The 56,255-nt window shown below is 70.5% G+C and carries 56 protein-coding genes, 1 tRNA gene and 4 pseudogenes (2 of these 61 running past the window's edge); 41 read left to right on the forward strand and 20 right to left on the reverse strand.

All coding sequences use genetic code 11. From position 1 onward, the window contains the following. Window positions 1-82 carry the 5' end (the start) of a GlxA family transcriptional regulator gene (locus ACIQVI_RS17660; protein WP_403596435.1) on the reverse strand. Its footprint begins 989 nt before the window's first position, so the window shows 82 of its 1,071 coding nt (coding positions 1-82); the start codon lies at window positions 80-82; its stop codon lies beyond the left edge, outside the window. A gap of 175 nt (window positions 83-257) precedes the next feature. On the opposite strand from ACIQVI_RS17660, the gene ACIQVI_RS17665 reads away from it, so the two are divergent. Continuing rightward, window positions 258-1,151 (forward strand): NAD(P)-dependent oxidoreductase, encoded by an 894-nt coding sequence (locus tag ACIQVI_RS17665; protein ID WP_403596438.1) that lies wholly within the window; start codon window positions 258-260, stop codon window positions 1,149-1,151. 27 nt (window positions 1,152-1,178) lie between these two features. On the opposite strand, the gene ACIQVI_RS17670 is transcribed toward ACIQVI_RS17665, so the two are convergent. After that, a complete protein-coding gene (locus ACIQVI_RS17670; RefSeq protein ID WP_403596441.1) occupies window positions 1,179-1,943 on the reverse strand; it encodes a thioesterase II family protein in 765 nt (254 codons plus the stop codon). Window positions 1,944-2,131: 188 nt separating this feature from the next. Between ACIQVI_RS17670 and ACIQVI_RS17675 the strand changes: the two genes are divergently transcribed. Continuing rightward, on the forward strand, window positions 2,132-2,356 hold the full coding sequence (locus tag ACIQVI_RS17675) for a hypothetical protein (RefSeq protein WP_403596444.1): 225 nt from the start codon (window positions 2,132-2,134) through the stop codon (window positions 2,354-2,356). A 121-nt stretch (window positions 2,357-2,477) separates the two neighbouring features. Here ACIQVI_RS17675 and ACIQVI_RS17680 read toward each other — a convergent pair. Next, window positions 2,478-2,804, reverse strand: a pseudogene (locus tag ACIQVI_RS17680) (DNA-binding protein); the annotation flags it as partial. A gap of 54 nt (window positions 2,805-2,858) precedes the next feature. Continuing rightward, window positions 2,859-3,056, reverse strand: a pseudogene (locus ACIQVI_RS17685) (CopG family transcriptional regulator); the annotation flags it as partial. Window positions 3,057-3,204: 148 nt separating this feature from the next. Between ACIQVI_RS17685 and ACIQVI_RS17690 the strand changes: the two are divergent. Further along, entirely contained in the window at window positions 3,205-3,789 is a 585-nt protein-coding gene (locus tag ACIQVI_RS17690) for a hypothetical protein (protein WP_403596447.1), read from the forward strand. Here the strand turns inward: ACIQVI_RS17690 and ACIQVI_RS17695 are convergent. From ACIQVI_RS17695 to ACIQVI_RS17705, 3 genes are all read right to left on the reverse strand, one after another. Continuing rightward, a complete protein-coding gene (locus ACIQVI_RS17695; RefSeq protein WP_403596450.1) occupies window positions 3,776-4,468 on the reverse strand; it encodes an HAD family hydrolase in 693 nt (230 codons plus the stop codon). The two genes, ACIQVI_RS17690 and ACIQVI_RS17695, sit on opposite strands and share 14 nt — an antisense overlap. 616 nt (window positions 4,469-5,084) lie before the next feature. Further along, entirely contained in the window at window positions 5,085-6,290 is a 1,206-nt protein-coding gene (locus ACIQVI_RS17700) for a restriction endonuclease (protein WP_403596453.1), read from the reverse strand. 1,322 nt (window positions 6,291-7,612) lie between these two features. Continuing rightward, the gene (locus ACIQVI_RS17705) at window positions 7,613-7,831 is read right to left on the reverse strand and encodes an HAD hydrolase-like protein (protein WP_403596456.1); all 219 of its coding nucleotides are present in this window, start codon (window positions 7,829-7,831) and stop codon (window positions 7,613-7,615) included. Here ACIQVI_RS17705 and ACIQVI_RS17710 point away from each other — a divergent pair. From ACIQVI_RS17710 to ACIQVI_RS17740, 7 genes and pseudogenes are all read left to right on the forward strand, one after another. Further along, a pseudogene (locus ACIQVI_RS17710) lies at window positions 7,830-8,657 on the forward strand (FtsK/SpoIIIE domain-containing protein); the annotation flags it as partial. The gene ACIQVI_RS17705 and the pseudogene ACIQVI_RS17710 sit on opposite strands and share 2 nt — an antisense overlap. A 163-nt stretch (window positions 8,658-8,820) precedes the next feature. Beyond that, window positions 8,821-9,007, forward strand: a pseudogene (locus ACIQVI_RS17715) (mobile element transfer protein). 19 nt (window positions 9,008-9,026) lie between these two features. Next, complete coding sequence (locus ACIQVI_RS17720; protein WP_403596459.1) at window positions 9,027-9,182, forward strand: hypothetical protein; 156 nt, start codon at window positions 9,027-9,029, stop codon at window positions 9,180-9,182. Between the two features lie 12 nt (window positions 9,183-9,194). Next, the gene (locus ACIQVI_RS17725; protein WP_403596462.1) at window positions 9,195-9,899 is read left to right on the forward strand and encodes a diguanylate cyclase domain-containing protein; all 705 of its coding nucleotides are present in this window, start codon (window positions 9,195-9,197) and stop codon (window positions 9,897-9,899) included. 102 nt (window positions 9,900-10,001) lie between these two features. Then, a complete protein-coding gene (locus tag ACIQVI_RS17730) occupies window positions 10,002-10,487 on the forward strand; it encodes a hypothetical protein (protein ID WP_403596465.1) in 486 nt (161 codons plus the stop codon). Between the two features lie 28 nt (window positions 10,488-10,515). Next, window positions 10,516-10,965, forward strand: a complete 450-nt coding sequence (locus ACIQVI_RS17735) for a hypothetical protein (protein ID WP_403596468.1) — start codon at window positions 10,516-10,518, stop codon at window positions 10,963-10,965. A 50-nt stretch (window positions 10,966-11,015) separates the two neighbouring features. Next, complete coding sequence (locus ACIQVI_RS17740) at window positions 11,016-11,369, forward strand: hypothetical protein (protein ID WP_403596471.1); 354 nt, start codon at window positions 11,016-11,018, stop codon at window positions 11,367-11,369. A gap of 75 nt (window positions 11,370-11,444) precedes the next feature. Here the strand turns inward: ACIQVI_RS17740 and ACIQVI_RS17745 are convergent, their stop codons facing one another. Beyond that, window positions 11,445-12,782: a hypothetical protein gene (locus tag ACIQVI_RS17745; RefSeq protein WP_403596474.1), complete on the reverse strand. Its 1,338-nt coding sequence runs from the start codon at window positions 12,780-12,782 to the stop codon at window positions 11,445-11,447. 261 nt (window positions 12,783-13,043) lie between these two features. After that, window positions 13,044-13,115, reverse strand: a tRNA-Arg gene (locus tag ACIQVI_RS17750). A gap of 160 nt (window positions 13,116-13,275) precedes the next feature. Between ACIQVI_RS17750 and ACIQVI_RS17755 the strand changes: the two genes are divergently transcribed. The 25 genes from ACIQVI_RS17755 to ACIQVI_RS17875 all read left to right on the forward strand — a co-directional run bounded on the left by ACIQVI_RS17755 (window position 13,276) and on the right by ACIQVI_RS17875 (window position 39,107). Beyond that, a complete protein-coding gene (locus ACIQVI_RS17755; RefSeq protein ID WP_403596477.1) occupies window positions 13,276-13,770 on the forward strand; it encodes a response regulator in 495 nt (164 codons plus the stop codon). A gap of 96 nt (window positions 13,771-13,866) precedes the next feature. Then, the gene (gene nrtL / locus ACIQVI_RS17760) at window positions 13,867-14,826 is read left to right on the forward strand and encodes an ArgS-related anticodon-binding protein NrtL (RefSeq protein WP_403596480.1); all 960 of its coding nucleotides are present in this window, start codon (window positions 13,867-13,869) and stop codon (window positions 14,824-14,826) included. A gap of 16 nt (window positions 14,827-14,842) precedes the next feature. After that, window positions 14,843-16,234, forward strand: coding sequence for a diaminopimelate decarboxylase (gene lysA, locus ACIQVI_RS17765; RefSeq protein WP_403596483.1), 1,392 nt, complete (start codon window positions 14,843-14,845; stop codon window positions 16,232-16,234). Window positions 16,235-16,381: 147 nt separating this feature from the next. Continuing rightward, complete coding sequence (locus ACIQVI_RS17770; protein ID WP_351970176.1) at window positions 16,382-17,671, forward strand: homoserine dehydrogenase; 1,290 nt, start codon at window positions 16,382-16,384, stop codon at window positions 17,669-17,671. A 6-nt stretch (window positions 17,672-17,677) separates the two neighbouring features. After that, window positions 17,678-18,748: a threonine synthase gene (thrC, locus tag ACIQVI_RS17775; protein WP_351970162.1), complete on the forward strand. Its 1,071-nt coding sequence runs from the start codon at window positions 17,678-17,680 to the stop codon at window positions 18,746-18,748. 315 nt (window positions 18,749-19,063) lie between these two features. Further along, window positions 19,064-19,981, forward strand: a complete 918-nt coding sequence (gene thrB / locus ACIQVI_RS17780) for a homoserine kinase (protein ID WP_351970163.1) — start codon at window positions 19,064-19,066, stop codon at window positions 19,979-19,981. Window positions 19,982-20,398: 417 nt separating this feature from the next. Then, entirely contained in the window at window positions 20,399-22,474 is a 2,076-nt protein-coding gene (gene rho / locus ACIQVI_RS17785) for a transcription termination factor Rho (RefSeq protein ID WP_403596488.1), read from the forward strand. 194 nt (window positions 22,475-22,668) lie between these two features. Continuing rightward, window positions 22,669-23,733, forward strand: coding sequence for an LCP family protein (locus tag ACIQVI_RS17790; protein ID WP_403596491.1), 1,065 nt, complete (start codon window positions 22,669-22,671; stop codon window positions 23,731-23,733). 135 nt (window positions 23,734-23,868) lie between these two features. After that, window positions 23,869-24,093: a 50S ribosomal protein L31 gene (gene rpmE / locus ACIQVI_RS17795; protein ID WP_030218896.1), complete on the forward strand. Its 225-nt coding sequence runs from the start codon at window positions 23,869-23,871 to the stop codon at window positions 24,091-24,093. Window positions 24,094-24,189: 96 nt separating this feature from the next. After that, on the forward strand, window positions 24,190-25,266 hold the full coding sequence (prfA, locus tag ACIQVI_RS17800; RefSeq protein ID WP_351970166.1) for a peptide chain release factor 1: 1,077 nt from the start codon (window positions 24,190-24,192) through the stop codon (window positions 25,264-25,266). A gap of 78 nt (window positions 25,267-25,344) precedes the next feature. Continuing rightward, entirely contained in the window at window positions 25,345-26,226 is an 882-nt protein-coding gene (gene prmC, locus ACIQVI_RS17805; protein WP_351970167.1) for a peptide chain release factor N(5)-glutamine methyltransferase, read from the forward strand. A gap of 58 nt (window positions 26,227-26,284) precedes the next feature. Beyond that, window positions 26,285-26,932, forward strand: a complete 648-nt coding sequence (locus tag ACIQVI_RS17810; protein WP_351970168.1) for an L-threonylcarbamoyladenylate synthase — start codon at window positions 26,285-26,287, stop codon at window positions 26,930-26,932. Beyond that, window positions 26,929-27,576: a protein-tyrosine-phosphatase gene (locus tag ACIQVI_RS17815; protein WP_351970169.1), complete on the forward strand. Its 648-nt coding sequence runs from the start codon at window positions 26,929-26,931 to the stop codon at window positions 27,574-27,576. Before ACIQVI_RS17810 ends, ACIQVI_RS17815 begins: the two co-directional genes overlap by 4 nt. 226 nt (window positions 27,577-27,802) lie before the next feature. Continuing rightward, window positions 27,803-29,050 carry a serine hydroxymethyltransferase gene (gene glyA / locus ACIQVI_RS17820; RefSeq protein ID WP_351970170.1) on the forward strand — a complete coding sequence of 416 codons (1,248 nt, stop codon included), beginning with the start codon at window positions 27,803-27,805 and terminating at the stop codon, window positions 29,048-29,050. A gap of 107 nt (window positions 29,051-29,157) precedes the next feature. Further along, window positions 29,158-30,474: an MraY family glycosyltransferase gene (locus ACIQVI_RS17825; protein ID WP_403596497.1), complete on the forward strand. Its 1,317-nt coding sequence runs from the start codon at window positions 29,158-29,160 to the stop codon at window positions 30,472-30,474. A gap of 262 nt (window positions 30,475-30,736) precedes the next feature. Continuing rightward, the gene (locus tag ACIQVI_RS17830) at window positions 30,737-31,150 is read left to right on the forward strand and encodes a hypothetical protein (RefSeq protein WP_351970172.1); all 414 of its coding nucleotides are present in this window, start codon (window positions 30,737-30,739) and stop codon (window positions 31,148-31,150) included. A gap of 222 nt (window positions 31,151-31,372) precedes the next feature. After that, window positions 31,373-32,182, forward strand: coding sequence for a F0F1 ATP synthase subunit A (atpB, locus tag ACIQVI_RS17835; protein WP_121830190.1), 810 nt, complete (start codon window positions 31,373-31,375; stop codon window positions 32,180-32,182). Between the two features lie 91 nt (window positions 32,183-32,273). After that, on the forward strand, window positions 32,274-32,504 hold the full coding sequence (gene atpE / locus ACIQVI_RS17840; RefSeq protein ID WP_006346597.1) for an ATP synthase F0 subunit C: 231 nt from the start codon (window positions 32,274-32,276) through the stop codon (window positions 32,502-32,504). 41 nt (window positions 32,505-32,545) lie between these two features. Further along, entirely contained in the window at window positions 32,546-33,091 is a 546-nt protein-coding gene (locus ACIQVI_RS17845; RefSeq protein WP_121830191.1) for a F0F1 ATP synthase subunit B, read from the forward strand. After that, window positions 33,088-33,903: a F0F1 ATP synthase subunit delta gene (locus ACIQVI_RS17850; protein WP_351970173.1), complete on the forward strand. Its 816-nt coding sequence runs from the start codon at window positions 33,088-33,090 to the stop codon at window positions 33,901-33,903. Before ACIQVI_RS17845 ends, ACIQVI_RS17850 begins: the two co-directional genes overlap by 4 nt. A 151-nt stretch (window positions 33,904-34,054) precedes the next feature. After that, entirely contained in the window at window positions 34,055-35,653 is a 1,599-nt protein-coding gene (atpA, locus tag ACIQVI_RS17855) for a F0F1 ATP synthase subunit alpha (RefSeq protein ID WP_351970174.1), read from the forward strand. A gap of 20 nt (window positions 35,654-35,673) precedes the next feature. Next, window positions 35,674-36,591: a F0F1 ATP synthase subunit gamma gene (locus ACIQVI_RS17860; RefSeq protein ID WP_121830194.1), complete on the forward strand. Its 918-nt coding sequence runs from the start codon at window positions 35,674-35,676 to the stop codon at window positions 36,589-36,591. Continuing rightward, entirely contained in the window at window positions 36,591-38,033 is a 1,443-nt protein-coding gene (atpD, locus tag ACIQVI_RS17865; RefSeq protein ID WP_121830195.1) for a F0F1 ATP synthase subunit beta, read from the forward strand. Before ACIQVI_RS17860 ends, atpD begins: the two co-directional genes overlap by 1 nt. 110 nt (window positions 38,034-38,143) lie before the next feature. Beyond that, the gene (locus ACIQVI_RS17870) at window positions 38,144-38,518 is read left to right on the forward strand and encodes a F0F1 ATP synthase subunit epsilon (RefSeq protein ID WP_121830196.1); all 375 of its coding nucleotides are present in this window, start codon (window positions 38,144-38,146) and stop codon (window positions 38,516-38,518) included. Window positions 38,519-38,660: 142 nt separating this feature from the next. After that, the gene (locus ACIQVI_RS17875; protein ID WP_062756864.1) at window positions 38,661-39,107 is read left to right on the forward strand and encodes a DUF2550 domain-containing protein; all 447 of its coding nucleotides are present in this window, start codon (window positions 38,661-38,663) and stop codon (window positions 39,105-39,107) included. Between the two features lie 71 nt (window positions 39,108-39,178). Here the strand turns inward: ACIQVI_RS17875 and ACIQVI_RS17880 are convergent, their stop codons facing one another. The 3 genes from ACIQVI_RS17880 to ACIQVI_RS17890 form a co-directional block, all read right to left on the reverse strand. Then, entirely contained in the window at window positions 39,179-41,026 is a 1,848-nt protein-coding gene (locus ACIQVI_RS17880; protein WP_403596504.1) for a glycosyl hydrolase family 18 protein, read from the reverse strand. Window positions 41,027-41,144: 118 nt separating this feature from the next. Then, window positions 41,145-41,798, reverse strand: a complete 654-nt coding sequence (locus tag ACIQVI_RS17885; RefSeq protein WP_403596506.1) for a response regulator — start codon at window positions 41,796-41,798, stop codon at window positions 41,145-41,147. Further along, window positions 41,795-43,009 carry a sensor histidine kinase gene (locus ACIQVI_RS17890; protein ID WP_403596510.1) on the reverse strand — a complete coding sequence of 405 codons (1,215 nt, stop codon included), beginning with the start codon at window positions 43,007-43,009 and terminating at the stop codon, window positions 41,795-41,797. The genes ACIQVI_RS17885 and ACIQVI_RS17890 overlap by 4 nt, the downstream gene beginning before the upstream one ends. Window positions 43,010-43,161: 152 nt before the next feature. Between ACIQVI_RS17890 and ACIQVI_RS17895 the strand changes: the two genes are divergently transcribed. After that, window positions 43,162-43,845: a hypothetical protein gene (locus ACIQVI_RS17895; protein ID WP_403596513.1), complete on the forward strand. Its 684-nt coding sequence runs from the start codon at window positions 43,162-43,164 to the stop codon at window positions 43,843-43,845. Here ACIQVI_RS17895 and ACIQVI_RS17900 read toward each other — a convergent pair. Next, window positions 43,762-44,334 carry a cob(I)yrinic acid a,c-diamide adenosyltransferase gene (locus ACIQVI_RS17900; RefSeq protein WP_121830201.1) on the reverse strand — a complete coding sequence of 191 codons (573 nt, stop codon included), beginning with the start codon at window positions 44,332-44,334 and terminating at the stop codon, window positions 43,762-43,764. The genes ACIQVI_RS17895 and ACIQVI_RS17900 overlap by 84 nt on opposite strands. 214 nt (window positions 44,335-44,548) lie before the next feature. Between ACIQVI_RS17900 and ACIQVI_RS17905 the strand changes: the two genes are divergently transcribed. From ACIQVI_RS17905 to ACIQVI_RS17915, 3 genes are all read left to right on the forward strand, one after another. Further along, window positions 44,549-45,397, forward strand: a complete 849-nt coding sequence (locus ACIQVI_RS17905) for a 3-hydroxyacyl-CoA dehydrogenase family protein (protein ID WP_351971943.1) — start codon at window positions 44,549-44,551, stop codon at window positions 45,395-45,397. A 189-nt stretch (window positions 45,398-45,586) separates the two neighbouring features. Continuing rightward, complete coding sequence (locus ACIQVI_RS17910; protein WP_030210572.1) at window positions 45,587-45,910, forward strand: STAS domain-containing protein; 324 nt, start codon at window positions 45,587-45,589, stop codon at window positions 45,908-45,910. Between the two features lie 201 nt (window positions 45,911-46,111). Further along, a complete protein-coding gene (locus tag ACIQVI_RS17915; protein WP_403596516.1) occupies window positions 46,112-48,736 on the forward strand; it encodes an ATP-binding protein in 2,625 nt (874 codons plus the stop codon). A 90-nt stretch (window positions 48,737-48,826) separates the two neighbouring features. Here ACIQVI_RS17915 and nucS read toward each other — a convergent pair whose 3' ends face one another. Then, the gene (nucS, locus tag ACIQVI_RS17920; RefSeq protein ID WP_351971945.1) at window positions 48,827-49,498 is read right to left on the reverse strand and encodes an endonuclease NucS; all 672 of its coding nucleotides are present in this window, start codon (window positions 49,496-49,498) and stop codon (window positions 48,827-48,829) included. 249 nt (window positions 49,499-49,747) lie between these two features. On the opposite strand from nucS, the gene ACIQVI_RS17925 reads away from it, so the two are divergent. Continuing rightward, the gene (locus tag ACIQVI_RS17925) at window positions 49,748-50,140 is read left to right on the forward strand and encodes an SCO5389 family protein (RefSeq protein ID WP_030218823.1); all 393 of its coding nucleotides are present in this window, start codon (window positions 49,748-49,750) and stop codon (window positions 50,138-50,140) included. Between the two features lie 205 nt (window positions 50,141-50,345). On the opposite strand, the gene ACIQVI_RS17930 is transcribed toward ACIQVI_RS17925, so the two are convergent. Beyond that, window positions 50,346-51,380, reverse strand: a complete 1,035-nt coding sequence (locus ACIQVI_RS17930; RefSeq protein WP_403596521.1) for an LLM class flavin-dependent oxidoreductase — start codon at window positions 51,378-51,380, stop codon at window positions 50,346-50,348. A 198-nt stretch (window positions 51,381-51,578) separates the two neighbouring features. Between ACIQVI_RS17930 and ACIQVI_RS17935 the strand changes: the two genes are divergently transcribed. Next, the gene (locus ACIQVI_RS17935; RefSeq protein ID WP_351971947.1) at window positions 51,579-51,905 is read left to right on the forward strand and encodes an ATP/GTP-binding protein; all 327 of its coding nucleotides are present in this window, start codon (window positions 51,579-51,581) and stop codon (window positions 51,903-51,905) included. Between the two features lies 1 nt (window position 51,906). Here ACIQVI_RS17935 and ACIQVI_RS17940 read toward each other — a convergent pair whose 3' ends face one another. The 5 genes from ACIQVI_RS17940 to ACIQVI_RS17960 all read right to left on the reverse strand — a co-directional run. Further along, window positions 51,907-52,743, reverse strand: coding sequence for an ABC transporter permease subunit (locus ACIQVI_RS17940; protein WP_351971948.1), 837 nt, complete (start codon window positions 52,741-52,743; stop codon window positions 51,907-51,909). Then, window positions 52,740-53,894, reverse strand: a complete 1,155-nt coding sequence (locus ACIQVI_RS17945) for an ABC transporter ATP-binding protein (RefSeq protein WP_351971949.1) — start codon at window positions 53,892-53,894, stop codon at window positions 52,740-52,742. Before ACIQVI_RS17945 ends, ACIQVI_RS17940 begins: the two co-directional genes overlap by 4 nt. A 187-nt stretch (window positions 53,895-54,081) precedes the next feature. Then, window positions 54,082-54,861, reverse strand: a complete 780-nt coding sequence (locus ACIQVI_RS17950; RefSeq protein ID WP_121833162.1) for an ABC transporter permease — start codon at window positions 54,859-54,861, stop codon at window positions 54,082-54,084. Between the two features lie 3 nt (window positions 54,862-54,864). Further along, window positions 54,865-55,845: an ABC transporter ATP-binding protein gene (locus tag ACIQVI_RS17955; protein WP_351971950.1), complete on the reverse strand. Its 981-nt coding sequence runs from the start codon at window positions 55,843-55,845 to the stop codon at window positions 54,865-54,867. 89 nt (window positions 55,846-55,934) lie between these two features. Continuing rightward, window positions 55,935-56,255, reverse strand: the 3' portion of a protein-coding gene (locus ACIQVI_RS17960; RefSeq protein ID WP_351971951.1) for a cellulose-binding protein. The gene runs 615 nt beyond the window's last position; the window shows 321 of its 936 coding nt (coding positions 616-936); its start codon lies beyond the right edge, outside the window; its stop codon occupies window positions 55,935-55,937.

Genomic DNA, 56,255 nt, shown 5'->3' on the forward strand with positions numbered 1-56,255 from the left:
AGGCGATGGCCGTCTCGTAGACCTCGCAGACCCCCATGTCGGTGTCGTTGACCAGGGCGATGGCGACGGAGCCGGGATGCATGACGCCGAGGCTACGGCAGTAATTTTGCGAAGGTCGGCACTTCCGCCACTGTCGGCCCGCTTTCCGCCGGTGCGAGGGTGCGGGTGAGGGTCGGACGGCCGCGACGCGACCGCGCGAGCGGCACCGGCCACGCGAGCGACGCGCACCGCGGGGTGGGCGGGAACAGGAGTGCTCCATGCCGAGAACCGACAGGTCCCAGGCTCCGGTGACGGTCATCGGGCTGGGCTCGATGGGCCGGTCCCTGGCCGCCGCCTTCCTCGCGGCCGGCCACCCCACCACCGTGTGGAACCGCACGGCCGCCAAGGCCGACCGGCTCGTCGCCGGGGGCGCCACCCTCGCCGGTTCGGTCGGGGACGCGATCGCGGCGAGCCCGCTGGTCGTCGTCTGCGTCACCGACTACGCCGCCGTGCGCGAACTGCTCGACCCGCAGGCCGGCCCGCTCGGCGGCAAGGTCCTGGCGAACCTGACGACGGGCACCTCGGAGCAGGCCCGCGAGACGGCCGCGTGGGCGGCGGACCTGGGAGTCCGCTACCTCGACGGCGCCGTCATGGCGATCCCGGCGGACATCGCCACCGACGCGGCCGTACTCCTCTACAGCGGCCCGGAGGAGGCCTTCGAGGAGCACGGGGAGACGCTGCGCGCGCTGGGCGCGGCGGGCACCACGTATCTGGACACCGACCCCGGCCTGTCGGCGCTCCACGACATGTCGCTGCTCGGCATCATGTGGGGCGTCCTGAACGGCTTCCTCCAGGGCGCCGCCCTGCTCGGCACCGCGGGCGTCGCGGCCACCGCCTTCGCCCCGCTGGCCAACACCATGATCAAGGTGGTGACCGAGTACGTGACCGCGTACGCCCCCCAGATCGACGCGGGCGCCTACCCGGCCGACGACGCCACCGTGACGGTGCACCGGGACGCCCTGGAACACCTCGCCGAGGAGAGCGAGAAGCTCGGCGTCAACGCCGAACTGCCCCGTCTCTTCAAGGCGTTCACCGACCGCGCGGCGGCCGACGGCCACGCCGGCAGCAGCTACGCGGCCCTGATCGAACAGTTCAGGAAGCCCTCGTCCTGACCCGCCGGCCCACCGGCACCCCCTCGCTCAGCCGGTACGGGTGGGCAGCAGGCCGCGCACCAGCTCGGCGACCTCCCCGACGTGGTCGGCGAGGAAGAAGTGGCCGCCCTCGAAGACGCGCGTCCGGAAGGCGCCGGAGGTGTGCCCGCCCCAGGCCTCGACCTCCTCGACGGTCGCCTCGGAGTCCCGGTCACCGGTCAGGGCGACGACGGGGCAGGTCAGCGGCCGACCGGTGGTGTCCTCGTACGAGGCGAGCGCGCGGTAGTCCCCGCGCAGCGCGGGCAGGATCAGCTCCAGCAGGTCGGGCTCGTCGAACACGGCGGAGTCGGTCCCGCCCAACCCCTTTACCCGCGCCACGAGTTCGTCGTCCTCCAGCGGTACGTGCCGCGCCCGCCACCCGGCGGCGGCGGGCGCGCGGCGCCCCGACACGACCAGGAGGTCCGGCTCGCCGCCGGGCAGCCGGGCGAGCCGCACGGCGACCTCGTACGCCAGCGAGGCCCCCATGCTGTGCCCGAGCAACGCCCGGGGCCGCCCGTCCGGGGGCCCCATCGCCTCCGCGACGAGATCGGCCAGCCGGTGGAGGTCCTCCACCGGAGCCTCGTGCAGCCGGTCGAGGCGTCCCGGGTACTGCACGGCCGACACGTCGACGGCGGGGGAGAGCGCCAGGGCGAGCGGCCGCCAGTAGGAGGCGGAGCCCCCCGCGTGCGGGAAACACACCAGCTCACACCCGGCGGCGCCCCCACCCGCCCCCGCAGGAAAACGCCGCAACCACGCCTCACGCGCCCGACCCATCACAACCCACCTCACCGTCACCACACTCCGAGGCCCCCCACCACCCGGGCCACTGCCAGGCATCGTAGAAGCACCACCCGATCCGGCACCGGGCAAGGGCCAAGACTGCCGGTCACGGGCAATGTCCGCCCCGGACAGCCGTGCGAGAGTGGGGCCGACGAGGCACTGCCCGAACCACAGGGGGAAACATGGCCAAGCCCGTACACGCGCAGATAGGCGAGAAGAAGATCCACTGCCTCATCTGCGGAGGCGACGTCTTCCGCGAGCGCGAGGTGAAACTGAACAGCACCGGCATGGAGTTCTTCAACCTGGCCTGGGCGAACGAGTCGGCCAACGGCCTGATCTGCTGCTCATGCGGCTACGTACAGCTCTTCGCCAACGGCCACTTGAGCCTCTACCGGGCCTCGGAGTAACCCGCACCGACACCCGACCGCCCGGAAGAAACGAACGACAGACTGCTTACGGCCGCACCTGGCGCGAGGGGAAGCGCCCCTGGTGCGGACGGAGCGGGAACCGGGGCCGCGATCGGAGTCGTACCTCGACGATCGTGGCGCGTCTGCCGCACAGGACCATGAGGTCCTCCGGATCCGAAGTCAGGACGGCGACCGGCCCAGGGGCCGCGAGGGCGCCGACGGCGTACTTGTGGCCGTGCAGGCCGACGTCGACGAGGAGCGCGGCGGTGTGGCGGGCGATGGGCTCGATGACGAGTCGGAAGAGCGTCCACTCCAGAGCCGGGCGGTTGATACGGGGGCGGACCACTTAAACGAGGGCGGCCGCCGAGGCGATCACCCGCAGGTCGTCGGCGCGCGCCAGGGCGAGCCAGGCGGTGACCGCGCGGTCGCGCGGGACGGCCTTGGCCAGCCCTTCGCTGTCGAGGACGAGGGTGCTGCCGGGGACCGCGGGGGAGGGCGTTACGCGTCGCTCGCTCCGTGCCCGGCTGAGCCGCTCCCGGAGGGACTGAACGTCCTCGTCCGTGACGGGCCCGTGTTCGGCCTCGGCGACAGCGATGAGTTCGTCGCGCTCGATCTGGCGGGCGACGACAGCGGCCACATAGGCGGACAGACCGGAGGGACCACTGCGGGCCTTGGCGGCTCCGGCGAATGACCTCGGCAAGGTGAATGAGGAAGGCGGTTCGCCCTCTGCCCGCCGGTAAACCTTCGCGCTCGAACACCCGAAGGCGCACTGGGACAGATCGCGGCGAAGACAGGCAAGAGATCCAACGACGAACTGCGGCGCCGAGTCCTACAGGTTCCTTAATGCGGTGGAGAAATCTGTCACAACAGGCCGGGCCCTCACGGTCTGCTCAAAATCCGTTGCCGCGATCCGGGCCGACCCGGTAGTCAGTCTCTCGATGACGATTTTTCACTGTGCTGCGTGTGGCACTCGGCTGACAACAGAGCTGCAACAGATGGCCGAGGTGCCCGAACGCCCCTTCTACGACGGCTTGCCGGTCGATGGAGTGCGGCGCGCCCCGGCGACCATGCCGCGCGGCTTCTATGCGGTCGACCCCGACCCGACCGGTGCGCCGTTCGTGGCCGCCGATGACCAGGACAGCTTCGTCCCGGCGTATCCGGGTGGACCGTCGATGAGCGACGAGGAGGGCGTCGAAATGGTCTCGGGAGGGCCTCGCAACACCCTGCTGCTCCACCCTGAGGACATGCCGCACTTGATTCCGTTGAGCTCAGGAGAGGTGGGCTGCTGCGGCAGCCCTGGTGACAAGGGCCCGAATCGGGGGTGCGGATGCGGTGCCACGATCGGCACTGAGATGTCCGAGTGCTACACCCCGTACGAGCTCCACCTCGTTCCGGGCGCGGTGGTCGAGGGACAGGCCGCTACGCGGCGGTGAATGCGTCGGCGATGTCCTGCATGTGCTCGATGACGACATCGGCTTGCACCTCGCTGAAAAGGTCCACCTTGTGGGGCTTGTCGGCGTAGCCGATGACTGTTGCTCCGGCTGCGTGGGCCGCCTGGACATCGGTGAGAGAGTCCCCGATCAGGGTGCAGCTCGTGACGTCGATGTGCATCCGCTCGGCCGCCGTGATGAGCGGGAACGGGTTCGGCTTCATCAGGTGGAGCTGTTCGGAAGGGCGGCCCACGATCTCCGTGACGTGCTCCCGCAAGCCGTGGAGCTCCAGGAAGGCCCGTACACACTCGGCGGAGTTGTTACTCACCACCGCGACCCCCCGGCCGGCCGCGCGTGCCGCCCGGAGGGCTTCCGCCGCTCCCGGGGTCGGCTGTCCAACCACCGCGACGGCTCGCACCTCGGCGGCCGTCAGGGCCTGCTCGACCCTCTGGCCCAGCTCGGTGTCGGCCTCGTGCGCGATGCGCAGGACCTCGATCGGGTCGTCCGTCCGGGCGGCCTTCGCCCCCGCGGCTTCATCCCCGGCGGAGAGAAGCGCGGTCAGCTCTCGTGCGACCTCGGGCGCCGACAGTCCCGCGAACACGTCGCACACGGGCCCGTCGAAGCCGAAGAGGACGACACGGGCATTCGCCAGGGTCTCGATGAGCTGGTCGGCGTCCGTCAAGGTCGAAGTCCCTTCCGATGGTCTCCCGGACACTCTCGAACCACATCCGGGCTCGCCGGGCCCCGTCAGAGGACTCGGCGTCGTAGATCCCCATCGTCTTGCCCTGAGCGGCGACCCTATTCAGACGGATCGAGCAGATCTCGAAGGACTACGTGCCGCTGCGGGCACAGATGCTGATCCTGCTCTCGCCGCTCTCCACCGGATTCGTGCCCATCAGCGGTCCACCGCCCCGGCCTCCCCGGCTGTCGCCGTCCACTGGGCCTACATCAACCAATCCTGGCTCGCCGCCGGCATCCGTCGTGACTTCCAGGACAACCACGCGCACCCACGAGATCTACGTCGAACCCGACGCTCAGGAACGGGAAGCCGGCCCCGGCCCCTCCATACAGCCGCCCAGTGCCGTACACGCCCGCACATACAACAAGACCCCGCACCCAGCTTTCCGCTGATCGCGGGGTTTTGGGGCACTTCCTGCGAAGTGCCCCCGGCAGGATTCGAACCTGCGCACACGGCTCCGGAGGCCCTGTGCGTCCTGTGAATTACCGCTGGTCAGAGACACGTGAGCGTATCGGCATACCTCCGTCGTCCACGAATAGGGCGCGCATCGCGCTGTCGGCTACTCCAGCAAGATCTCTTCGGGGCGCCGGTTCGTGACCGCGGTCTCTCGCACGGTCAGTATGTGCTCGATGCAGGCTTCGAGGTCTCCGCCGTGGTTGTCCCCGGCCATGCTCCTGAGCTCCCGAGCCAGATCCATCCCGTTGATGAGGACGATCGGGTACTGGTCTTCCACCATCTCGGTTTGCGCGGGCACGGAGTAGGCCCCGGTCGTGTCGAAGACGTCGATCCAGCCACGTCGGAGTCTGGCCACGACGCGGGCGATCTGCTCGGCGGTTACTAGGTTGTCGAGTTTGACGCATTTCGCCTGTCCGAGAACAACGAGACTGGTGCCGGCCAAGCCGCTGCCGATGTCGAGTCGCCCTACGAAGTCTGCTCCTCCGTCACCGGATCGCGGGGTGAGCCATTCCTCGACGTAGCTGTTGCCGGCGCCGCGTAGAACATGCGATGCGACCGCGGAGGCGACGGCCTCGAATTCGTGCTTGCGTCCGTCGAAGTACTTGTAGATCGGCTCCAGATCCTTGGCCTCGGTGCTGTCCGGAGCAGGCCGCTGCTCTGGAACCTTGGTCACCTTGGCGCGAGCGACACGCCGCCGGAGCCTGAGTAGGGCCGAGTTTCCGTGCTTGACCAACTCGCGCCAAGCCTGAGGTGCGAGTTCGAGCGATGCCATGTTGCTCACGGATTTGTTCCTACGAGCGTCGATCCACTCCCAGGAGTCTTTGTCGTCCTCTTGGGTGAGGTCGATGAGAGCGATGTCGTACACGTAGTTCGTGAACGTCGTGTGCTCGCTGCCGCTCCACTGAACCAGCTGCTCTGCCCGCTCGATGGCACCTAGCCCGCAGAACTCGACGTGTCCCTTGACCTTTCCGCTTCGCGAGGCCGCGCGGAACAGCAGCAACGGGACTGCACCTGCTCGTTCCTCCGAAGTGTGTCCCTGGTGCCCGGTGAAGGCGTCAAGCAGGGCCGTGTTGCCGTTGGCCCTTCCAGGTTCAACTGTGCTGGTGGCCTTGTGGTCGCCGAAGTAGCGGACGTGTCCGTTATCCATGTCGAACACGTCGTGCCAAGGCGTCTGTTCGGTGCCGGCCTTCCAGAGGCTAGATCTGATGAGGATCACTGGCCGCCCGTCCCCGCCCGGCGCGCGGACTTTCGCCATGCCGTTGATCCCGGTCTCCAGCAGGGCTCGCGGGAGTTCGGGCGAGTGGGTCACATGGTGGAAGTTGGGGGTACCCGTCCAACACCGCTGGATCGGGATCCTTGCCAGTGGCGTAGTGGTACACCTGCCCTACACGCAACCGACCACCCATAAATTCTCCTGAAGCTGCGCCAACCTGACGTCGCTGTTGACGGTAGCCGCTGGTACTGACTCTGGGAGCAGGCATCTATGGCATTCAACGCAGCTAGATGCGGCGCAAGTTGCTTGGAGGCCAGTTGATCAACCTGGCTGACTTGGCATCAGAGTGACTCATCTCACGGAGGTTTGACGAGCTACGCGCCGGTAGCCTCGCGAAAGGGCTCGGTGTGGACGGATCAAGGAAGGTATGGTGTGGCGCAGCTCAACCGTTCCCGGCCTTGCACGTCTCGGCTGGGTACCGAGGCGCCGGCCATGTCAGTGGACAGGCCGGCAATCACCCGGGTAGGGGGTTGAGTCGCGATGGGCAGTGATCGCAACGGAGGCCAGAAGAAGTGGCGGGACCCTGAGTGGTGGGTCCGCATCATTCTGGCAATCGTGCCGGCGGTTACGGCAGTCGCAGGATGCGTAAGTCAGGTAGCCGCCCGCTAGGGGATGGCGCTCGGCCGTAGTGCTCGCCAAGTGAGTGCGACCGATTCGTGGACGGCCGAACCCACCTGACGTAAGACGCTCCGAACGTGGCCCGATGCGGATGGCCGTCCGCATCGGGCCTTCGTTTTTGAAGCGCGAGCACTAGTTCTCGCAGCATCCGGTGGTGCTGCAAGGTATCTGAGTTGGAATCCTAGGATTTGGAAACCCTCAGTGCAAGCCTTAAGAGACAACCGGCCTCTTCGCTCCAACTGAAAAATAGCAGGTCAGAAGGGGGGCGGCAGATTTGCCGTAAAAATTCTTTTGACGTTTGATGGGTTGTCAAATATGGGCGAGATGGCTCTCTCTGACAGATCTAGGCGGGCTGAGGCAGTCATTCTGAGAGGCGGTGCCTGCGGCGCGAGGCCTTAGTCCGTACGTCAGATCCGTCGAGCCTTACCCACCAACCACCCCAGTTCTCATCCCGTCTGCCGTCGAACCATACGCCCGTTGCCGTGTTGCTCGGCTCTACCTGGGGCGACGACAGACGGGATGAGAGGGCCCCCACCGACACACCCCACCGGCCGGCACTCGCGTACCGCCTCGGACCCATCATGATTCGTTACCCATCAACCCGAGCCGCAGGCGTGCGGCCGGCGGCCGAGCTGGAGTGGGGCGCAGGCCCGGGCGACGGGCCACACGCGCCGCGCCGTGCGCGGCGGGCGCCTTGATGAGGTAGAGAAATCTGTAACAGCTCCCTCGCTGCCTCTTGGCTACGTCGTGTTGAGTGCTTCTGTGATCGCGTCGGCGAACTGGTCCGCCTTGTGGGGCTTGTTGGCGTACCCGACTACCGCTGCCCCGGCGGTGTGGGCCGCTTGGATGTCGGTGAGCGAGTCGCCGATCAGAGTGCAGTTCGTGACATCGATGCTCATCTGCTCGGCCGCTGTGATGAGCGGGAACGGGTTTGGCTTCATCAGGTGCGGCTGCTTCATGACGGACCTGGCGACGTTATGGGAAGTCGGCCTCCCGCTCGCCGGAACCGCCGGGGCCTCGGCTACGAGAAGGTCCGTGCGCCTCGGGTGTTCTGGTCGCTGGTAGGTCTGCCGGTGGCGACGACGCGGTTCGCGATCACCTACCGCTCCACGATGGGTGTGTGGGCTGACGGTGCAGCCGTCCCGGTTGCGGGCACTCATGGTCCGCAACCTCGCCCGCCGCCCCGACGCCCAGCCCGTACCCCCGAAGGTCCGCCGGTTCCGGGGTATCGCGACCGGCCTGCGGGTCACGCTGCGGCTCCCGGCCGGTCTGGAGCCCGCCGACGTGATGGCGGCCTCCGAGCGGCTGCGGCACGCCTGGGGCGTCCACTCGGTGAACGTGGTGGAGACGAAGCCGGGGTTCGTGGAGCTACGGATGACCGGGGACGACGTCCTGCGCCGGGTGCGGATGCCCCACCACCGGGTGGCTTCCGGTCCGATGACGGTCCCGGTCGCGCTGCGGGAGGACGGGACCGCGTTCGTCCGGGACTACCTGAAGGTCCCGCACACGCTGACCCTCGGCGCGAACCAGTCCGGCAAGTCGATGTACCAGCGCAACCTGATCGCCGGGCTGGCCCGACTGCCGGTGGCCCTGGTCGGTATCGACTGCAAGCTGGGCGTCGAGCACCGTGGCCATGCGCCCCGGCTGTCGGCTCTGGCGATTACCCCGGAGGAGACGGACGGCCTGCTGGACGGGCTGGTCGGGGAGATGGAGGACCGCTTCGACCTGCTCAGCGAGCACGGCGTCGGCGGCATCTGGGCCCTGCCCGACCATCTGCGCCCGGTGCTACCCGCGCTCCTGGCGCACGCCCAGAAGATCGCGGACGCCCACCGGGCCCAGACCGGTGAGTCGATCGACGCGGAGACCCTCCACACCCGGCACGGCATGCCCGCTTCCTTTGCGGACTCCACCGCGCTCCAACTCGCCTAATCAGGAAGGAGAAAGACCCGTGCGTCCGAACTGCTTCCACGACGTGATCCGCATCGGCCCGGTGCAGATCGGCACCCACCGCGACGGTCGGGCCGCACCAAGCACACCGCCGTGTGCACCGCCCTCGGCTGCGACTTCTCCGCCGACTACACACCCGTGCCGCCGCCGAACTCGCCGCTCGTACCCACCGCTGCCAGTCCCGCTGAACTCGAAGGAGCCTGTCGCGTGGACGTTCCGCTCTGGCTCGCCCTGATCATCGTCGGCGGCCTCGGCATTAAGCTCATCCGCCCGCCCCGGTGGCTCGTCTCCGTGATCCTCCTTGGCGGCCACCTCCTCGCCGACAGCTTCTTCGCCCCGCTCATCGACCTGATTACCAAGTAGGGAGACTCCGCCATGCTCCGACCGCACGCCCCGGTCAACCTGCTTCCGACCGGCCTCGTCACCCTGCTCGTTCAGCCGACTCCCGTTCCGACCGCCGATGTTGAGCCGGTCACGTCCGTTCCGGCCTCGACGCCGGTTGCCCCGGCTTGGACCACGGTCCAGCTCACCCCGGGCAGCGCGCTCGCCCTCGCCGCCGGCGGTGGCGCGGTGGTCCTGGTCGTCGGCACTGTCCTGGTCTCCATGCTCCTCACCGGCGTCTCCGTCGCCCTGATCGCCGTCGTCCTGCGCCTGCTCGTCCGCGACAGAAGAGCCGGTGACCCCCGTGGACACGTACACCATGGCCGCCGCTGGATTACCGGCCCTCGGCTGGGCTCAGCACGGCGGTCTGCTCTCGAGCCGTCTGGCCACCGCCCGCCGCGACCCCCTGACCGGCCTGCACACCCGCGCCGGATGAACCACCGCGCCGAACACCTGCTGGCCAAGAACCCCGGCGCCCTGGTGCTCCTGGTCGACCTGGACGACTTCAAGGCCGTCAACGACACTCACGACCACGCCGCCGGCGACACGGTCTTCGTCGCCACCGCCGACCGGCTGACCGACTGGTGCGACGGCACGAGATCGCCGCCCGCCTCGGCAGGGACGAGTTCGCCGCCATCGTCACCAACCTCGGCGCCGTCAACCTCTTCGACCTCTGGTCTGCCTTGGACAGCCCGGTAACCCACCGCGGACACGTCCTGCCGGTCTCCGCCTCCGTCGGCTGCTCCCTCCGCGACCAGATGCCGGTCTCGACACGTGGCTCCGTGGACTGGAGGCAGCCGCGTGAAGTCCCTCGACGTGAAGGTCTGGAGCGTCCGTAAGCGGGATACCAAGACGCCTTCGTACGGTGTCCGCTGGTCCGTGGCGGGCAATGTCTTCTCGGATTCTTTCCGTACCAAGGCGCTTGCGGATCACTACCGCACCAAGCTGATGCGAGCGATGCGGGACGGCGAGGAGTTCGACACGGAGTCCGTCCTCCCTGCCTCGATGGAAGAGAAGAAGTCGGCCGTGTCGTGGTACGACTTTTCCCTCAGGTATCTCGCGATGAAGCGGCCTCACGCCGCCCCCAATATGCGAGATGGCATCAATGAATCGCTCGCCAGCGTGACGGTAGAAAACCTTGATGACCGCCCCGGCCGCCGCCGGGTCGATTCGCAGGGCGCTGCGCAATTGGGATTTCTTGCTTCCGGGGCCTGCGGAGCGAGAAGTTCCGAACGGCGTGAAGAACGTCCTTCACTGGGTGTCCAAAGCGTTTTGACCCCTCGCTGATCTTGCTGAGCCTGCTACGGCTCGCGCGGTGCTCGATTTTCTGAAACTCAAGCTTGACGGGACCCCGACCGCTGCGGAAACTGTGCGGCGCAAGCGGCGGACCCTCGTGAATGCGGCGAACTACGCGGTGGATCTGAGGGAGTTGCGGGAAATCCCGATCACGGTTGTCCGCTGGCAGAAGCCGAAAGTGTCCAACCAGGTCACCCCCGCGTCGTCGCCAACCCGGAGCAAGTTCGGAATCTCCTGGCGGCTGTCTCCTACGTGGGTGGGTACCGGCGTGCTCGTGGTCGTCGGATCGTCGGCCTCTTTGCCGCGATGTACTTCGGTGGCTTTCGTCCGGCAGAAGCTGTCGGCCTGGCCGAAACGGACCTCGTCCTTCCTGAGCAAGGGTGGGGATCGGCACTTTTCCACCGGACTCGCCCGTCGGTCGGCAGGCAGTGGGCCGATTCGGGGGAGGCCCACGACGACCGCGGGCTGAAGAATCGACCGATCTAGGACGTACGGCGGGTACCCGTCCCGCCTCATCTCGTGACCGTTCTCCGGGAACACCTGGCCACCTCCGGCACAGCGGACTACGGGCGGTTGTTCTTCAGCGAGAAGGGTTCGGTGGTCCCGTCCTCGACCTACTACCGCGTCTGGCAGGAGGCCCGGCTCCTCGCGCTTCCGCCGGCCGTCGCTGCCTCGCGGCTCGCGAGTCGGTCGTACGACCTTCGGCACTCGGCCCTGTCAAGCTGGCCCAACGCGGGCGTCGACCCGACCAAGGTGGCGGAGCGCGCCGGCAACAGCGTCGAGGTCCTGCTGACCTGCTACGGGAAGTGCCTCGACGGGCGTCAGGACGTCGCCAACCGGCGCATCGAGGACCTGCTCCGCGAGTACGAGTAACCCTGTAGTTGTGCGGTGGAGGCTCCCGGGGAGATCGCTGCCCCAGGAGCCTCTTTGCATGTGTGCGTGGTGTCGCTAAGAACGTCGGTCCGTTCCGCGCTCACGCCGGCGCTGCATCCGCTCCCGTTTAGAAGGCGAACCGCCAGTCACCGCGGCAAAGATCACCTCGCGACTTCCGCTCAAGCTGAGTTCGAGCTGGCGTTGGACTCCTTTCGATCCCAACCCCGTAGTACCTATCCAGCCGCCAGCTACGAGATCGGTGAACTCGGTATTATCAAGATAACGGTCAACTGTCTTACGGCTAAAGGATCGAGGGTTACCTGCGGTTTGGAACCGCCTGTGCAGTTGATCGAAATGCTCGCGGGCCAGGTATATTCCGGGCGTCAGGCTCTTCGCGTCTGGCAGGAGAGAGTCGCCTTGGCAGAGCTTGATCCAGGAAGGTCTTGCGGAGAGTCGATAATCATCGATTGTCCGTTTCGACTTGTCACACTCGTCGTCGATCGCTCGCATGCGTTCAAGCTGTTCCGTAAGGTTGCTGTCGTTGTTCGGGTAGTAGCGCCACTCCGATGCTCCACTCCCCTTCGACATCCTTTTATATTGAACCATGACGAAGCAATCGCGAGACTCGTGGTAGTAGATCAGATCCACGCCGAGTGTCTTTTCGGCAGCCTTGCGGTTGGCGTTGTAAATGAAGAGTCGTTGCTCTCCCTGGCTGAAGCCTGCCCAACCGGCCCGGTTCAGCCAGTCCTGAGGGCCTAGCCAATCACGAAAACGCTGCACGTCGTGTGCGATTAGGTCGTCCTCGTGGGATGGTCCGTTACGAGTTTGAAGGCGGGTAATGAATGGAACGTCATCGTCCTCGTGTGGTTGATCCCAACTAACAAGCTCGTCAACGTCGAAGTCCGCCATGCGTACAGAGGTGAGAGTCGCGTCGCGTTCGTCCATGAGTAGCCTGGCGGCCGGCGTCAGGGCCGGAGAGTGCCTGTCCCCTGCTCCAAGGGTCTGGAGATGAGGAATGACATCGCTGGCCCGTTTACTCAAAGCTTTCAGCAGGTGCTTACCCGCACCACTTGGCAGGGCCCCGTCGCGAAGTAGGTACTGGCGCGAGAGTTGAGGAACCAAGGCTTCCAGCTCGGCCCATGGCACGGGGGACAGGAGCCGGTACGGCTTGACTACTTCGATTCGCCTCTTCAAGTCGTCGCCCGGCCCCCGTAGCTTGCCGGCCTGTGCAACGTAGGTCACCTGTGGGGCGCCGCGTTCGGCTCCAGTGATGATCAGAGTGACGTGGGAGCCCTTCCAGTGTTCCTGGTACTGGGTGGTGACCCAGTGCGGCATGCTCCCGTCATCTCTCTGGCGCCACAAAGTTCTGAGGTGCTCCTCCTCTTTGAGGGCAGCACGGATGATTGCAACCATGGCTGTCATTCTTCAGTGGATGGCGCGTCTGAGACCGGGGATCTGCTACTTCCGGATCGTTCTAGTAGCTGGACGGCAGAAGACGTGTGATGCCGGCGGGTCCTCCCGCTTCACATGCGGCGATGCCCCATGATCCCGTCCACGCCTCGTCCACAGACCTCGACATACGGCCGCTCAGCCCTGCTCGCACCTGTACATACAACAAGACCCCGTGTTCAGCTTTTCCGCTGATCACGGGGTCTGTGTGGCACTTCTGCGAAGTGCCCCCGGCAGGATTCGAACCTGCGCACACGGCTCCGGAGGCCGTTGCTCTATCCCCTGAGCTACGGGGGCGTGCGCCGCGTTCGGCGGCGACGGGTAGAACCCTACCAGCTCCCGGGGCGTGCCTGTGAACAGGTATTTCCGGGGTGTCACGGGGGGCCGTGTCCCCCGCACGGGTCGGAAGTGGGTAAAAGCCGGACGTGGTCGGCGGGGGCGGCCTACTCTCGTTCGTGTGTCAGGCGCGTCCGGCCGGGTGCTCGTTGTCGACGACAACAAGGTGATCCGGCAGCTGATCAGGGTCAATCTCGAACTCGAGGGGTTCGAGGTCGTGACCGCGGCCGATGGTGCCGAGTGTCTGGATGTCGTGCATCGGGTTCGGCCCGATGTCGTCACCCTCGACGTCGTCATGCCCCGCCTCGACGGGATCAGGACGGCCGAGCGGCTGCGGGCCGATCCGCGGACCCGGCACCTGCCGGTCGCCATCATCAGCGCCTGCAACGAGGTCGTCGACGGTGCCGCGCCCGAGGTCGACGCCTTCCTCTCCAAGCCCTTCGAGCCCGCCGAGCTCGTCCGTGTCGTGCGCCAGCTCATGCGCCGCGAGCGGCGGGACCGTCCCGGCGCGGCCGGTCAGGACGGTGGAGAGGAACCGGCCGTGGTCGACGTCCCTCGGGAGGAAGGTCTTCTCGACGGCGCCGTCGACGGCCGCGGCGACTCCCTTCCCGACTGAATTTCCCCCGCGGGCCGAGGGGCCCATCCGTACCCCGTTGCCCGCATGGCGAAACCGGTTCGCGTCAGGCCCCCCCTCCTCCCCTACGCTGGTCCCGTGACCCCCGCGGACCTCTCCCTCACCGTGCTGCACGCCGTGCGCCGCGCGGTCGACGACGGTGCTCTGCGGGTCGACGTCCCTCCGCGGGTGAAGGTCGAGCGGACCCGGCCCGGGGGAGTGGGGGAGTACGCCAGCAGCGTCGCGCTCACCCTCGCCCGGCCCGCCGGCCGCACCCCCCTCGACGTCGCCGGGATCCTGCGGGAGCGGCTCCGGGACGTCTCCGGGCTCCGGCGCGTCGAGATCACCGGGCCCGGGTTCCTGAACTTCACCCTGCGGGAAGACGCCGACGCCGATCTCGTACGGGAGATCCTGGCCGCCGGGACGTCGTACGGACACGGCACCGACCTCGCCGGGACCGTCGTCCTCCTCGCCGGGACGACCGCGCCCCGCGACGCCCTCGTGACCGAGACCCTCGCCCGGCTGCTGCGCTCCCAGGGGGCCGACGTCGAGATCGGGCGGTACGGCGAGTGGCTCCACGTACATCCGGGGGAGTACGACCCCTCCTACGGGGAGGACGTCCTGCGCTGGGCCTTCCTGCGGGCCGCGCCCCACGACCGGCCCCTCGACCCCGCCCCCCTCCTCGTCCCGCACGAGCGCAACCCCCTCTTCCGCGTCCGGTACGCGTACTCCCGCACCCGCCGGCTGCTCGTCAACGCCCGGCAGCTCGGGTTCTCCCCCGAACCGGGGGACTGCGACGGCGCCGCACTCCTCGGCCTCCTCCGCGACCACCCCTCCGCGCTCCTCGCCGCCGCCCGCCACCGCGCCCCCGACCGGGTAGCCCGGCACCTCGAAGCCGTCGCCGACGCCTTGCTCGCGTTCCAGCACACCGTGCTGCCGCTCGGCGACGAGAAACCCTCGGCCGCCCACCGCTCCCGGCTCGCGCTCGCCGAAGCCGCCGGGACGGTGCTCGCCGGTGGCCTCTCCGCGCTCGGCATCAGCGCACCCGATCGGATCTGAAAGAGCAGACGCAGACATGAGCCGTTCCGCCCACCCCGCAGGGCCCCGCCACGCCGACGTCCTCCCCGAGGGCCACTACTCCGCCCCGCCCACCGACCTCAACGTCCTCGACCCCAAGGTGTGGTCACGCACCGTCGGGAGGGACGAGCACGGGGTCGCCACCGTCGCGGGAATCAGGGTGACCGACCTCGCCGAGGAGTTCGGCACCCCCGCCTACTTCCTCGACGAGGCCGACTTCCGCGCCCGCTGCCGCGCCTGGGCCGACGCCTTCGGCCCGGACGCCGACGTCTTCTACGCCGGGAAGGCCTTCCTCTCCCGTGCCGTCGTTCGGTGGCTCACAGAAGAGGGACTGAACCTCGACGTGTGCTCCGGCGGCGAGCTCACCACCGCCCTCTCCGCCGGAATGCCCGCCGAGCGCATCGCCTTCCACGGCAACAACAAGAGCGAGGAGGAGATCGAGAAGGCGGTGGGCGCCGGCGTCGGGCGGATCGTGCTCGACTCCTTCCAGGAGATCGTCCGCGTCGCCCACGTCGCCCAGTCCCTCGGCAAGCGGCAGCGCGTGCAGATCCGGGTGACCGTCGGCGTCGAGGCCCACACCCACGAGTTCATCGCCACCGCCCACGAGGACCAGAAGTTCGGCATCGCGCTCGCCGGCGGGCAGGCCGCAGAGGCCGTGCGCCGGGCGCTGAAGCTCGACGGGCTCGAACTCGTCGGCATCCACTCGCACATCGGCTCGCAGATCTTCGACATGGCCGGCTTCGAGGTCTCCGCCCGCCGCGTCGTCCAGCTCCTCACCGAGGTGCGCGACGAGCACGGCGTCGAGCTGCCCGAGATCGACCTCGGCGGCGGCCTCGGCATCGCGTACACCTCCGAGGACGACCCGCGCGAGCCGCACGAGATCGCCAAGGCGCTCAACGAGATCGTGACGCGGGAGTGCGAGGCCGCCGGGCTGCGGACCCCCCGCATCTCCGTCGAGCCCGGGCGGGCCGTCGTCGGCCCCACCGCCTTCACCCTCTACCGGGTCGGCACGATCAAGCCCCTCGACGGGCTGCGCACGTACGTGAGCGTCGACGGCGGCATGTCGGACAACATCCGGACCGCCCTGTACGACGCCGAGTACAGCGTCAGCCTCGTCTCGCGGACCAGCGACGCCGAGCCGATGCTCTCCCGGGTCGTCGGCAAGCACTGCGAGAGCGGCGACATCGTCGTACGGGACGCCTTCCTGCCCTCTGACCTGGCCCCCGGCGACCTCCTCGCCGTACCGGCCACCGGCGCGTACTGCCGCTCCATGGCCAGCAACTACAACCACGCGCTCCGCCCGCCCGTCGTGGCCGTCCGCGACGGCGAGGCGCGCGTCATCGTCCGCCGCGAGACGGAGGAAGATCTCCTGCGTCTCGACGTCGGATGATGAAATAGTCGGGTGATGGAATCCATGTCTCACGATCCGGACAAAGGGCGGAAACCCCCGTCCGGTGAGTGAGACTGGTCCTCACCGTAGGGACCGTAGAGATACGAACGTAGCGATACGAAGTAGTACGAGAAACGAGGTCGGATGATGCGTACGCGTCCGCTGAAGGTGGCGCTGCTGGGCTGTGGAGTGGTCGGCTCAGAGGTGGCGCGCATCATGACGACGCACGCCGACGACCTCGCCGCGCGCATCGGCGCCCCGGTCGAGCTCGCCGGCGTGGCGGTCCGCCGGCCCGACAAGGTCCGCGAGGGCATCGCCCCGGAGCTGGTCACCACCGACGCCACCGCCCTGGTCAAACGGGGGGACATCGACGTGGTCGTCGAGGTCATCGGCGGCGTCGAGCCCGCCCGCACCCTCATCACCGCCGCCTTCGAGCACGGCGCCTCCGTCGTCTCCGCCAACAAGGCCCTGCTCGCCCAGGACGGCGCGACCCTCTACGAGGCCGCCGAGCGGTACGGCCAGGACCTCTACTACGAGGCCGCCGTCGCCGGCGCCATCCCGCTGATCCGGCCGCTGCGCGAGTCCCTCGCCGGCGACAAGATCAACCGGGTGATGGGCATCGTCAACGGCACGACGAACTTCATCCTCGACAAGATGGACACCTCCGGCGCCGGCTACTCCGAGGCGCTCGACGAGGCCACCGCCCTCGGATACGCCGAGGCCGACCCGACCGCCGACGTCGAGGGCTTCGACGCCGCCGCCAAGGCCGCCATCCTGGCCGGGATCGCCTTCCACACGCGCGTGCGCCTCGACGACGTCTACCGCGAGGGCATGACCGAGGTCACCGCCGCCGACTTCGCCTCCGCCAAGGAGATGGGCTGCACCATCAAGCTGCTCGCCATCTGCGAGCGGGCCGCCGACGGCGGGTCCGTCACCGCGCGCGTGCACCCCGCGATGATCCCGCTCAGCCACCCGCTGGCCTCCGTCCGCGAGGCGTACAACGCGGTCTTCGTCGAGGCGGAGGCCGCCGGGCGGCTCATGTTCTACGGCCCCGGCGCCGGCGGCTCGCCGACCGCCTCCGCCGTGCTCGGCGACCTCGTCGCCGTCTGCCGCAACAAGCTCAACGAGGCCAACGGCCCCGGGGAGTCCGCGTACACCCAGCTGCCCGTCAGCTCCATGGGCGAGGTCGTCACGCGGTACCACATCAGCCTCGACGTGGCCGACAAGCCGGGCGTCCTCGCCCAGGTGGCGACGGTCTTCGCCGAGCACGGCGTATCGATCGATACGGTCCGTCAGCAGGGCAAGGACGGTGAGGCCTCCCTCGTCGTCGTCACCCACCGCGCGCCCGACGCCGCCCTCTCCGGGACCGTCGAGGCGCTGCGCAAGCTCGACACCGTGCGCGGTGTCGCCAGCATCATGCGTGTTGAAGGGGAGTAAGGACCCATGACCAGCAAGGGCACCCACCAGTGGCGCGGCATCATCGAGGAGTACCGGGACCGCCTTCCGGTCACGGACGCGACGCCGGTCGTCACGCTCCGTGAGGGCGGTACGCCGCTCGTTCCGGCTCAGGTCCTCTCCGAGCGCACGGGCTGCGAGGTGCACCTCAAGGTCGAGGGCGCCAACCCCACCGGCTCCTTCAAGGACCGGGGCATGACCATGGCCATCACCCGGGCCAAGGAGGAGGGCGCGCAGGCCGTCATCTGCGCCTCCACCGGCAACACCTCCGCCTCCGCCGCCGCCTACGCGGTCCGCGCCGGCATGGTGTCCGCCGTCCTCGTGCCCCAGGGCAAGATCGCGCTCGGCAAGATGGGCCAGGCCCTCGTGCACGGCGCGAAGATCCTCCAGGTCGACGGCAACTTCGACGACTGCCTCACCCTGGCCCGCCGCCTCTCCGACAACTACCCGGTGGCGCTGGTCAATTCGGTCAACCCGGTCCGCATCGAGGGCCAGAAGACCGCCGCGTTCGAAATCGTGGACATGCTGGGCGACGCCCCCGACATCCACGTCCTCCCGGTCGGCAACGCGGGCAACATCACCGCGTACTGGAAGGGGTACCGCGAGTACGCCGAGGACGGCCTCGCCACCCGCCGCCCCCGCATGTGGGGCTTCCAGGCCTCCGGCTCCGCCCCGCTCGTGCGCGGCGAGGTCGTCAAGGACCCGTCGACGATCGCCACCGCGATCCGCATCGGCAACCCGGCCTCGTGGGACTACGCGATCGCCGCGCGCGACGAGTCGGGCGGCTTCATCGACGAGGTGACGGACCGTGAGATCCTGCGCGCCTACCGCCTGTTGGCCGCACAGGAGGGCGTCTTCGTCGAGCCCGCATCGGCCGCCTCGGTCGCCGGCCTGCTGAAGGCCGCCGAGCAGGGCAAGGTCGACCCCGGCCAGCGGATCGTCTGCACCGTCACCGGCAACGGCCTCAAGGACCCCGACTGGGCCGTCGCCGGCGCGCCGCAGCCCGTCACCGTCCCGGTCGACGCCGCGGCCGCCGCCGAGCGCCTCGGCCTGGCCTGATCCCGCTCCTCCGTACGGGGGACGCGTTCCTCGCCGAACCGTCCCCCGTACGAGAAGGACCGCGGGGCGAAACCCGATCAGGAACGCCCAGAGGGGCACAGGTTGGCCCGCGACACGCATCGTGCGCCTCCTGTGCGCCCTATGTCGCCGCGGAACCTTCCTTCGATAGGCTGTACCGACCCGCCCCGACGCATATGCGCGGTGTCGTTGCCGTTGTCGCCCCCGTGGCCGAAACGGCCCGCCGGGTCCCGGTGTACTTCTCTTGAAATACCCGTTGAAATACCCGTTGTCGCAATCAAGGAGAGTCATCGAGCGATGGCCGGTCCAGCGTTCCGCGCCGCCGCCGTACGGGTGCGCGTCCCCGCCACCAGCGCCAATCTCGGCCCGGGCTTCGACGCCTTCGGCCTGTCGCTGGGCCTCTACGACGACGTGGTCGTCCGGGTCGCCGACTCCGGGCTGCACGTCGACATCGCCGGAGAGGGCGCCGAGACGCTCCCGCGCGACGAGAGCCACCTGCTCGTACGCTCCCTGCGCACGGCCTTCGACCTGCTCGGCGGTCAGCCGCGCGGCCTGGAGGTCGTCTGTGCCAACCGCATCCCGCACGGCCGCGGCCTCGGCTCCTCCTCCGCCGCCATCTGCGCCGGCATCGTCGCCGCCCGCGCCGTGACCATAGGCGGCGACGCCCGGCTCGACGAGGCCGCCCTCCTGGAGCTGGCCACCGAGATCGAGGGCCACCCCGACAACGTCGCCGCCTGTCTCCTCGGCGGATTCACGCTCGCCTGGACCGAGTCCGGCGCGGCGCGGGCGATCAGGATGGATCCCTCCGATTCCATCGTTCCGGTGGTCTTCGTCCCCGGGAAGCCCGTCCTGACCGAGACCGCCCGCGGCCTCCTGCCGCGCACCGTCCCGCACGTGGACGCCGCCGCCAACGCGGGGCGCGCCGCCCTCCTCGTCGAGGCCCTGACCCGCCGCCCCGAGCTGCTGCTCGCGGCCACCGAGGACCGGCTGCACCAGGAGTACCGCGCCCCGGCGATGCCCGAGAGCGTCGCCCTGGTGAACCGGCTGCGGGCGGACGGCGTCCCCGCGGTCATCTCCGGCGCGGGCCCCACGGTGCTCGCCCTCGCGGAGCGGGGGACCGCCGACAAGGTCGCCCTGCTCGCGGGCGACGGATGGGCCGCGAACAGGCTCGACCTCGACGCCTCCGGCGCGAGCGTCCTGCCGCTGGCGCCCTAGGTGACGACGGGGCCGGGGCGCCGGGTGGCGTCCCGGTCGGGAGATTGCCGGTGAGGGAGAGGGGGAATGTTTGTTGGAGCCGGTAGTGTTAACCTCAAGTCTGCACCCGACCTCTTTGTGGAGCGGTGCGGAGTGTCCCCTCAGGGACCACCCATTCTTCCGGGAGCCTCCCCAACTGCCTGAGCAGCCCGCCTGAGCAGTTTCGAGCACGCTCCGGAACCGGCACGACACCCCTCGCTCTTCTCTCGTGAGGGCCGAGCAGGGGGCCTCGGGCCGGACCCACAGCACGTTTTCTCTCTTCCGCCGCACCCGGCGGGACCACCGCCCCGGACTCGGTCCACACACCAGGACCCTGCCGGACAGCACAACCGGTCGCCGAGCCAGATGGCCGACGTCCGCTCCAGGGAAGGACCCTTCGTGAGCGACACCACCGATCTGATGGGCGTGACTGCCGACAACAGTGTCGACAACGCCGCGCCCGCCGCAGGTGCTGCCACCGGCGGCACCGCACGGCGCCGCCGCTCCGGCACCGGCCTCGAGGGCATGGTCCTGGCCGAGCTGCAGCAGGTCGCGTCCGGCCTCGGCATCAGGGGCACCGCGCGGATGCGCAAGAGCCAGCTGATCGAGGTCATCAAGGAGGCGCAGGCCGGAGGAGGCTCCGCCGCCCCCGCCAAGGCCGCCGACGCCGCCGACGCCAAGCCGAAGCGCCGCGCCACCTCCAAGGCCCGTACGGGCGAGACCGCCGCCGAGCCGGCCGCCGAGGCCCCCGCCCCCAAGGCGGAGAAGGCCGAGAAGGCCGTCGCCCAGCAGCAGATCGACATCCCGGGCCAGCCCTCGCCCAAGACTCCGTCGGAGCAGGGCGCCGGTGACGACCAGCCGGCCGGCGAGCGCCGCCGCCGTCGTGCCACCGCCCCCGCCGGTTCGCCGGAGGGCGGGACCGAGGGCGCCCAGGCCGTCAAGACCGAGGCCCGTGCGGAAGCCCGTACCGAGACCCGCGAGGTCAAGGCCGAGACGCAGACCGACACCCGGACCGAGGGCGCCGACGGCACCGAGGGCCGCGGCCGCCGGGACCGGGGCGAGCGCGGTGACCGCCGCGACCGCCGGGACCGCCAGCGCGACCGCAAGGGCGACGACCAGCAGGGCGGCGGCCAGGGCGGCCAGCGCAAGGAGCGCCAGGGCCAGGGCCAGGGCGGCGGCCAGGGCCAGCAGGGCGGCGGCCAGCAGGCCGGTCCGCAGGACGACTACGACGACGAGGCCGGCGGCCGCCGGGGCCGTCGCGGGCGCTACCGCGACCGCCGCGGGCGCCGTGGCCGCGACGACTTCCAGGCCGGCGAGCCGCAGGTCGCGGACGACGACGTCCTGATCCCCGTCGCGGGCATCCTCGACATCCTCGACAACTACGCGTTCATCCGGACCTCCGGCTACCTGCCCGGTCCGAACGACGTGTACGTCTCCCTCGCCCAGGTCCGCAAGAACGGCCTGCGCAAGGGCGACCACGTCACCGGTGCCGTGCGCCAGCCGAAGGAGGGCGAGCGCCGCGAGAAGTTCAACGCGCTGGTCCGCCTGGACTCCGCGAACGGCATGGCCGCCGACTCCGGCCGCGGCCGTCCGGAGTTCAACAAGCTGACCCCGCTGTACCCGCAGGACCGGCTCCGCCTGGAGACCGACCCCGGCGTGCTGACCACCCGGATCATCGACCTCGTGTCGCCGATCGGCAAGGGCCAGCGCGGTCTGATCGTGGCCCCGCCGAAGACCGGCAAGACCATGATCATGCAGGCCATCGCCAACGCGATCACGCACAACAACCCCGAGTGCCACCTGATGGTCGTCCTGGTCGACGAGCGTCCGGAAGAGGTCACCGACATGCAGCGGTCGGTCAAGGGCGAGGTCATCTCCTCGACCTTCGACCGCCCGGCCGAGGACCACACCACCGTCGCCGAACTGGCCATCGAGCGCGCCAAGCGCCTCGTGGAGCTGGGTCACGACGTGGTCGTCCTGCTCGACTCGATCACCCGTCTGGGCCGTGCGTACAACCTCGCCGCCCCGGCCTCCGGCCGCATCCTGTCCGGTGGTGTCGACTCGACCGCGCTCTACCCGCCGAAGCGCTTCTTCGGTGCCGCGCGCAACATCGAGGACGGCGGCTCTTTGACCATCCTCGCGACCGCTCTGGTGGACACGGGTTCGCGCATGGACGAGGTGATCTTCGAGGAGTTCAAGGGCACCGGCAACATGGAGCTCAAGCTCGACCGGAAGCTCGCCGACAAGCGCATCTTCCCGGCCGTCGACGTCGACGCCTCGGGCACGCGCAAGGAGGAGATCCTCCTCGGCAGCGACGAGCTCGCGGTCACCTGGAAGCTCCGCCGCGTGCTGCACGCGCTCGACCAGCAGCAGGCGATCGAGCTGCTCCTCGACAAGATGAAGCAGACGAAGTCGAACGGCGAGTTCCTCCTCCAGATCCAGAAGACCACCCCCGGAGCGAGCAACAACGACTGACGCCACCTGCGCCAACCACCGCGCCCACCGTGTTCGCACGGTGGGCGCGGTGTTTTTCCACCAGGGCCCCACCAGGATCCCGCCCGGCTCCCGCGCGAACCCCGCCCGAATCCCCGGGAATCCGCGCGCAACCCTTTCGCACCCTCCACCGTCACAGAAGGTGAATCTAGGGCCGAAGGCCGGGGGTTGGGGCGATGACCGAGCAGACGAACAGCGGCGGTACGGGCGGCCGGCGCCGCAGGGCACCGCTCCTCATCACGGGGATCCTCGCGCTCCTCGTCCTCGGCGGAGCCGGATTCGGCTACGCCTCCTACCGGGAGCTCGACGCCAACATCGAGGGCGTCGACATCAACGCCCAGCTCGGCCCCCAGCGGCCCGTGGACGTCGACGACGGCTCCCTGGACATCCTCGTCCTCGGCTCGGACTCGCGCTCCGGCGACAACGACGCCTACGGCCGGGACGAGGGCGGCGCCCGCTCCGACACCGCGATGGTCGTCCACGTCCACGAGGGCCACAAGAAGGCGAGCGTGGTCTCCATACCCCGCGACACCCTCATAGAGCGGCCGGACTGCACCGACGCGCAGGGCACCGACGTCCCCGGCCGGCGCCGCGCCATGTTCAACACGGCGTACGAGGTCGGCGGCCCCGCCTGCGCCGTGAAGACCGTCGAGGCGATGTCCGGCATCCGCATGGACCACTACGTCGAGGTCGACTTCACCGGCTTCAAGAGGCTCATCGACGAGCTCGGCGGCGTCGAGATCACCACCACCGAGCCCATCCGGGACGACAAGAGCCACCTCGACCTCGCACCGGGCACCCACACCCTCGACGGCGAGCAGTCCCTCGGCCTCGTCCGCACCCGCAAGAGCGTCGGCGACGGCAGCGACCTCGGCCGCATCCAGCTCCAGCAGGCCTTCATGAAGGCCTTCGTCGAGCAGGTCAAGGGCGTCGGCGTCCTGAGCAACCCGGCGAAGCTCCTCGGCCTCGCCGACGCCGCCACCAAGGCCATCACCCCCGACTCCGACCTCGACTCCGTCCAGGAACTGGCCTCCTTCGCCAGGGGCCTCTCCGGCATCGACGCCCGGAACGTCCACATGATCACGCTGCCCGTCGCGTACGACCGGATCGACCCCAACCGCGTCGTCCCCCTGGAACGGCAGTCCGGGCAGGTCTGGAAGGCGCTCAAGGACGATCTGCCCGTCCCCGCCTCCGCGACCGAGGGCACCGCCACCGGGGCGGCCGAAGGCGTCGTGAGATAGCCCGGGAATACCTCCGGCCCGACCCCGGTTTGGGGAGATGCGGCCAGTCCTGGCAGACTGGTACGTCGGCCCCGGTTCACGCAGTCCGCAACCCGCGGTGGCGACCCGGTGCCCTCCCGGAACATAGGAGACACCTTGAAGCGCGAGATCCACCCCGAGTACGTCGAGACCCAGGTCAGCTGCACCTGTGGCGCGTCGTTCACCACCCGTAGCACCCTCACCGACGGCACCATCCGTGCCGAGGTCTGCTCCGAGTGCCACCCGTTCTACACGGGCAAGCAGAAGATCCTCGACACCGGCGGCCGCGTCGCCCGCTTCGAGGCCCGCTTCGGCAAGGCCGCCGGCTCCGCCAACAAGTAGCGAGCCCCTGCGCCGGTCCACGGTCGCCCCGCGCGGGTGGCCGGGACCGGCGCTTTGGCGTCCCCGTAGCAACTGACGAAAACCAGGAGCCCCCGAATGTTCGAGGCGGTCGAGGAACTGGTCGGCGAGCACGCCGACCTCGAGACGAAGCTGGCGGACCCCTCGGTCCACGCCGACCAGGCGAACGCGCGCAAGCTCAACAAGCGCTACGCCGAGCTGACCCCGATCGTCGCCACCTACCGCTCCTGGAAGCAGACCGGTGACGACATCGAGACCGCCCGCGAGCTGGCGCACGACGACCCCGACTTCGCCGCCGAGGTCAAGCAGCTGGAGAAGGAGCGGGAGGAGCTGACCGACAAGCTCCGCCTGCTCCTCGTCCCGCGCGACCCCAGCGACGACAAGGACGTCATCCTGGAGATCAAGGCCGGCGCCGGCGGCGACGAGTCCGCGCTCTTCGCCGGCGACCTGCTCCGCATGTACCTCCGGTACGCCGAGCGCGTCGGCTGGAAGACCGAGATCATCGACGCCACCGAGTCCGAGCTGGGCGGCTACAAGGACGTCCAGGTCGCCGTGAAGACCAAGGGCGGCAACGGCGCCACCGAGCCCGGCCAGGGCGTCTGGGCCCGGCTCAAGTACGAGGGCGGGGTGCACCGCGTCCAGCGCGTCCCCGCCACCGAGTCCGCCGGCCGCATCCACACCTCCGCCGCCGGCGTGCTCGTCACGCCCGAGGCCGAGGAGGTCGAGGTCGAGGTCCACGCCAACGACCTGCGCATCGACGTCTACCGCTCGTCCGGCCCCGGCGGCCAGTCGGTCAACACCACCGACTCCGCCGTCCGCATCACCCACCTGCCGACCGGCATCGTCGCCTCCTGCCAGAACGAGAAGAGCCAGCTCCAGAACAAGGAGCAGGCCATGCGCATCCTGCGCTCCCGGCTCCTCGCCGCCGCCCAGGAGAAGGCCGAGGCCGAGGCCGCCGACGCCCGCCGCAGCCAGGTCCGCACCGTCGACCGCTCCGAGAAGATCCGGACGTACAACTTCCCGGAGAACCGCATCTCGGACCACCGCGTCGGCTTCAAGGCGTACAACCTGGACCAGGTGCTCGACGGCGACCTCGACACGATGATCCAGGCGTGCGTCGACGCCGACTCCGCGGCGAAGCTCGCCGCGGCCTGAGGCACCCGCGGGGCCGTACGGTCCCGTGAGGCCGTACGGCCACCCCTCAAGCCCCACCCCGCACCACGGAGGACCAGCGTGCAGTCACTTTCTGGGGGGCGACCCCCAGGCCCCCGCAGTCTGCTGCTCGCCGAGGTGGCCCAGGCCACCCGGCGGCTGGCCGACGCCGGCGTCCCCTCCCCGCGCTTCGACGCCGAGGAGCTCGCCGCGTTCGTGCACGGCGTCAGGCGGGGGGAGCTGCACAACGTCAAGGACGCCGACTTCGACGCCCGCTACTGGGAGACGGTCGCCCGCCGCGAGGCCCGCGAACCCCTCCAGCACATCACCGGGCGGGCGTTCTTCCGCTACCTGGAGCTCCAGGTGGGGCCCGGCGTCTTCGTGCCCCGGCCGGAGACCGAGTCGGTCGTCGGCTGGGCCATAGACGCCGTGCGCGCCATGGACGTCGTCGAACCGCTCATCGTCGACCTGTGCACCGGCTCCGGGGCCATCGCCCTCGCCATGGCCCAGGAGGTGCCGCGCTCCCGCGTGCACGCCGTCGAGCTCTCCGACGACGCCCTCGTCTGGACCCGGAAGAACGCCGAGGGCTCGCGCGTCACCGTCCACCAGGGGGACGCGCTGAGCGCCCTGCCGGAGCTCGACGGCCAGGTCGACCTGGTCATCTCCAACCCGCCGTACATCCCGCTCACCGAGTGGGAGTACGTGGCGCCCGAGGCCCGCGACCACGACCCGGAGATGGCCCTCTTCTCCGGCGAGGACGGCCTCGACACCATCCGCGGCATCGAGCGCACCGCCCACCGTCTGCTCCGCCCCGGCGGCCTCGTGGTCATCGAGCACGCGGACACCCAGGGCGGCCAGGTGCCGTGGATCTTCAACGAGGAGGCCGGCTGGGCGGACGCCGCCGACCACCCCGACCTGAACAACCGGCCGCGCTTCGCGACCGCCCGCAAGGCGACGCCATGACGGCCCCGACCGTCATCACCGCCATGACGAACCACGCGTACGAGGAGGCCGGGAACTGATGGCACGGCGATACGACTGCAACGAGGCGACCGACCGACTGACCGGCCTGCGCGAGGCCGCGTCCGCCGTCCGCCGGGGCGAGCTGGTCGTGCTGCCCACCGACACCGTGTACGGGATCGGGGCGGACGCCTTCAGCAGCGAGGCCGTGGCGGACCTGCTGGCCGCCAAGGGGCGCGGCCGCAACATGCCCACGCCCGTGCTCATCGGCTCCCCGAACACCCTGCACGGCCTGGTCACCGACTTCTCCGAGCAGGCCTGGGAGCTCGTCGACGCCTTCTGGCCCGGCGCGCTCACCCTGGTCGCCCGGCACCAGCCGTCCCTCCAGTGGGACCTCGGCGACACCCGGGGCACCGTCGCCGTCCGGATGCCGCTGCACCCGGTCGCGATCGAGCTGCTCACCGAGGTCGGCCCGATGGCCGTCTCCTCGGCCAACCTCACCGGCCACCCGTCGCCGGAGGACTGCGACGCCGCGCAGAACATGCTCGGCGACTCCGTCTCCGTGTACCTCGACGGCGGTCCGACGCCCGGCATCGTCCCCTCGTCCATCGTCGACGTGACGGGACCGGTGCCGGTGCTGCTGCGCGAGGGGGCGCTCTCCCCGGAGGAGCTCCGGAAGGTCGTACCCGACCTCGAGGTGGCCAGTTGACCGCCCCTGAGGGGCGTGGCATAGCGGGGCACGACGACGGCGACACCTTCCGCATCCTCCACGTCAGCACCGGCAACGTCTGCCGCTCGCCGATCACCGAGCGGCTGACCCGCCACGCCCTGTGCGACCGGCTCGGGGACCCCCTCGGCGGCGGCCTGATCGTGGAGAGCGCGGGCACCTGGGGCCACGAGGGCGCCCCGATGGAGGCCAACGCGGAACTGGTCCTCGCCGACTTCGGCGCGGACCACACCGGCTTCGTGGGCCGCGAGCTCCTCGACGAGCACGTCATCCGGGCGGACCTCGTCCTGACGGCGACCCGCGACCACCGGGCGCAGGTCATCTCGATGGGCCACTCGGCGGGTCTGCGCACCTTCACCCTGAAGGAGTTCACCCGCCTGGTCCGCGCCATCGACCCGGCCACGCTCCCGGACCCGCGCGACGAGGGCATGGTCGAACGCGCACGCGCCCTGGTCCGCGCGGCCGCGGCTCTACGCGGGTGGCTCCTGGCCCCGTCCCCGGACGCGGACGAGGTCAACGACCCGTACGGCGCCCCCATCACCTTCTTCCGCTCGATCGGCGACGAGATCAACCAGGCCCTTGACCCCGTGGTGACGGCTTTGACCGGGGTGGCGGCGCGGCGCTGAGCCGATCGGGCCCGGCATCGGCCCCATCCGGCGGACGGAGTCCGGCGCAGCGGCCCGAAGCCCGGGAGGCCCCCGGGGCCGAGCGGCGCGAGGGGCGCGTCGGGGATGGGGCTCAACCAGGCCCTGGACCCCGTGGTGACGGCCCTGACCGGGGTGGCGGCGCGGCGCTGAGACCGGTGCCGGTTCTCGGCGCGCGGGTCCGGCGGCGGGTACTTACATTGGTGCCATGCCGGTCACCGCGCCCCCCGACGACGAGCTCGACGTCCTGCGCCGGCAGGACCCGGAGGTCGCCGACGTGCTGTTCGGCGAGGAGCGGCGGCAGGCCGACAGCCTCCAGCTGATCGCGGCGGAGAACTTCACCTCGCCCGCCGTCCTCGCCGCCCTCGGCTCCCCGCTCGCCAACAAGTACGCCGAGGGCTATCCCGGCGCCCGGCACCACGGCGGCTGCGAGTACGCCGACGCCGTCGAGCGGATCGCCGTGCAACGGGCCACCGCGCTCTTCGGAGCCGACCACGCGAACGTCCAGGCCCACTCGGGCTCCTCGGCCGTCCTGGCGGCGTACGCGGCCCTTCTCAGGCCCGGTGACACGGTCCTGGCCATGGGCCTGGAGCACGGCGGGCACCTCACCCACGGTTCGCCCGCCAACTTCTCCGGCCGCTGGTTCGACTTCGTCCCGTACGGCGTCGACGCCGAGACCGGCCTCGTCGACTACGAGCAGGTCGCCGCCCTCGCCCGCCACCACCGCCCCAAGGCGATCGTCTGCGGCTCCATCTCCTACCCCCGCCACCTCGACTACGCGGTCTTCCGCGAGATCGCCGACGAGACCGGCGCCTACCTCATCGCCGACGCCGCCCACCCCATCGGCCTGGTCGCCGGGGGAGCGGCCCCCAACCCCGTCCCGTACGCCGACGTCGTCTGCGCCACCACCCACAAGGTGCTGCGCGGCCCGCGCGGCGGAATGGTCCTGTGCGGGGAGGAGCTCGCGGGCCGGATCGACCGGGCGGTGTTCCCGTTCAGCCAGGGCGGCGCCCAGATGCACACGATCGCGGCGAAGGCGGTGGCCTTCGGCGAGGCGGAGACCCCCGCGTTCACCGCGTACGCCCATCGGGTGGTCGAGCACGCCAAGATCCTCGCCGCCGCCCTCGCCGCCGAGGGCTTCGCGCCGACCACCGGCGGCACCGACACCCACCTCATCACCGCCGACCCCGCCCCCCTCGGCGTCGACGGGCGCACCGCCCGCACCCGGCTCGCCGCCGCCGGCATCGTCCTCGACACCTGCGCGCTCCCGCACGGCGAGGGACGCGGGATCCGGCTGGGCACGGCCGCCGTCACCACCCAGGGCATGGGCGCCACCGAAATGGCCAGGATCGCCGGTCTGTTCACCGCCGCGCTCCGCGACGACCCGGCGGAGACGGCCCGGGTACGGGCGGAAGTACGCGCGCTGACCGGCCGATTTCCGCCGTACGCACACTGAGTCGGCCCCCGGCGCAACCGTCCGGGCGGCCCGCGTGTCTCCCAGCACATGGACGGCACGGCTAGGGTGTGGGGCTGAGATGGCCAGCGATTCCTGTGGGGCAGCCCGTGCGTGATTACCTGCTGACGCTCTGTGTCACGGCCGCGGTGACCTACCTGCTCACCGGACCGGTGCGCAAGTTCGCCATCGCGACCGGGGCGATGCCGGAGATCCGCGCCCGCGACGTACACCGAGAACCGACTCCGCGGCTCGGTGGCATCGCCATGTTCTTCGGGCTGTGCGCGGGCCTGCTCGTCGCCGCCCACCTGCAGAACCTGAGCAGCGTCTTCGAGCTGTCCAACGAGCCCCGCGCGCTGCTCTCCGGCGCGGCCCTCATCTGGCTGATCGGCGTCCTGGACGACAAGTTCGAGCTGGACGCGCTCATCAAGCTGGGCGCCCAGATGATCTCGGCGGGCGTCATGGTCGCGCAGGGCCTGACGATCCTGTGGCTGCCGATCCCCGGCGTCGGCGTCGTCTCGCTGACCCCCGGGCAGGGCACGCTCCTCACGGTCGCCCTGGTGGTCCTCACCATCAACGCGGTCAACTTCGTCGACGGCCTCGACGGCCTCGCCGCCGGCATGGTCTGCATCGCCGCCACCGCCTTCTTCCTGTACGGCTACCGCCTCTGGTACGGCTACACGATCGAGGCCGCCGCCCCCGCGACCCTCTTCACCGCCATCCTCATGGGCATGTGCCTGGGCTTCCTGCCGCACAACATGCACCCGGCGCGGATCTTCATGGGCGACTCCGGCTCGATGCTGATCGGCCTGATCCTGGCGGCCTCCGCCATCTCGATCACCGGCCAGGTCGACCCCGACGTGCTGAAGCTCTTCGAGGGCTCCACCCGCGAGGCCACCCACGCCGCCCTGCCGGTCTTCATCCCGCTCGTGCTGCCGCTGACGATCATCGCGATCCCGATGGCGGACCTGGTCCTGGCGATCGTGCGCCGCACCTGGAAGGGCCAGTCGCCGTTCGCGGCCGACCGGGGCCACCTGCACCACCGGCTCCTGGAGATCGGGCACTCGCACAGCCGCGCGGTGCTGATCATGTACTTCTGGTCGGCCCTGATCGCCTTCGGGACGCTCGCGTACTCGGTCCACTCGACCTCGATGTGGATCGTCCTCGGGGTCGTCGCGCTCAGCGCGATCGGCCTGGTGCTGCTCCTGATGCCGCGCTTCACGCCGCGCGCGCCCCGCTGGGCCGAGTCCGTCGTGCCGCCCCGCTACCGGCGCCGGCAGCCCGCCCCCGCCGCCGCGGAGACGGCCCCGGAGCCGGCCTCGGCCGAGGAGGAACGGGTCCCGGTGCCCGCCGGGATCAACGGCGCCACCGCCATCGGCAACCGCGCGCGCTTCACCGACCGGCGGAAGGCCGGAACGCCGAGTTGACGAAAGCCGCGGCGGCGGTCATTACCAGACAAGGTGCCCCGCTGTCGCGCACACACGCGCGGTGTAACTCTCATGTGTGACAACTGGCACACCTTATGGGTAAAGACCTATTCAAATAGTTTGTGATACCGTTCACGAGACCCGGCGACAGTGCCGAAAGACCGTAGTGCGACGGTCCGTTGGCCCCGAGACCCACCTCGGACCGGGCTTACGCTCGTCCATGACGACACCATCGCCCCCTCCATCAAGCGGAGACACCGCCATGCCGTCCAACGACGCACGCATCCTGCTGCACACCGTCATCCCCACCGCTGCCGTCGGCGTCGTCGCCACGGTCGTCAGCGGGGTGGTCGCCGGTGGCAAGGGTGCGCTCGGCGGAGTCGTCGGCACCCTGGTGGTCATCCTCTTCATGGGGATCGGCCAGCTGGTTCTCCAGCGGACGGCGAAGTCGCTGCCGCACCTGTTCCAGGCGATGGGGCTGATGCTCTACACGGCCCAGCTCCTGGTGCTCTTCATCTTCCTGGCGTTGCTCAAAAACACCACGCTGTTCGACTTCAAGGCCTTCGCCTTCACGCTGCTCGCGGCGACCGTCGTATGGGTCGCCGCGCAGGCCCGGGCCTACATGAAGGCCAAGATCACCTACATCGACCCCGGAAACACGGGGTCGAAGTCGTGAAGGGTAGGGCCGGGATAAAGCCGCCTTCGGCTTCCTGCTATCGTCCGGTGCCAACTGCGGCACTGCGGGCGCGGGCATCCGAGACGCCTGTCCCAGCGCGAGGCTCGAAGCCGAACCGCCGCCCCCTTATCCGTAAGACCAGTCCAGTGCCGACCCGCGGCTGCGTGCCGCGCCGACACAACGAGGTTGCCGTACCTATGCGCCACGCTGAAGGAGCCCGCGGTGAGTGCTGACCAGACGCTTGCCTTCGACCCGGATTGCCACATCTTCACCGGATGTGGCTTCCCGGCGCCGGGCCTGCACACGTTCATGTACGAGCCGATCGCCACGTGGGGCAGCTTCGAGCTGACGAAGCCCATGCTGCTCGCGATCCTGAGCTCCGTCGTGGTCGTCGGGTTCTTCTGGGCCGCCTTCCGCAAGCCGAAGCTGATCCCCGGCAAGATGCAGATGGTCGGCGAGGCCGGTTACGACTTCGTACGCCGCGGCATCGTGTACGAGATCATCGGCAAGAAGGACGGCGAGAAGTACGTCCCGCTGATGGTCACCCTGTTCTTCCTCGTCTGGATGATGAACCTCTGGTCGATCGTCCCGCTGGCCCAGTTCCCGGTCACCTCGCTGATCGCGTTCCCGGTGGCCCTGGCGCTGGTCGTCTACGTCGTCTGGGTCTCGCTCACCTTCAAGAAGCACGGCTTCGTCGGTGGCTGGAAGAACATCGTCGGCTACGACAAGTCGCTCGGCCCGATCCTTCCCCTGGTCGTCGTCCTCGAGTTCTTCTCGAACCTGCTGATCCGGCCCTTCACGCACGCGGTCCGACTGTTCGCGAACATGTTCGCCGGTCACCTGCTCATCGTGATGTTCTCGCTGGCCTCTTGGTACCTGCTCAACGGCCTCGGCATCGTCTACGCCGCGACGTCGTTCGTGATGGTCATCGTCATGACCGCGTTCGAGCTCTTCATCCAGGCCGTCCAGGCGTACGTCTTCGTCCTCCTGGCCGCCAGCTACATCCAGGGCGCGCTCTCCGAGCACCACTGAGTCCGGTCCCGGCCGGCAGCACGCCTCACAAACCAACAGTCGTCCGGTGGCCAACCCCCACCGGGTCCTTGAAAGAGAAGGAAGAACCGGCATGTCCGCTCTCCAGACCCTCGCCGCTGTCGAAGGAAACGTCGCCGCCATCGGTTACGGCCTCGCCGCGATCGGCCCCGGCGTCGGCGTCGGCATCATCTTCGGTAACGGCACCCAGGCCCTCGCCCGCCAGCCCGAGGCTGCCGGCCTGATCCGTACCAACCAGATCATGGGTTTCGCCTTCTGTGAGGCGCTCGCCCTCATCGGCATCGTCATGGGCTTCGTTTACTAAGCCCGATTTCGACGACAGCCACTTTTACGGAAGGCACTGATGTGAACGCTCTGCTTCTTGCGGCGGCGGAGGAGCCCCAGCCTCCTCTGATCCCGCATCTCGACGAGCTCGTCATCGGCCTGATCGCCTTCGTCATCGTCTTCGGTTTCCTCGCCAAGAAGCTCCTCCCGAACATCAACAAGGTTCTGGACGAGCGCCGCGAGGCCATCGAGGGCGGCATCGAGAAGGCCGAGTCGGCCCAGATCGAGGCTCAGAGTGTGCTGGAGCAGTACAAGGCCCAGCTCGCCGAGGCCCGCCACGAGGCCGCGCGTCTTCGCCAGGAGGCGACGGAGCAGGGCACCGCGATCATCCAGGAGATGAAGGCGGAAGGCCAGCGCCAGCGCGAGGAGATCATCGCGGCCGGCCACGCGCAGATCGAGGCGGACCGCAAGGCCGCGTCGGCCTCGCTGCGCCAGGACGTGGGCAAGCTCGCCACCGACCTGGCCGGCAAGCTGGTCGGCGAGTCCCTCGAGGACACCGCCCGCCAGAGCCGCACGATCGACCGCTTCCTCGACGAGCTCGAGGAGAAGGCCGAGGCCGTCCGATGAACGGAGCGAGCCGTGAGGCACTGGCCGCCGCCCGCGAGTCCCTCGACGCGCTGACCGACAACACCCCGGTCGACGCGACGAAGCTCGCGGACGAGCTCGCCGCCGTCACCGTGCTGCTCGACCGCGAGGTGTCGCTGCGCCGGGTCCTGTCCGACCCCGCCCAGTCGGGTGAGGCCAAGGCCGCACTCGCGCAGCGACTCCTGACCGGTCAGGTGGGCGGCGAGACCGCCGACCTGGTCTCCGGCATGGTCCGTTCCCGCTGGTCGCGCTCGCGCGACCTGGCCGACGCGACCGAGGAACTGGCGAACATCGCAGACCTCACCGCGGCGCAGAAGGCGGGCACCCTGGACGGTGTCGAGGACGAGCTGTTCCGCTTCGGCCGGATCGTGTCCTCCAGCAACGAGCTCCGCTCCGCGCTGACGGACAAGGCCGCCACGGCCACCGCCAAGGGCACGCTGCTCCGCAGCCTGCTGGGCGGCAAGGCCCACGCGACCACCGAGCGCCTGGTCGTCCGTCTGGTGACCCAGCCCCGGGGACGTAGCCTGGAAGCGGGACTCGAGTCCCTGTCCAAGCTCGCCGCGGCGCGCCGGGACCGGATGGTCGCGGTCGTCACCTCGGCGGTGCCGCTGTCGGACGGGCAGAAGCAGCGCCTCGGTGCCGCCCTGGCCAAGCTGTACGGCCGCACGATGCACCTGAACCTGGACGTGGACCCCTCGGTCCTCGGCGGGATCACCGTGCAGGTCGGCGACGAGGTCATCAACGGCTCGATCGCGGAGCGCCTCGACGAGGCGACCCGTCGTCTCGCCGGCTGACGCGTCACCGCAGCGGTCACCACAGCAGAAAAGCATCACAGCATCACCAGCGGCCCGGTTGGGCCGTGCAGAGATTGCAGAAGATTCCTGGGGGTCGGCCCCCAGACCCCTTAAGAAACTTCGGGCCCAACAAGGAGAGCAGGGAACCCAGATGGCGGAGCTCACGATCCGGCCGGAGGAGATCCGGGACGCACTGGAGAACTTCGTCCAGTCGTACCAGCCGGACGCGGCCTCGCGCGAGGAGGTCGGCACGGTCAGCCTGGCCGGTGACGGTATCGCGAAGGTCGAGGGTCTTCCCTCGGCCATGGCGAACGAGCTGCTGAAGTTCGAGGACGGGACCCTCGGTCTCGCGCTGAACCTCGAAGAGCGCGAGATCGGCGCGATCGTCCTCGGCGAGTTCAACGGCATCGAGGAGGGACAGCCGGTGCAGCGCACCGGCGAGGTCCTCTCCGTCGGTGTCGGCGAGGGATACCTCGGCCGCGTTGTCGACCCGCTCGGCAACCCGATCGACGGTCTCGGCGAGATCGCGACCGAGGGCCGCCGCGCCCTCGAACTGCAGGCCCCGGGCGTCATGGCCCGTAAGTCGGTGCACGAGCCGATGGAGACCGGCTACAAGGCCGTCGACGCCATGACGCCGGTCGGCCGCGGCCAGCGTCAGCTGATCATCGGCGACCGTCAGACCGGCAAGACCGCGCTGTGCGTCGACACGATCATCAACCAGCGTGACAACTGGCGCTCCGGCGACGTGAACAAGCAGGTCCGCTGCATCTACGTCGCCGTCGGCCAGAAGGGCTCGACCATCGCGTCCGTTCGCGGCGCCCTGGAAGAGGCCGGCGCGCTCGAGTACACGACGATCGTCGCCGCCCCGGCGTCCGACCCGGCCGGCTTCAAGTACCTGGCGCCGTACACCGGCTCCGCCATCGGCCAGCACTGGATGTACCAGGGCAAGCACGTCCTGATCGTCTTCGACGACCTGTCGAAGCAGGCCGACGCCTACCGCGCCGTGTCGCTGCTGCTGCGCCGCCCGCCGGGCCGTGAGGCCTACCCGGGTGACGTCTTCTACCTGCACTCGCGTCTCCTCGAGCGCTGCGCGAAGCTCTCGGACGAGCTGGGTGCCGGTTCGATGACCGGTCTTCCGATCGTCGAGACCAAGGCGAACGACGTGTCGGCGTTCATCCCGACCAACGTCATCTCCATCACCGACGGCCAGTGCTTCCTGGAGTCCGACCTGTTCAACGCCGGCCAGCGTCCGGCCCTGAACGTCGGTATCTCGGTCTCGCGTGTCGGTGGCTCCGCCCAGCACAAGGCGATGAAGCAGATCTCCGGCCGCCTCCGCGTGGACCTCGCCCAGTTCCGTGAGCTGGAGGCGTTCGCCGCCTTCGGTTCCGACCTGGACGCGGCCTCCAAGGCGCAGCTGGAGCGTGGACAGCGCATGGTCGAGCTGCTCAAGCAGGCTCAGTACCAGCCGATGCCCACCGAGAACCAGGTCGTCTCCGTCTGGGCCGGCACCACCGGCAAGATGGACGACGTCCCGGTCGCCGACATCCGCCGCTTCGAGGCCGAGCTCCTGGCGTACCTGCGCCAGAACCACTCGGGCCTCATGACCTCCATCCGTGAGGGCGGCAAGATGTCGGACGACACGCTGCAGTCCGTCGCCGACGCGATCGCGGAGTTCAAGAAGCAGTTCGAGACCTCTGACGGCAAGCTGCTGGGCGAGGACGCTCCTGCCGCCGTCAACGTCTCGAAGTGACGACGGAAGGGACCTGACTCATGGGAGCGCAGCTCCGGGTCTACAAGCGTCGCATCAAATCCGTCACCGCGACGAAGAAGATCACCAAGGCGATGGAGATGATCGCCGCCTCGCGTGTCGTCAAGGCGCAGCGCAAGGTGCAGGAGTCGACTCCGTACGCGACCGAGCTGACGCGCGCGGTCACGGCGGTGGCCACGGGTGCGAACGACAAGCACCCGCTGACCACCGAGGCGGAGAACCCCGTCCGCGCCGCGGTCCTGCTCCTTTCGAGCGACCGCGGTCTGGCCGGTGCCTTCAACTCCAACGCCATCAAGGCGGCGGAGCGGCTCACGGCGAAGCTGGAGGGCGAGGGCCGCGAGGTCACGATCTACGTCGTCGGCCGCCGTGGCATCGCGCACTACAACTTCCGTGAGCGGAAGCTGGCCGGCTCGTGGACCGGGTTCACGGACCAGCCGTCGTACGGCGACGCCAAGACGATCGCGACACCGCTGATCGAGGCGATCGAGAAGGACACGGCCGACGGTGGTGTGGACGAGCTCCACATCGTCTACACCGAGTTCGTCTCGATGATGACGCAGACGGCGGTCGAGGCCCGGCTGCTGCCCCTCAGCCTCGACGAGGTGGCGAAGGAGGCCGGCGACACGGGCACGCTCCGTCCGCTGTACGACTTCGAGCCGTCGGCGGAGGACGTCCTCGACGCCCTGCTGCCCCGGTACGTCGAGAGCCGTATCTACAACGCGCTGCTCCAGTCGGCTGCCTCCAAGCACGCCGCCACGCGCCGCGCGATGAAGTCGGCCACCGACAACGCGGGAGACTTGATCAACAACCTCTCCCGACTTGCCAACGCGGCCCGCCAGGCCGAAATCACCCAGGAAATCAGCGAGATCGTCGGTGGCAGCGCAGCCCTGGCCGACGCGACCGCGGGGAGTGACAAGTAATGACGACCACTGTTGAGACGGCCGCCGCCACGGGCCGCGTCGCCCGGGTCATCGGCCCGGTCGTCGACGTGGAGTTCCCCGTCGACGCGATGCCGGAGATCTACAACGCGCTGAACGTCGAGGTTCCGGACCCGGCCGAGGAGGGCGCGACCAAGACGCTGACCCTCGAGGTCGCCCAGCACCTCGGTGACGGCGTCGTCCGCACCATCTCGATGCAGCCCACCGACGGCCTGGTCCGCCAGGCCCCGGTGACCGACACCGGCACGGGCATCACGGTGCCCGTCGGCGACGTCACCAAGGGCCGCGTGTTCAACACGCTCGGCGAGGTGCTGAACGCCGACGCCTCCACCGTGGCCGACGCGCCGCGCTGGACGATCCACCGCAAGGCCCCGGCCTTCGACCAGCTCGAGTCCAAGACCGAGATGTTCGAGACCGGCCTGAAGGTCGTCGACCTCCTCACCCCGTACGTCAAGGGTGGAAAGATCGGTCTGTTCGGTGGTGCCGGTGTCGGCAAGACCGTTCTGATCCAGGAGATGATCGTCCGTGTGGCCAAGCTGCACGACGGCGTCTCCGTCTTCGCGGGCGTCGGCGAGCGCACCCGTGAGGGCAACGACCTCATGGTCGAGATGGAGGAGGCCGGCGTTCTCGACAAGACCGCGCTGGTCTTCGGCCAGATGGACGAGCCCCCGGGCACCCGTCTGCGCGTGGCCCTCGCCGGTCTGACCATGGCGGAGTACTTCCGCGATGTGCAGAAGCAGGACGTGCTGTTCTTCATCGACAACATCTTCCGCTTCACCCAGGCCGGTTCCGAGGTGTCGACCCTGCTCGGCCGTATGCCCTCCGCGGTGGGCTACCAGCCGAACCTGGCCGACGAGATGGGTCTCCTCCAGGAGCGCATCACCTCGACCCGCGGTCACTCGATCACCTCGATGCAGGCGATCTACGTCCCCGCGGACGACCTGACCGACCCGGCCCCGGCCACCACCTTCGCCCACCTCGACGCGACGACGGTTCTCTCCCGTCCGATCTCCGAGAAGGGCATCTACCCGGCCGTGGACCCGCTGGACTCCACGTCCCGGATCCTGGACCCGCGCTACATCGCGCAGGACCACTACGACGCCGCCACGCGCGTCAAGGGAATCCTGCAGAAGTACAAGGACCTCCAGGACATCATCGCGATCCTCGGCATCGACGAACTGGGCGAGGAGGACAAGCTCGTCGTCCACCGTGCCCGCCGCGTCGAGCGCTTCCTGTCGCAGAACACCCACGCCGCCAAGCAGTTCACCGGTGTGGACGGTTCGGACGTTCCGCTCGACGAGTCGATCGCCGCGTTCAACGCGATCTGCGACGGTGAGTACGACCACTTCCCCGAGCAGGCCTTCTTCATGTGTGGTGGCATCGAGGACCTCAAGAAGAACGCCAAGGAGCTTGGCGTCTCCTGAGCCCCGTGCTCCGAGGGGGGCGGGATCCCGTCCCGCCCCCCTCTCCACGCCCCCTAGAATTGACCCCAACACCCGGCACGACCGCCGGGTGGTGACCCGAGGAGCCACCCTTGGCTGCTGAGCTGCACGTCGAGCTGGTCGCCGCGGACCGGAGTGTCTGGTCCGGCGAGGCCACCCTGGTCATCGCGCGTACCACCTCCGGCGACATCGGCGTCATGCCCGGCCACCAGCCGCTGCTCGGTGTGCTGGAGTCGGGCCCGGTGACCATCCGTACGAGCGAGGGCGAGACCGTCGTCGCCGCCGTCCACGGCGGATTCATCTCGTTCGCCGACGACAAGCTGTCCCTGCTCGCGGAGGTCTGCGAGCTGGCGGACGAGATCGACGCCCAGCGCGCCGAGCGCGCGCTGGAGCGTGCGAAGTCGGACTCCGACGCCGCCGCCGAGCGGCGCGCCGACGTCCGGCTGCGCGCGGTAGCGGTCCGCTGACGGTCCGCGCGGAGTAGTGCCCTCAGCCGCGGCACGGCTGGAATTTTCCAGACCGTGCCGCGGCTGAGGCGATGCAGGTGCAGGTTGTATTCGGTTCTGCCGGCTGGCCCGGCCACGGGACGCAGCGAGGAGGTCGGTGAAGATGTTCCTCGCTCTGCTCGTGTGCGGCCTGGTCGTCGCACTGGTGGTGATCGGGCTCTTCGTCTTCGGATTGCGCCGGAGACTGATCCAGAAGGCCGGCGGGACGTTCGACTGTTCCCTGCGCTGGAACGTGCCCGACGAGCCGGATCCGGCCGGCAAGGGCTGGGTGTACGGCGTCGCCCGCTACAGCGGTGACGAGATCGCCTGGTTCCGCGTCTTCTCGTACGCCCCCCGCCCGCGCCGGGTCCTGGAGCGCTCCTCCATCGTGGCCCTGGAGCGCCGGATGCCGGAGGGCGAGGAGGAGCTCGCGCTGCTCTCGGACGCGGTGATCCAGCCCTGTATGTACGAGGGCGTCCGCCTGGAGCTCGCGATGAGCGAGGACGCCCGGACGGGCTTCATGGCCTGGCTGGAGGCGGCGCCTCCGGGGCAGAGGGTCAACGTCGCCTAGGCACGGAAAGAACGGAAAAGGGGCGGGGGACGGCGTGCTGCGCCGTCCCCCGCCCTTCGTCGTCGTACGGGCTAGCTCAGGCCGGTGTTGATCGCGCCGACCAGCTCGCCGTTGGTGGTGTCACCGCTGAACTCCCAGAAGAAGGCTCCGCCCAGGCCCTGGGTCTTGGCCCAGCCCATCTTGGACGTGACCGTGGCCGGGGTGTCGTAGCTCCACCAGTTGGTGCCGCAGTGGGCGTAGGCGGTGCCGGCGATGGTGCCGGTGGACGGGCAGGTGTTCTTGAGGACCTTGTAGTCCTCGATGCCCGCCTCGTACGTGCCGGGCGCCGCGCCCGTCGCCGTGCCGCCGGGGGCGGACTGGGTGACGCCGGTCCAGCCGCGTCCGTAGAAGCCGATGCCGAGCAGCAGCTTCTTGGCCGGGACGCCCTTCGCCTTGAACTTGGCGATCGCGTCGGCGGAGTTGAAGCCCGCCTGCGGGATGCCGGAGTACGAGTTCAGCGGGGAGTGCGGGGCGGTCGGGCCCTTGGCGTCCCAGGCGCCGAAGAAGTCGTACGTCATGACGTTGAGCCAGTCGTAGTACGGGGCGGCGCCGGCGTAGTCGGCGGCGTCGATCTTGCCGCCGGCGGAGCCGTCGGCCGTGACGGCCGCGGTGACCAGGTTGTTGGTGCCGAACTTGGCGCGCATGGCCTGCATCATGTTCTTGAAGGAGGCCGGGCCGCTGGTGTCACAGGTCAGACCGCAGGCGTTGGGGTACTCCCAGTCCAGGTCGATGCCGTCGAAGACGTCGGCCCAGCGCGGGTCCTCGACCAGGTCGTAGCAGGACTGGGCGAAGGCGGTCGGGTTCTGCACGGCCTGGCCGAAGCCGCCGGACCAGGTCCAGCCGCCGAAGGACCACAGGACCTTGATGTGCGGGTACGCCTTCTTCAGCTTGCGGAGCTGGTTGAAGTTGCCGCGCAGCGGCTGGTCCCAGGTGTCGGCGACGCCGTCGACCGACTGGTCGGCGGTGTAGGCCTTGTCGTAGTCGGCGTAGGAGTCGCCGATGGTGCACTTGCCGCCCTGGACGTTGCCGAAGGCGTAGTTGATGTGGGTGATCTTGGACGCGGAGCCCGAGGTCGCGATGTTCTTCACGTGGTAGTTGCGCCCGTAGACGCCCCAGTTGGTGAAGTAGCCCAGCTTGATCGCGTTCGGCGGCGGCGGGATGTCGGGGCCGCCGGTGGTGCGGACCGGGACGGGGCCGGCGGCGGGGCCGGTCTGGTCGATGGTGTCGCGGGCGACGACCGTGTAGCTGTAGTCGGTGCCGGCGGTCAGGCCCGTGTCCGTGTAGGTGAGGGCCGTGGTCGTGGTGACCTTGGCGCCGTCGCGCAGCACGTCGTAGTTCTTGACGCCCTTGTCGTCGGTGGCCGCGGTCCAGGTGAGCTTCACCGAGGTGTTGGTGACGTTCGAGGCGACCGGGGTGCCGGGGGCGGAGGGCGGGTTGTCGCCCGGCTGGGTGGAGCCGTCGCACGGGGCGCCGTTGATCTTACAGCCGGTGGGCGCGCCGGGGCCCGCGCCGTTGTAGCCGAAGGAGACGGAGGCGCCGGGGGCGAGGGTCCCGTTCCAGCCGACGTTCTTGGCGGTCCAGTGGGTGCCGGAGCTGGTGACGGAGGCGTCCCAGGCGGAGGTGACCGAGGTGCCGGCGGGGTAGTCCCACTCGACGGTCCAGGAGGTCAGGGTGGTGGTGCCGGTGTTCTTGACGGTCCAGTTGGCGCCGAAGCCGGAGCCCCAGTCCTGGGTCTTGGTGTAGGTGGCCGTGGCCGAGGTGGCCGCTTCGGCGGGGGTGGCGAGGCCGACCATGGCGGCCAGCGGCAGGACGAGGGCGGTCAGACCGGCAGCGGCCCGGTGTCTGAACCCTGCTCTGCGCGTCGGTGCTTGAGTGCTCAACGGTGCTCCTCAAGTTGCGGACGGGGTGGGGGTGGTCCGTGGAGATGCGCGCGCCCCGCGAGCGTAGGAAGGTCTGGACCAATCGTCAAGAGGTCCAGACCAAAGTCGATGCGCTCTCCTACACCCCCAACTCCTGTGCCAACACGGCCGCTTGGACCCTGCTCCGCAGCTCCAGCTTCCCCAGCACCTTGCTGACGTGCGTCTTCACCGTCGCCTCCGCCATGTCCAGCCGTACCGCGATCTCCGCGTTCGACAGGCCCCCGCCGAGCGCCGAGAGGACCTCCCGCTCCCGGGGCGTCAGTGCCTCCAGGACGGCGGGGTCCGTCCCCCGCCCCGTCGGAGAGGGCCGCCCGGACGCGGCGAACTCCGCGATCAGCCGCCGCGTCACCGCCGGGGCGATCAGCCCCTCGCCGCGCGCCACCGTCCGCACCGCCTCGATCAGCTCCCCGGCCTCCGCGTTCTTCAGGAGGAAGCCCGCCGCCCCCGCCCGCAGCGCCCCGAAGACGTACGCGTCCAGGTCGAAGGTGGTCAGGACGAGCACGTCCGCGAGGCCCTCCGCCACCACGATCCCGGTCGCCGTCACCCCGTCCATCCGGGGCATCTGCACGTCCATCAGGACCAGGTCCGGGCGCAGTTCGCGGGCCAGCTCCACCGCACGCTCCCCGTCGGCCGCCTCCCCGACCACCTCGACGTCCGGAGCGCTGCCCAGGATCAGCACCAGACCCGCCCGCACCGCGCTCTGGTCCTCGGCGACCACCACCCGCACCGTCATGCCCGCTCCTCGTCGCTCGCGTCCACGGGCAGCTCCGCCCGCACCCGCCACAGTTTCCGTCCCCCGCCGTCCGTCACCGGACCCGCCCCGAAGACCCCGCCGAGCAGGGACGTCCGCTCCCGCATCCCCACCAGGCCCGCCCCCGAGCCGGGCGCGGTCGGCCCCGGACGCTCCCCGTACGGGCTGGTCACCTCGACCGCGAGGGCGCCCGCCTCCCGGGCGAGGGCCACCCGGACCTCGCCGGGCGCCGCGTGCTTCAGCGCGTTCGTCAGCGACTCCTGCACGATCCGGTACGCCGCCAGCTCCACCGGCGCGGGCAGTCCCGCCGCCTTCTCCCGGGCGTCGTCGAGGACGAACGACAGCCCGCCCGGCCCGCCGTTCGCCCCGGCCTGGGCGATCAGCGCGTCCAGGCCGGCGAGCGTCGGCGCGGCCGCCGGCTCCGTGTCCTCGCCGCTCCTCCGCAGCAGCCCGATGAGCCGGCGCATCTCGGCGAGCCCCGCCACGCTGTTCTCCCGGATGACCGTGAGCGCCTGCCGGGTCGTGCCCGGGTCGTCGAGCGAGAGCGCGGCCGTGGAGTGGATCGCGATCGCGGACAGGTGGTTGGCGACCACGTCGTGCAGCTCCCGCGCCATCCGAGCCCGCTCCGCCACCACCGCCTGCGTCCGGTCCATCTCGGCGAGCAGCGCCGTCTGCTCCGCGCGCAGCCGGGCCGCCTCCGCCGCCTCCCGGTGGTTGCGCACGATCGAGCCCGTGACCGCCGGCAGGAAGGAGACCGTGCCGATGAGCGCGCCGATCACGAGCGCGGCCGCGTTCTCCCACCAGACGAGCAGCACCACGGTGAGCGTGACGGTGAGGAGGCCGGCGACGTACGGGACGCGGCGGGCCGAGGCGGGCGTGCCGTACACCACCGACGCGTAGACGACGTCCGTGAACATCAGCAGGGTGGCGAGGTTGCCGCTGGTGAGCTGATCCCCGACGATCGCCAGGGCGGCGGCGACCAGCGCGGTGCGCGGGGCCGTGCGGCGCAGGGCCTCCGCCCCCGCCATCACGCACAGCGGGACCAGCACCGCCCACCGCTGCCCGAAGACGTGGTCGCGCGTCAGGTACAGCCCGAACGACCAGAGGACCAGACCACCCGCGAGCCCCGAGAGGGCGATGAGCAGGTCGAGGCGGTGCGGGCGGGGGAGCGTCACCGGGCGGGGGAGCGTCACGCACCCATCCAACACGGCCGTTCCCGCCCCGGCCTCCTCGTCCGGGCCGATCCGCCCCTCCGTCGAACGATGTAGACGGGATTCGTCACCGGCGACGACGAAACCCGCCCGGACCGGCGGGACGCTGAAGGGGAACCGAAAGGGGAACCCTCGTGATCGTCACGCTGATCGTCGTCTGCGAGGTCGGCTTCTGGGTCCTGCTGGCCGCCGGCCTCGCCGTCCGCTACCTCCTGAAGATGCCCCGGACGGGCCTGGCCCTGCTGCTGTGCGAGCCGCTCCTGGAGGTCCTCCTCCTCGTCGTCACCGCGATCGACCTCAAGAACGGCGCCGACCCCAGCTGGAAGCACGGCCTCGCCGCGCTCTACATCGGCTACACCGTCGGCCACGGCCACCGCACGGTGAAGTGGCTCGACGGCCACGCCGCCCACCGCTTCGGCGGCGCCCCGCCGCCCGCGAAGCCGCCGCGCTACGGCATGGCCCGCGCCCGCCACGAGGGCGCGGTCTGGCTCGGCTCGGTGACCGCCGCCGCCGTCGCCTCGGGCCTGCTCCTCCTGGCCGTTCGGTACGTCGGCGACGACGGGAACACCGAGAGCCTGCGCGACTGGATCCTCATCGCCTGGCGGGCGGCCGGCATCCACGGCCTGATCGCGCTCAGCTACGCGATCTGGCCGAAGAAGGCGCCGGAGCACGACTCCGGGAAGACCTCGGAGCGGACTCCCGGAAAGACCCCGGAGCAGGCTCCCGGGAAGGCCTCAGCGGTCCCCGCCCGGGACCCAGAGCACGTCCCCGACCTCCTTGTTGGCCGTGCGCGCGAGGATGAAGAGCAGGTCCGATAGCCGGTTGAGGTACGTGGCGGTCAGCGCGTTCATCGTCTCGCCGTGCACTTCCAGGGCGGCCCAGGTGGAGCGCTCCGCCCGCCGGACCACCGTGCACGCCTGGTGCAGCAGCGCCGCCCCGGGCGTGCCGCCCGGCAGGATGAAGGAGCGCAGCTTCTCCAGCTCCTCCAGGAAGCGGTCGCAGTCGGCCTCCAGCTTGTCGACGTACGCCTGCTCCACCCGCAGCGGCGGGTACTGCGGGTCCTCCACGACCGGCGTGGAGAGGTCCGCGCCGACGTCGAAGAGGTCGTTCTGGACGCGGACCAGGACCTTCACGACCTCCTCGTCGAGCCGCCCGAGGGCGATCGCCGTACCGATCACGGCGTTCGCCTCGTTGGCGTCGGCGTAGGCCGAGATCCGCAGATCCGTCTTGGCGGTCCGGCTCATGTCGCCGAGCGCCGTGGTGCCCTTGTCGCCGGTACGGGTGTAGATGCGCGTCAGATTGACCATGGCGCCAGCGTAGCCAGCCGCCCCCGCTCCGGAACGGGCGTGTGCCGACCGTCACGCGCGCGCCGCCCCACCGCCCCTCCCGCGCCGCCTGTCGTGAGTGTGACGTCCGTCAAAGAGGGCGTGACGCGCATTACTTAGCGGTCACATGGCGGCCCCGGACCGCTAATCTCCGCCGGAGAGCCAGAAGTGAACAGGCGTGGAGGGGTGGAACATCGTGGGCAGGAAGCTCGCCGTCATCGGGGCCGGACTCATGGGGTCCGGGATCGCACAGGTCTCGGCGCAGGCGGGCTGGGACGTCGTCCTGCGTGACGTCACCGACGCCGCCCTGACCCGAGGCACCGACGGCATCAAGGCCTCGTACGACCGCTTCGTCGCCAAGGGGAAGCTGGACGCCGCCGACGCGGAGGCCGCGCTCGGCCGGATCACCGCCACCACCGAGCTCGAAGCCGTCGCGGACGCCGACGTGATCGTCGAGGCCGTCTTCGAGAACCTCGACGTCAAGCACGAGATCTTCCGCTCGCTCGACAAGGTCGCCAAGGACGGCGCCGTCCTCGCCTCCAACACCTCCGCGATCCCGATCACCAAGATCGCCGCGGTGACCGGACGCCCCGAGGCCGTCGTCGGCACCCACTTCTTCTCCCCGGTCCCGATGATGCAGCTCTGCGAGCTGGTGCGCGGCTACAAGACCAGCGACGCCACCCTCGCCGCCGCCCGCGAGTTCGCCGAGTCCGTCGGCAAGACCTGCATCGTCGTCAACCGCGACGTCGCCGGCTTCGTCACCACCCGGCTCATCGCCGCCCTCGTCGTCGAGGCCGCCAAGCTCCAGGAGTCGGGCGTCGCCACCGCCGAGGACATCGACATCGCCTGCAGGCTCGGCTTCGGCCACGCCATGGGCCCGCTCGCCACCGCCGACCTCACCGGCATCGACATCCTGGTGAACGCGGCCAACAACATCTACACCGAGTCCCAGGACGAGAAGTTCGCGCCGCCGGAGGTGATGCGCCGGATGGTGGACGCGGGTGACATCGGCCGCAAGAGCGGGCAGGGCTACTACACGTACTGAGCGGACCGGGGCCGTCGGGGCCCCGCCCGTACGGACACGCGGGCCCGCGGAACGAGCACCGTTCCCGGCCCGCCCGCCCCACCTCACTCCGTGGGGTGAATTTCGGTACCGGATCGCTGACAAGGCGCAACGCTTCTGCCGGTGCGGCAGTCAGTTGTTGCGAAGACGGAGCACTCTCGGGGAGCGCATATGCACATCAGGGGCGACCACGTCGAGCTGGTCGTCGGGGGCCGCCTCGACGTCCGCAGCGCGGCGGACGCCCGTACGGTCCTGCACTCGGCCGTCGACGACGGAGTCGGCGACCTGGTGCTCGACCTGACAGGGCTCGACTCCTGGGACGCCACCGGGCTCGGCGTCATCATGGGCGCCCACCGGAGGGCCGGCCGCTGCGGCCGGCGCCTGGTCCTGCGCGGGGTGCCGCCCCAGATGCAGCGCCTCCTCGTCGCCACCCGGCTGCACCGCATCCTCGCCATCGAGGGCGGCCTCGCCCTGGAGTCGCTGCCCCGGGTCTGAGACCCGCCCCCGGGAGCGTCCGGTGCGCACCAGGCGTCACGCCCAATCCTCACAAGACCGTGACGTCTTGGTCTCGGGAGCACCCCGACTGTTCCCGGCCGTCCGGCCACGGTCTAGGGTTCGGTCGCCCGCACATTGGCCGTCCGCACAGGGACGCGACCCACCCGGCGGGCCCGCACACCGCTTCTTGGGGGCTAGACCATGGACCCGATCAACCCTGGGTCGGAGGAGTACGGTCACGACACCGAGGGCGAGGAGGCCCGCCAAGGCCGCGGCGTGCCCGCGCCCGCGTCCACGCCCGCGCGTGCCCGCGTCGTCACGCTCGTCTCCGGCGAGCTCCTCCTCACCGTCAACCCCGTCGACGGCAGCGAGATCGAACCCTGCCCGCCCGGACGGGAACCGGCGGCCCCCCGCCCCCGCACCCCCGAGGAGCGCGCCGAGGCCGCCCGCGCCGCCGCCCCGCCCGTACCGCCCGGCCCCGCGGCCCCCGTCCTGCCCCTCCTCGAACGCCAGGAGGAGCGCGAGCGGCTCACCGCGATCCTCGGCCGGGGCCGCTCCGCCCGGCTGCTCGGCGTCCCCGGCTCCGGCCGCACCGCCCTCCTCGACGCGGTCGCCGCCGACTGCGCCGGCCTCGCCCCCGACGGCGTCGTCCGCCTCTCCGGCCACCACCGCACCGCCGGCGAACTCCTCCACGAGCTCTTCGCCGCCGTCCGGCACGCCCCCGGGCTGCGCCCCGACCGGCCCGAACTCCTCGACCGGCTCCGCGACGTCGGCGCCGTGGTCGTCGTCGACGACCTGGAGTTCGGCGGCGCCGCCCTCGACGAGTTCCTCGCCGCCGCCCCCGAGTGCGCCTTCCTGCTCGCCGCGTCCCCCGAGACGCCCGCCCCCTCGGTCGCCGCCCACCTGGAAGAGGTCCTCCTCGCCGGGCTCGGCCGCGGCGCCGCCCTGAAGCTCCTGGAGAGCGCCGTCGGCCGCACCCTCACCGACGAGGAGGCCAACTGGGCCGGCGACCTGTGGTTCGAGTCCGAGGGCCTGCCCCTCCGCTTCGTCCAGGCCGGCGCCCTGCTCCGCCAGCGCGACCGGCTGCGCGTCACCCCCGCCGAGTTCGACGCCTTCGGCGCCCTCGAAGAGGCCTTCGGACCCACCGACCCCGACGCGGCGGCGAAGGCCGCGGCCGCCGCCTTCGACGGCGTCGAGGACCCCGACGTCGAACTGCGCGAGATACCCCTGCCCAGCCTCGGCGAGGGCGCCGCCCCCGCCGCCCTCCTCGCCTCCCGGCTCAGCCGCTCCGCCCAGACCGCCCTGCGCTTCGCCGTCGCCCTCGGCGGCGAGGTCCCGCACCAGGCCCACCTGCCGGCCCTGGTCGGCGACACCCACGCCGACGCCGCCCTCGGCGAACTCGTGGCCTGCGGCCTGCTCTCCCCGGCCGGCTCCCGCTACCGGCTCGCCGCCGGGGTCCTCACCCAGCTCCTCGCCCAGGGGTACGAGCCCGGGGCCGCCGACCGCGCCCACACCGCCGCCCAGCACTACGCCTGGTGGGCCGCCCACCCCTCCGTCACCCCCGAGCGGGCCGCCGCCGAGTCCGACGCCCTGCTCGCCGCGCTCACCGCCCTCCTCCCCGCCCACGGCACCGACGCCGAGGCCGCCGCCGAGCACCGGGCCACCGCCGTCCTCCTCGCCCGCGCCGCCGCCCCCGCCTTCGCCGCCGGACTGCACTGGGGCGCCTGGGAGCGGGCCCTGCGGGCCGGCCAGGAAGCCGCCCGGCTGACCGGGGACGTCGCGGAGGAGGCGTACTTCCACCACGAGCTCGGCGTCCTCGCGATCTGCGCGGGCAACCTGGAGCGGGCCCGCGCCGAACTGGAGGCCTCCATCGGGATGCGCGGGGTGCTCGCCGACAAGCGCGGCACCGTCGCCGGCCGCCGGGCGCTCGCCCTCGTCGCCGACCTCTCCGGAGACCACGCCGCCCCGGCCGGGCCCCGCGCCGAGGAGCCCGTCTCCCCGCCGCGCGGCACCCCGGCCGCCCGCCCCGCGCTCCCGGGCCCGGAGCCGGTCACGGCCCCGCTGCCAGGCGGACCCGTACGGACCCCGGCTCCCGCCTTCTCCGGCTTCGCCGGTTTCTCCGAGAAGTCCCCCGCGACCGCCCCGCACCCCGTCCCCGCCGAGGACGACGGCCGCCCCGGCCTCGGGGCCGGCATCCTCCACGGGGCCCGCCGCAACCTCGTCGCCGTCGGCGCGGGCGCGCTCCTCGTCGCCGTCCTCGGCACCGTCGTGACCCTCGGCGCCACCTCCGGCAACGGCGAGGACCCGGCCCCGCAGCGCGTCACCTCCGACAGCACCCCGACCCAGGGCGTCCCCGACGAGGAGTCGGAGAGCACCGACGAGACGCCCGCCGACGGCGAACCGGGGAAGACGGCCGCGCCCACCGGCTCCGGCACCCCGAGCCCCTCCGCCTCCGGCAGCGCCCCGGCGTCCTCCGCCACGACCCCCGGCACCACCGGCGGCCCGCCCTCCTCCTCCTCCTCGTCCACGGACGGCCCGTCGGCGACGACGTCCCCGACGGAGCCGACCCGGCCCACGACCCCGCCGACGCGGCCGACCACGACGGGTCCGACGACGCCCCCGAAGCCGACCACCTCACCGACGAAGCCCCCGAAGCCGCCGACGAAGCCCCCGACCGACCCCCCGACGGATCCTCCGACGGACCCGCCGACCACCACGCCGACGGATCCGGAGCCGACCGCCTCCGCGTCCGAGGAGAACAGCCCCAGCAACTCGGCCTCCGCCCCCCTCGGCGGCTCGCCCGCCCCCGCGGACCCCACCGCCTGACCCCGTACCCGCGTACGGGCACGTACGGAAAAGGGGCCGGCCCCGGGCGCGTCCACCGCACCCGGGGCCGGCCCCGTCCCCGTACCGCTCCTAGAACAGGCGCAGCTTGTCGTCCTCGATGCCGCGCAGGGCGTCGTAGTCGAGGACCACGCAGCCGATCCCGCGGTCCGTCGCGAGCACCCGCGCCTGCGGCTTGATCTCCTGGGCCGCGAAGACGCCCCGCACCGGCGCCAGGTGCGGGTCGCGGTTGAGCAGCTCCAGGTAGCGGGTCAGCTGCTCGACGCCGTCGATCTCGCCGCGCCGCTTGATCTCCACCGCGACCGTCGCGCCGTCCGAGTCCCGGCACAGGATGTCCACGGGGCCGATGGCCGTCGGGTACTCGCGGCGGATCAGGGAGTAGCCGTCGCCGAGGGTCTCGATGCGGTCGGCGAGCAGCTCCTGGAGGTGCGCCTCCACCCCGTCCTTGATGAGGCCCGGGTCCACGCCCAGCTCGTGCGAGGAGTCGTGGAGGATCTCCTCCATCGTGATGATCAGTTTCTCGCCCGCTTTGTTGATCACGGTCCAGACGCCCGCGTCGTCGCCCGTGCCCTCCTTCAGGGTGCACGGCGGGGACATCCAGTTGAGCGGTTTGTACGCCCGGTCGTCCGCGTGGATGGAGACGCTGCCGTCTGCCTTCACCAGGATCAGACGGGGCGCGGAGGGCAGGTGGGCGGTGAGCCGGCCCGCGTAGTCGACGGAACAGCGGGCAATGACGAGACGCATGGTCGGCAACGCTACAAGACGGGCGCTCTTCCGCGCGATTCGGGCATCGTCCGGATCCCGTGGGGGGATCTTCATGAGCCGAACACCCGTCGGTTATCAGCCGGTTGTGTTCCCCATCTTCTGGTGCGGCCAGGACTGCGCGCTTACCGTGGAAGCTGGAGGTCGTCGTCCGTGCACGCTGCGTGGCGCACGGCCCGGCCTTCGCCCTGCCCGCAAGACCCCGTCCGCGGGGTCGCGAGAGGAGAACCCATGTCGCTCGACGTCTCACCGGCCCTGTTGGAACAGGCCGAGCGAGGCGAGGTCGACGAAGCCGACTTCGTCGACTGCGTCCGGACCTCCCTGCCCTACGCATGGGAGATGATCAGTTCTCTGGTGGCCCAGCTGAAGGTCGACGGCGGAGAGTTCGCCGACAACCAGACGCCGCCGCCGAATGAGCAGGCACGTGGTCAGCTGCTGCGCGCACTCGCGAGCGACGCCATCCGTGGCGCCCTGCAGCGGCACTTCGGGGTGCGCCTCGCCTTCCAGAACTGCCACCGGGTGGCGGTCTTCCCGCTGGACCCGGCGGTGGACGACCGGCTCGCCCGTTTCACTTCCATCAGGGGGCAGTTGCTCAACCAGTCCCCGGAACTGCGCGACTGCTGAACCATGGTGCTGCCGCTCCCCGTCGCGGGAGAAGGGGGCCGGTGCGCGTCGACGCGCACCGGCGCGAAGGGATGCCGGAGCGGCAGCACGGTCACCGCGAGAGCGGGACCGCACCGCCCCAGGGACTCACCGCCCCAGGGACCCCACTACACCAAGGACCCCACCGCACCAAGGACTCACCGCCCCGCACCGGAGCCCCGCCGTCTCACACCAGGAGCGGCAGGACCTCCGCGCCGAGGCGACGGACGTTCTCCTCGGTCGCCGCGAGGTCGCCCGAGCCCTCCGCGAGCAGGGCGAAGCGCGTGATGCCCGTGCGCTCCGCCGTCGCCGCCAGCCGGTCCGCCGCGCGCCGGGGCGTGCCCACCGGGTGCAGCCCGCACAGCAGCTCCGTGTACGCCACGGGGTCCCGCATCGACCGGTGCCGGCCGTCCACGGTCACGTGCGCGTCGAGTCCCTGCTTCAGCCAGCCGGGCATCGCCTTCACCAGCGCCTCGGCCGCGTCCTCGTCCCGGTCCGCCAGCTGGGCGACCCCCGCCGACACGTGCCCGGAGCCGATCCGCGCGGTCTCGTCCGGGTCCCGCCCGGACTCCCGCGACCAGCGCGTCCAGGCCGCGACCATCTCGGCCTTGTCCTCGTCGCCGCAGTGCATCCCGAGCAGCATCGGAAGGCCGCGCTCGGCGGCCAGCCGCACGCTCTTCGGCGAGGTGCACGCCACCACGACCTCCGGCGCCGCCGCCCCGCCGATCAGCTCGCCGGGCCGGGGCACCACCGGCACCTCGCGGAAGGAGAACCGTTCCCCCTCGGCACCGACGCGCGGCTCGGTCAGCCAGCGGAGCAGCAGGTCGAGCGATGCGGGGAACCCCTCCTCGTACGCCTCCAGACCCGCGCCGAACACCTCCAGGTCGACCCACGGCCCGCCCCGGCCCACCCCGAGGGTGAACCTGCCGCCCGAGGTGAGGTGCAGCAGCGCCGCCTGCTCGCCCAGGGCGACCGGATGGACGGTCGGCAGCACGCTCACCGCCGTGCCGACCCGCAGCCGCCGGGTGCGGCCCAGGAGCAGCGCCGCCAGCGTCACGGCCGAGGGACAGACCCCGTACGGCACGAAGTGGTGCTCGGCCAGCCAGACGGAGTCGAGCCCCGCCTCCTCGGCGACCTCGGCGGTCCGCACCGCCCGGTGCAGCGCCTCTCCCTGCCCCTGGCCCGGGAACTGTGCGGCCAGAACGAACGTACCCACGCGCATCGCCTTGTGCCTCCTTGCGGCCGACGCGTATCTCCCCCTCGCACTGGCAACAACGCCTGACACGTGCCAAAGGCAACGGCCGTTCATGAAGTTCTTGCGATTTTCGGCAGGGCCCCGTCCACCGGGCCCGGGGCACCGCGTGGCGGCCCGTAGGCTGGAGGGAACCGTCCGTGTTCCCCGATCCCGTGAGGTGTGCCCGTGTCCCCGCGTCACAACCGCGCCCGAGGCCGCGACAAGTCCGCGCCGCAGGACGACCACGGCGACCGGTACGGCGGGGCGCAGCGCACCGAGAGCTGGCAGGGCGAGGAGTGGTGCGTCCGTCTGGTCGCCGGGGCCAGCTCGCCCGGCAAGCGCTACCGCTGCCCCGGGTGCGACCAGGAGATCCCGTCCGGCGCCCCGCACGTGGTCGCCTGGCCGGAGTACGGGGGAGTGGACGACCGGCGCCACTGGCACAAGGCCTGCTGGAACGCGAAGGACCGCCGCACCAGCCGGGTGCAGCGGTCCCGCAACGCGCCGAGGTACTAGCTCACACGTCCCGGCTGTTCAGCAGGGCATAGGCACCGGCGAGCGCCACCGCCGCCGTGCCCCCCATGATCAGCAGCGGCTCCCAGCCCGCCGGACCGTTCTCGCCGAACGGCGGCTGCGAGCTGTACAGCGCGATCATCTGCGAGGGGATCGCGTACGTGAACAGCCACTCCTGCACCGACCGCAGCGCCTCGGAGAACATGAACAGGGCCGCCACCAGCGGCAGCAGCAGCAGGCCGATCATCACCGTGATCGCGCCCGCCGAGTGCCGGATGAGCGTGCCGATCGCCAGCGACAGCAGGCCCAGCGCGGCCAGGTAGGCGCCCGCGCCGACCGTCGAGCGCAGCCACTCGCCCCCGGACGGCGTCGCCGCGTCCACCATGGCGACCTGCGCGAGGGCGACCAGCGTCGCGACCACCGTGGTGACCGTGAAGACCAGCAGGAAGAAGACGATCGCCTTCGCCGTCAGGACCCGGGCCCGGCTCGGGCAGGCCGTCAGCGTCGTGCGGATCATGCCCGTGCCGTACTCGGACGCGATCGTGAGCACCCCGAGCGTGATCACGCAGATCGACGCCGGCAGCATCCCGAAGAAGCCGAAGGCGAGCGCGGTCTCGTCGCCCATCGGCGCCTCGGAGGCCGAGGCGATGGCCGCCACGCCCAGGCCGATGGCCACCATCAGCAGGATCATGACGCCGAGCGTCCACACCGTCGAGCGCACCGAGCGGATCTTGGTCCACTCGGAGGCGAGGGCGTCCCCGAGGTGCGCCCGGCGGACCGGGATGGGGGAGACGTAGGAGTGCGGCGCCGGGGCGTGCTGCGGGTGGGCGGGGGCGGTCATCGGGCGTCCTCGGTGGTGTCGCTCGGCTGGGGAGTGCCCGGCCGCTCGGCCGGAGGGGCGTACGGACCCGGTGCGGGCGCCTGCCCGGGGGCCGGCGCGGCGTACGGGTTCTGTCCGGGCGGCGGCGGGGCGTACCAGCCCTGCTGCGGCACGTCCTGGACCACCGGCTGCGGCGGCACCCCGTACCCCGGCTGTCCGGGCTGGAGCGGCGGCTGCAGGTGGGCGAGCCGGTCGTCGGTGGAGCGGTAGTCCACGGCGCCCTGCGTCAGGCGCATGTACGCCTCCTCCAGGGACGCCTGGTGCGGGGACAGCTCCCAGAGCCGTACGTCCGCGTCGTGCGCCAGGTCGCTGATCCTCGGCAGGGGCAGGCCCGTCACCCGCAGCGCCCCGTCCGGCTCGGAGAGGACTTGGCCGCCGGCCTCGGTGAGGGCCGCCGTCAGCTTCTCCCGCTGCGCCGGCTCGGTCCCCGGCGTCCGCACCCGGGCGAAGTCGGCGGAGTTCGCCGAGATGAAGTCCTTGACGCTCATGTCCGCGAGCAGCTGCCCCCGGCCGATCACGATCAGGTGGTCCGCCGTCAGCGCCATCTCGCTCATGAGGTGGCTGGAGACGAAGACCGTCCGGCCCTCGGCGGCCAGCTTCTTCATCAGGTTCCGCACCCAGAGGATGCCCTCGGGGTCCAGACCGTTGACCGGCTCGTCGAAGAGCAGCACCTGCGGGTCGCCGAGGAGCGCCGCCGCGATGCCGAGCCGCTGGCCCATGCCGAGCGAGAAGCCCTTGGAGCGCCGCTTCGCCACGTCCTGGAGGCCGACCACGCCGAGGACCTCGTCGACCCGCTGCGCCGGGATGCCGGCGAGCTGGGCGAGCGAGAGGAGGTGGCTGCGCGCGCTCCGGCCGCCGTGCACGGCCTTGGCGTCGAGGAGCGCGCCCACCTGCCGGGGCGCGTTCGGCAGCTGCCGGAAGGGGTGGCCGCCGATCGTCACGTGGCCCGCGGAGGGCTGGTCGAGCCCGAGGATCATCCGCATGGTCGTCGACTTACCGGAGCCGTTGGGCCCCAGGAAGCCGGTGACCACGCCGGGCCTCACCCGGAAGGAAAGGTTGTACACGGCCGTCTTGGCGCCGTAGCGCTTCGTCAGGCCGACTGCCTCGATCATTCTGCAGCCCCATCGACAGGTCGGTCGCATCCGTGCCGGGGCGCGGCGTCCGACGGCCGGAGCCCCCCGTATGAGCTAGGAGCTTATCGAGCCGTTGACGGTTCCGGCCAAACAGAAAAGGTCGGGGGCCCCGCTTCCGGGAGTCAGGCGTCCCGCTTCCGGGGGCCCGGCCTCCCGTTCCCAGGGGTCAGGCGTCCCGCTTCCGCAGCACCAGATAGCCGCCGAGCAGCGAGGCCACCACCCACAGCACCATGATCCCGAGCCCGCCCCACGGGCCGTACGGCACCTTCTCCGAGTCCAGGGCGCCCGGCACCACCTGCATGATCTTCGAACCGGCCTGGTCCGGGAAGTAGCGGGCCACCTCCTTGGCCTTCGGCACCGCCGCCAGGATCTGCGAGACCAGGAAGAAGAAGGGCACCAGGATCCCGAGCGAGAGCATCGACGAGCGCAGCATCGCCGTCACGCCCATCGAGAAGATCGCGATCAGGCCCATGTAGAGCCCGCCGCCGACCACCGCCCGCAGCACGTTGTCCGCGCCGATCGTGGTCCCGTGGTCGCCGAGCAGCGCCTGCCCCAGGAAGAAGGAGAGGAAGCTCGTCGCCAGGCCCACCAGGAGCGCGAGCCCGCCCGCCACCGCGATCTTCGAGAAGAGGAAGGTCGCCCGCTGCGGCACCGCCGCCAGCGAGGTGCGGATCATGCCCGAGGAGTACTCGGTGCCCACCACCAGGACGCCGAAGACCACCATCGCCAGCTGGCCGAGGACCGTCCCGGAGAAGCTGACCAGGGTCGGGTCGAAGGTGAGCCGCTCGGCCTCGCTCAGGTTGTCGAACTCGGACGACAGGAGCGCGGACAGGGCCGCCCCCATCGCCACCGTGACGAGGAGGGCGCTCGCCAGCGTCCAGACGGTCGACGACACCGTCCGGATCTTGGTCCACTCGGACTGGAGGACCGCGGATGCCGCTGTCATCGTTCAGGCTCCCTTGGTGGTCGTGCCGGTGTTCGCGCCCCACTGGGGGCCGGGCGCCGGAGCGCCGCCGTGGACGTCGGTGCCCTGCGCGTGGTACTCCACCGCGCCCGCCGTCATCTGCATGAAGGCCTCTTCGAGGGAGGCGCGCTGGGAGCTCAGCTCGTGCAGTACGAGCCCGTTCTCCGCCGCCAGCTCGCCCAGCTTCTCGGTGGTCGTCCCGTCCACCTCCAGGACCCCGCCGTCCGCCTCGACCGCGACGAAGCCGTTGGCGTGGAGCACGTCCCGCAGCCGCTCCCGCTCCGGCGAACGCAGCCGCACATAACTGCGTGAATTCTGCTGGATGAAATCCGCCATCGACGTGTCGGCCAGCAGCTTTCCCTGCCCGATCACGATCAGGTGATCGGCCGTCAGCGCCATTTCACTCATCAGATGGCTGGAAACGAAGATCGTCCGCCCTTCGGACGCCAACGCCTTCATGAGATTGCGGATCCAGTGAATTCCCTCGGGGTCCAGACCATTGACGGGTTCGTCGAACATCAGGATCTCGGGATCACCGAGGAGCGCCGACGCGATGCCCAGCCGCTGCCCCATGCCGAGGGAGAAACCCTTCGACTTCTTCTTCGCGACCGGGGTCAGACCCACCAGGCCGAGCACCTCGTCCACCCGGCTCCGCGGAATGCGGTTCGACTGCGCCAGGCACAGCAGGTTGTTGTACGCCGACCGGCCGCCGTGCATCGCCTTGGCGTCGAGGAGCGCCCCGATGTGCTTCAGGGGCTCGTCCAGCTCCCGGTAGTGCCGGCCGTCGATCCGGACCGTCCCGCTCGTCGGGTTGTCCAGGTCCAGCATCATCCGCATCGTCGTCGACTTGCCCGCCCCGTTCGGCCCGAGGAAGCCCGTCACCATGCCGGGCCGCACCTGGAAGGAGAGGTGGTCGACTGCGGTCTTCGTCCCGTAACGCTTGGTCAGGCCATCGAGCTCGATCATGCGTACAACCTACGGGCGCGCAAAACCCTCCGCCACCGGAATGACGGAGGGTTTCGCGAGACGCCGCCGAGTCGTTACCCGGAGGGCCGTTACCGCGTCTGCTGGGCCGGGACGCCGGTCTGCCGCTCGTCGTCGATCGGGGAGCCGGCCGCCGCCACCGCGGCACCGGTCAGCGTCGCCAGCATCTCGCGGACGTTGGTCAGCTGCGCGTTGATCGAGTCCCGGCGGTTCGTCAGGGCCGCCAGCTCGCGCTCCGATTCGCTGCGGATCCGGTCGGCCTTGGCGTTCGCGTCGGCCACGATGTCCTCGGCCTGGCGCTGCGCGGTCTCCACCGTCTGGCGGGCCCGGCGCTCCGCGTCCGTCCGCAGCTTCTCGGCCTCCAGGCGCAGCTGCTCGGCCCGGTGCTCGAT

The sequence above is a fragment of the Streptomyces sp. NPDC098101 genome (genome assembly GCF_044760185.1).
GTDB lineage: Bacteria > Actinomycetota > Actinomycetes > Streptomycetales > Streptomycetaceae > Streptomyces.

Bases quoted from the DNA above. Each gene is read 5' to 3' on its own strand.
- ACIQVI_RS17665 (WP_403596438.1), top strand. From the start codon at position 258: ATGCCGAGAACCGACAGGTCCCAGGCTCCGGTGACGGTCATCGGGCTG.
- ACIQVI_RS17670 (WP_403596441.1), bottom strand. From the start codon at position 1,943: ATGGGTCGGGCGCGTGAGGCGTGGTTGCGGCGTTTTCCTGCGGGGGCG.
- ACIQVI_RS17675 (WP_403596444.1), top strand. From the start codon at position 2,132: ATGGCCAAGCCCGTACACGCGCAGATAGGCGAGAAGAAGATCCACTGC.
- ACIQVI_RS17705 (WP_403596456.1), bottom strand. From the start codon at position 7,831: ATGAAGCAGCCGCACCTGATGAAGCCAAACCCGTTCCCGCTCATCACA.
- ACIQVI_RS17725 (WP_403596462.1), top strand. From the start codon at position 9,195: ATGCTCCGACCGCACGCCCCGGTCAACCTGCTTCCGACCGGCCTCGTC.
- ACIQVI_RS17745 (WP_403596474.1), bottom strand. From the start codon at position 12,782: ATGGTTGCAATCATCCGTGCTGCCCTCAAAGAGGAGGAGCACCTCAGA.
- lysA (WP_403596483.1), top strand. From the start codon at position 14,843: ATGAGCCGTTCCGCCCACCCCGCAGGGCCCCGCCACGCCGACGTCCTC.
- ACIQVI_RS17770 (WP_351970176.1), top strand. From the start codon at position 16,382: ATGCGTACGCGTCCGCTGAAGGTGGCGCTGCTGGGCTGTGGAGTGGTC.
- thrC (WP_351970162.1), top strand. From the start codon at position 17,678: ATGACCAGCAAGGGCACCCACCAGTGGCGCGGCATCATCGAGGAGTAC.
- thrB (WP_351970163.1), top strand. From the start codon at position 19,064: ATGGCCGGTCCAGCGTTCCGCGCCGCCGCCGTACGGGTGCGCGTCCCC.
- ACIQVI_RS17790 (WP_403596491.1), top strand. From the start codon at position 22,669: ATGACCGAGCAGACGAACAGCGGCGGTACGGGCGGCCGGCGCCGCAGG.
- prfA (WP_351970166.1), top strand. From the start codon at position 24,190: ATGTTCGAGGCGGTCGAGGAACTGGTCGGCGAGCACGCCGACCTCGAG.
- ACIQVI_RS17810 (WP_351970168.1), top strand. From the start codon at position 26,285: ATGGCACGGCGATACGACTGCAACGAGGCGACCGACCGACTGACCGGC.
- glyA (WP_351970170.1), top strand. From the start codon at position 27,803: ATGCCGGTCACCGCGCCCCCCGACGACGAGCTCGACGTCCTGCGCCGG.
- ACIQVI_RS17830 (WP_351970172.1), top strand. From the start codon at position 30,737: ATGCCGTCCAACGACGCACGCATCCTGCTGCACACCGTCATCCCCACC.
- atpE (WP_006346597.1), top strand. From the start codon at position 32,274: ATGTCCGCTCTCCAGACCCTCGCCGCTGTCGAAGGAAACGTCGCCGCC.
- ACIQVI_RS17850 (WP_351970173.1), top strand. From the start codon at position 33,088: ATGAACGGAGCGAGCCGTGAGGCACTGGCCGCCGCCCGCGAGTCCCTC.
- atpA (WP_351970174.1), top strand. From the start codon at position 34,055: ATGGCGGAGCTCACGATCCGGCCGGAGGAGATCCGGGACGCACTGGAG.
- ACIQVI_RS17860 (WP_121830194.1), top strand. From the start codon at position 35,674: ATGGGAGCGCAGCTCCGGGTCTACAAGCGTCGCATCAAATCCGTCACC.
- atpD (WP_121830195.1), top strand. From the start codon at position 36,591: ATGACGACCACTGTTGAGACGGCCGCCGCCACGGGCCGCGTCGCCCGG.
- ACIQVI_RS17875 (WP_062756864.1), top strand. From the start codon at position 38,661: ATGTTCCTCGCTCTGCTCGTGTGCGGCCTGGTCGTCGCACTGGTGGTG.
- ACIQVI_RS17885 (WP_403596506.1), bottom strand. From the start codon at position 41,798: ATGACGGTGCGGGTGGTGGTCGCCGAGGACCAGAGCGCGGTGCGGGCG.
- ACIQVI_RS17900 (WP_121830201.1), bottom strand. From the start codon at position 44,334: ATGGTCAATCTGACGCGCATCTACACCCGTACCGGCGACAAGGGCACC.
- ACIQVI_RS17910 (WP_030210572.1), top strand. From the start codon at position 45,587: ATGCACATCAGGGGCGACCACGTCGAGCTGGTCGTCGGGGGCCGCCTC.
- ACIQVI_RS17915 (WP_403596516.1), top strand. From the start codon at position 46,112: ATGGACCCGATCAACCCTGGGTCGGAGGAGTACGGTCACGACACCGAG.
- nucS (WP_351971945.1), bottom strand. From the start codon at position 49,498: ATGCGTCTCGTCATTGCCCGCTGTTCCGTCGACTACGCGGGCCGGCTC.
- ACIQVI_RS17925 (WP_030218823.1), top strand. From the start codon at position 49,748: ATGTCGCTCGACGTCTCACCGGCCCTGTTGGAACAGGCCGAGCGAGGC.
- ACIQVI_RS17930 (WP_403596521.1), bottom strand. From the start codon at position 51,380: ATGCGCGTGGGTACGTTCGTTCTGGCCGCACAGTTCCCGGGCCAGGGG.
- ACIQVI_RS17940 (WP_351971948.1), bottom strand. From the start codon at position 52,743: ATGACCGCCCCCGCCCACCCGCAGCACGCCCCGGCGCCGCACTCCTAC.
- ACIQVI_RS17945 (WP_351971949.1), bottom strand. From the start codon at position 53,894: ATGATCGAGGCAGTCGGCCTGACGAAGCGCTACGGCGCCAAGACGGCC.
- ACIQVI_RS17950 (WP_121833162.1), bottom strand. From the start codon at position 54,861: ATGACAGCGGCATCCGCGGTCCTCCAGTCCGAGTGGACCAAGATCCGG.
- ACIQVI_RS17955 (WP_351971950.1), bottom strand. From the start codon at position 55,845: ATGATCGAGCTCGATGGCCTGACCAAGCGTTACGGGACGAAGACCGCA.